This window comes from Acidovorax sp. FW305-C-20-28, assembly GCF_058783375.1.
Map to the genome: position 1 here is coordinate 1 of NZ_JBYSYM010000026.1, position 55512 is coordinate 55512.

At 69.1% G+C, this 55512-nt stretch carries 50 protein-coding genes (1 of these 50 only partly in view); 19 read left to right on the top strand and 31 right to left on the bottom strand.

Annotated elements, in window-relative coordinates:
• Positions 1–191: 191 nt before the first annotated feature.
• Positions 192–665, bottom strand: a complete 474-nt coding sequence (locus AC3WOH_RS25200; protein ID WP_492232072.1) for a hypothetical protein — start codon at positions 663–665, stop codon at positions 192–194.
• Positions 666–762: 97 nt separating this feature from the next.
• Positions 763–969, bottom strand: coding sequence for a hypothetical protein (locus AC3WOH_RS25205; protein WP_492232073.1), 207 nt, complete (start codon positions 967–969; stop codon positions 763–765).
• A gap of 228 nt (positions 970–1197) precedes the next feature.
• Here AC3WOH_RS25205 and AC3WOH_RS25210 point away from each other — a divergent pair, with 228 nt between their 5' ends.
• Complete coding sequence (locus AC3WOH_RS25210) at positions 1198–1548, top strand: hypothetical protein (RefSeq protein ID WP_492232074.1); 351 nt, start codon at positions 1198–1200, stop codon at positions 1546–1548.
• A 278-nt stretch (positions 1549–1826) separates the two neighbouring features.
• On the opposite strand, the gene AC3WOH_RS25215 is transcribed toward AC3WOH_RS25210, so the two are convergent.
• A complete protein-coding gene (locus AC3WOH_RS25215; RefSeq protein ID WP_492232075.1) occupies positions 1827–2624 on the bottom strand; it encodes a hypothetical protein in 798 nt (265 codons plus the stop codon).
• A gap of 144 nt (positions 2625–2768) precedes the next feature.
• Positions 2769–2978 (bottom strand): hypothetical protein, encoded by a 210-nt coding sequence (locus AC3WOH_RS25220; protein ID WP_492232076.1) that lies wholly within the window; start codon positions 2976–2978, stop codon positions 2769–2771.
• Positions 2979–3549: 571 nt separating this feature from the next.
• Here AC3WOH_RS25220 and AC3WOH_RS25225 point away from each other — a divergent pair.
• Positions 3550–3762, top strand: a complete 213-nt coding sequence (locus AC3WOH_RS25225; RefSeq protein WP_492232077.1) for a hypothetical protein — start codon at positions 3550–3552, stop codon at positions 3760–3762.
• Between the two features lie 12 nt (positions 3763–3774).
• On the opposite strand, the gene AC3WOH_RS25230 is transcribed toward AC3WOH_RS25225, so the two are convergent.
• From AC3WOH_RS25230 to AC3WOH_RS25260, 7 genes are all read right to left on the bottom strand, one after another.
• Positions 3775–6582, bottom strand: coding sequence for a PAS domain-containing protein (locus tag AC3WOH_RS25230; protein ID WP_492232078.1), 2808 nt, complete (start codon positions 6580–6582; stop codon positions 3775–3777).
• A 120-nt stretch (positions 6583–6702) separates the two neighbouring features.
• The gene (locus AC3WOH_RS25235; protein ID WP_492232079.1) at positions 6703–7377 is read right to left on the bottom strand and encodes a hypothetical protein; all 675 of its coding nucleotides are present in this window, start codon (positions 7375–7377) and stop codon (positions 6703–6705) included.
• A 70-nt stretch (positions 7378–7447) separates the two neighbouring features.
• On the bottom strand, positions 7448–7939 hold the full coding sequence (locus AC3WOH_RS25240; RefSeq protein ID WP_492232080.1) for a MerR family transcriptional regulator: 492 nt from the start codon (positions 7937–7939) through the stop codon (positions 7448–7450).
• The gene (locus AC3WOH_RS25245; RefSeq protein WP_492232081.1) at positions 7936–8346 is read right to left on the bottom strand and encodes a nuclear transport factor 2 family protein; all 411 of its coding nucleotides are present in this window, start codon (positions 8344–8346) and stop codon (positions 7936–7938) included. The genes AC3WOH_RS25240 and AC3WOH_RS25245 overlap by 4 nt, the downstream gene beginning before the upstream one ends.
• Before the next feature lie 68 nt (positions 8347–8414).
• Positions 8415–9359 carry a hypothetical protein gene (locus AC3WOH_RS25250; protein ID WP_492232082.1) on the bottom strand — a complete coding sequence of 315 codons (945 nt, stop codon included), beginning with the start codon at positions 9357–9359 and terminating at the stop codon, positions 8415–8417.
• A 9-nt stretch (positions 9360–9368) separates the two neighbouring features.
• On the bottom strand, positions 9369–10529 hold the full coding sequence (locus AC3WOH_RS25255) for an oxidoreductase (protein ID WP_492232083.1): 1161 nt from the start codon (positions 10527–10529) through the stop codon (positions 9369–9371).
• Position 10530: 1 nt separating this feature from the next.
• The gene (locus tag AC3WOH_RS25260; protein ID WP_492232084.1) at positions 10531–10929 is read right to left on the bottom strand and encodes a RidA family protein; all 399 of its coding nucleotides are present in this window, start codon (positions 10927–10929) and stop codon (positions 10531–10533) included.
• A gap of 148 nt (positions 10930–11077) precedes the next feature.
• Between AC3WOH_RS25260 and AC3WOH_RS25265 the strand changes: the two genes are divergently transcribed.
• A complete protein-coding gene (locus tag AC3WOH_RS25265) occupies positions 11078–11965 on the top strand; it encodes a LysR substrate-binding domain-containing protein (RefSeq protein WP_492232085.1) in 888 nt (295 codons plus the stop codon).
• Positions 11966–12047: 82 nt separating this feature from the next.
• The gene (locus AC3WOH_RS25270; RefSeq protein WP_492232086.1) at positions 12048–12404 is read left to right on the top strand and encodes a hypothetical protein; all 357 of its coding nucleotides are present in this window, start codon (positions 12048–12050) and stop codon (positions 12402–12404) included.
• Here the strand turns inward: AC3WOH_RS25270 and AC3WOH_RS25275 are convergent.
• From AC3WOH_RS25275 to AC3WOH_RS25285, 3 genes are all read right to left on the bottom strand, one after another.
• Positions 12382–12765 (bottom strand): tetratricopeptide repeat protein, encoded by a 384-nt coding sequence (locus AC3WOH_RS25275; RefSeq protein WP_492232087.1) that lies wholly within the window; start codon positions 12763–12765, stop codon positions 12382–12384. The two genes, AC3WOH_RS25270 and AC3WOH_RS25275, sit on opposite strands and share 23 nt — an antisense overlap.
• Before the next feature lie 82 nt (positions 12766–12847).
• The gene (locus tag AC3WOH_RS25280; protein WP_492232088.1) at positions 12848–13198 is read right to left on the bottom strand and encodes a hypothetical protein; all 351 of its coding nucleotides are present in this window, start codon (positions 13196–13198) and stop codon (positions 12848–12850) included.
• Positions 13199–13422: 224 nt separating this feature from the next.
• Positions 13423–14775, bottom strand: a complete 1353-nt coding sequence (locus tag AC3WOH_RS25285) for an MATE family efflux transporter (protein WP_492232089.1) — start codon at positions 14773–14775, stop codon at positions 13423–13425.
• Positions 14776–15114: 339 nt separating this feature from the next.
• Between AC3WOH_RS25285 and AC3WOH_RS25290 the strand changes: the two genes are divergently transcribed.
• Complete coding sequence (locus AC3WOH_RS25290; RefSeq protein ID WP_492232090.1) at positions 15115–15606, top strand: hypothetical protein; 492 nt, start codon at positions 15115–15117, stop codon at positions 15604–15606.
• Complete coding sequence (locus tag AC3WOH_RS25295; RefSeq protein WP_492232091.1) at positions 15603–16157, top strand: endonuclease V; 555 nt, start codon at positions 15603–15605, stop codon at positions 16155–16157. The genes AC3WOH_RS25290 and AC3WOH_RS25295 overlap by 4 nt, the downstream gene beginning before the upstream one ends.
• Positions 16158–16229: 72 nt before the next feature.
• On the opposite strand, the gene fusA is transcribed toward AC3WOH_RS25295, so the two are convergent.
• The 3 genes from fusA to AC3WOH_RS25310 form a co-directional block, all read right to left on the bottom strand.
• Positions 16230–18266 carry an elongation factor G gene (gene fusA / locus AC3WOH_RS25300; RefSeq protein WP_492232092.1) on the bottom strand — a complete coding sequence of 679 codons (2037 nt, stop codon included), beginning with the start codon at positions 18264–18266 and terminating at the stop codon, positions 16230–16232.
• A gap of 440 nt (positions 18267–18706) precedes the next feature.
• Positions 18707–18973, bottom strand: coding sequence for a hypothetical protein (locus AC3WOH_RS25305; RefSeq protein ID WP_492232093.1), 267 nt, complete (start codon positions 18971–18973; stop codon positions 18707–18709).
• 30 nt (positions 18974–19003) lie between these two features.
• Positions 19004–19522 carry a GNAT family N-acetyltransferase gene (locus tag AC3WOH_RS25310; protein ID WP_492232094.1) on the bottom strand — a complete coding sequence of 173 codons (519 nt, stop codon included), beginning with the start codon at positions 19520–19522 and terminating at the stop codon, positions 19004–19006.
• Between the two features lie 138 nt (positions 19523–19660).
• Between AC3WOH_RS25310 and AC3WOH_RS25315 the strand changes: the two genes are divergently transcribed.
• On the top strand, positions 19661–20404 hold the full coding sequence (locus AC3WOH_RS25315; RefSeq protein WP_492232095.1) for a TerC family protein: 744 nt from the start codon (positions 19661–19663) through the stop codon (positions 20402–20404).
• A 30-nt stretch (positions 20405–20434) separates the two neighbouring features.
• On the opposite strand, the gene AC3WOH_RS25320 is transcribed toward AC3WOH_RS25315, so the two are convergent.
• The 6 genes from AC3WOH_RS25320 to AC3WOH_RS25345 form a co-directional block, all read right to left on the bottom strand.
• On the bottom strand, positions 20435–22654 hold the full coding sequence (locus AC3WOH_RS25320; protein ID WP_492232096.1) for a hybrid sensor histidine kinase/response regulator: 2220 nt from the start codon (positions 22652–22654) through the stop codon (positions 20435–20437).
• On the bottom strand, positions 22638–23102 hold the full coding sequence (locus AC3WOH_RS25325) for a response regulator (protein WP_492232097.1): 465 nt from the start codon (positions 23100–23102) through the stop codon (positions 22638–22640). The genes AC3WOH_RS25320 and AC3WOH_RS25325 overlap by 17 nt, the downstream gene beginning before the upstream one ends.
• Entirely contained in the window at positions 23102–25345 is a 2244-nt protein-coding gene (locus AC3WOH_RS25330; RefSeq protein ID WP_492232098.1) for an ATP-binding protein, read from the bottom strand. Before AC3WOH_RS25330 ends, AC3WOH_RS25325 begins: the two co-directional genes overlap by 1 nt.
• Before the next feature lie 240 nt (positions 25346–25585).
• Entirely contained in the window at positions 25586–26629 is a 1044-nt protein-coding gene (locus AC3WOH_RS25335; protein WP_492232099.1) for a J domain-containing protein, read from the bottom strand.
• Positions 26630–26931: 302 nt separating this feature from the next.
• Positions 26932–28416, bottom strand: coding sequence for a M12 family metallo-peptidase (locus AC3WOH_RS25340; protein ID WP_492232100.1), 1485 nt, complete (start codon positions 28414–28416; stop codon positions 26932–26934).
• Positions 28417–28664: 248 nt separating this feature from the next.
• Positions 28665–29417, bottom strand: a complete 753-nt coding sequence (locus AC3WOH_RS25345; RefSeq protein ID WP_492232101.1) for a hypothetical protein — start codon at positions 29415–29417, stop codon at positions 28665–28667.
• A 201-nt stretch (positions 29418–29618) separates the two neighbouring features.
• Between AC3WOH_RS25345 and AC3WOH_RS25350 the strand changes: the two genes are divergently transcribed.
• Complete coding sequence (locus tag AC3WOH_RS25350) at positions 29619–30023, top strand: hypothetical protein (protein ID WP_492232102.1); 405 nt, start codon at positions 29619–29621, stop codon at positions 30021–30023.
• Positions 30024–30141: 118 nt separating this feature from the next.
• Here the strand turns inward: AC3WOH_RS25350 and AC3WOH_RS25355 are convergent, their stop codons facing one another.
• The 3 genes from AC3WOH_RS25355 to AC3WOH_RS25365 all read right to left on the bottom strand — a co-directional run bounded on the left by AC3WOH_RS25355 (position 30142) and on the right by AC3WOH_RS25365 (position 33321).
• Positions 30142–30912, bottom strand: coding sequence for a hypothetical protein (locus AC3WOH_RS25355; RefSeq protein WP_492232103.1), 771 nt, complete (start codon positions 30910–30912; stop codon positions 30142–30144).
• A 97-nt stretch (positions 30913–31009) separates the two neighbouring features.
• On the bottom strand, positions 31010–31831 hold the full coding sequence (locus AC3WOH_RS25360) for a hypothetical protein (protein ID WP_492232104.1): 822 nt from the start codon (positions 31829–31831) through the stop codon (positions 31010–31012).
• A 257-nt stretch (positions 31832–32088) separates the two neighbouring features.
• Complete coding sequence (locus AC3WOH_RS25365) at positions 32089–33321, bottom strand: NAD(P)/FAD-dependent oxidoreductase (protein WP_492232105.1); 1233 nt, start codon at positions 33319–33321, stop codon at positions 32089–32091.
• Positions 33322–33588: 267 nt separating this feature from the next.
• Here AC3WOH_RS25365 and AC3WOH_RS25370 point away from each other — a divergent pair, with 267 nt between their 5' ends.
• Positions 33589–36024: a PAS domain S-box protein gene (locus tag AC3WOH_RS25370; RefSeq protein WP_492232106.1), complete on the top strand. Its 2436-nt coding sequence runs from the start codon at positions 33589–33591 to the stop codon at positions 36022–36024.
• Between the two features lie 32 nt (positions 36025–36056).
• Here AC3WOH_RS25370 and AC3WOH_RS25375 read toward each other — a convergent pair whose 3' ends face one another.
• Positions 36057–36971 carry a LysR family transcriptional regulator gene (locus AC3WOH_RS25375; protein ID WP_492232107.1) on the bottom strand — a complete coding sequence of 305 codons (915 nt, stop codon included), beginning with the start codon at positions 36969–36971 and terminating at the stop codon, positions 36057–36059.
• 142 nt (positions 36972–37113) lie between these two features.
• On the opposite strand from AC3WOH_RS25375, the gene AC3WOH_RS25380 reads away from it, so the two are divergent.
• On the top strand, positions 37114–38157 hold the full coding sequence (locus AC3WOH_RS25380) for a Bug family tripartite tricarboxylate transporter substrate binding protein (protein ID WP_492232108.1): 1044 nt from the start codon (positions 37114–37116) through the stop codon (positions 38155–38157).
• A gap of 53 nt (positions 38158–38210) precedes the next feature.
• The gene (locus AC3WOH_RS25385; RefSeq protein WP_492232109.1) at positions 38211–39806 is read left to right on the top strand and encodes an amidase; all 1596 of its coding nucleotides are present in this window, start codon (positions 38211–38213) and stop codon (positions 39804–39806) included.
• A gap of 26 nt (positions 39807–39832) precedes the next feature.
• Here the strand turns inward: AC3WOH_RS25385 and AC3WOH_RS25390 are convergent, their stop codons facing one another.
• Together AC3WOH_RS25390 and AC3WOH_RS25395 are read right to left on the bottom strand one after the other, a co-directional pair.
• Positions 39833–41383, bottom strand: coding sequence for an RCC1 domain-containing protein (locus AC3WOH_RS25390; RefSeq protein ID WP_492232110.1), 1551 nt, complete (start codon positions 41381–41383; stop codon positions 39833–39835).
• Positions 41384–41775: 392 nt separating this feature from the next.
• A complete protein-coding gene (locus AC3WOH_RS25395) occupies positions 41776–43596 on the bottom strand; it encodes an RCC1 domain-containing protein (RefSeq protein WP_492232111.1) in 1821 nt (606 codons plus the stop codon).
• A gap of 188 nt (positions 43597–43784) precedes the next feature.
• On the opposite strand from AC3WOH_RS25395, the gene AC3WOH_RS25400 reads away from it, so the two are divergent.
• From AC3WOH_RS25400 to AC3WOH_RS25415, 4 genes are all read left to right on the top strand, one after another.
• Positions 43785–44336 (top strand): RNA polymerase sigma factor, encoded by a 552-nt coding sequence (locus tag AC3WOH_RS25400; RefSeq protein WP_492232112.1) that lies wholly within the window; start codon positions 43785–43787, stop codon positions 44334–44336.
• Positions 44333–45298 (top strand): FecR family protein, encoded by a 966-nt coding sequence (locus AC3WOH_RS25405; RefSeq protein WP_492232113.1) that lies wholly within the window; start codon positions 44333–44335, stop codon positions 45296–45298. Before AC3WOH_RS25400 ends, AC3WOH_RS25405 begins: the two co-directional genes overlap by 4 nt.
• A 100-nt stretch (positions 45299–45398) precedes the next feature.
• Positions 45399–46799 (top strand): TonB-dependent siderophore receptor, encoded by a 1401-nt coding sequence (locus tag AC3WOH_RS25410; protein ID WP_492232114.1) that lies wholly within the window; start codon positions 45399–45401, stop codon positions 46797–46799.
• Positions 46800–46937: 138 nt separating this feature from the next.
• Complete coding sequence (locus tag AC3WOH_RS25415; protein ID WP_492232181.1) at positions 46938–48074, top strand: TonB-dependent siderophore receptor; 1137 nt, start codon at positions 46938–46940, stop codon at positions 48072–48074.
• Positions 48075–48079: 5 nt separating this feature from the next.
• Here AC3WOH_RS25415 and AC3WOH_RS25420 read toward each other — a convergent pair whose 3' ends face one another.
• Positions 48080–49939: an RCC1 domain-containing protein gene (locus tag AC3WOH_RS25420; RefSeq protein ID WP_492232115.1), complete on the bottom strand. Its 1860-nt coding sequence runs from the start codon at positions 49937–49939 to the stop codon at positions 48080–48082.
• Between the two features lie 192 nt (positions 49940–50131).
• On the opposite strand from AC3WOH_RS25420, the gene AC3WOH_RS25425 reads away from it, so the two are divergent.
• Positions 50132–52189: a tetratricopeptide repeat protein gene (locus AC3WOH_RS25425; protein WP_492232116.1), complete on the top strand. Its 2058-nt coding sequence runs from the start codon at positions 50132–50134 to the stop codon at positions 52187–52189.
• 280 nt (positions 52190–52469) lie between these two features.
• Here AC3WOH_RS25425 and AC3WOH_RS25430 read toward each other — a convergent pair whose 3' ends face one another.
• Entirely contained in the window at positions 52470–53312 is an 843-nt protein-coding gene (locus tag AC3WOH_RS25430) for a dienelactone hydrolase family protein (protein WP_492232117.1), read from the bottom strand.
• Positions 53313–53553: 241 nt separating this feature from the next.
• Between AC3WOH_RS25430 and AC3WOH_RS25435 the strand changes: the two genes are divergently transcribed.
• The 3 genes from AC3WOH_RS25435 to AC3WOH_RS25445 all read left to right on the top strand — a co-directional run.
• Positions 53554–54372, top strand: a complete 819-nt coding sequence (locus AC3WOH_RS25435) for a hypothetical protein (RefSeq protein WP_492232118.1) — start codon at positions 53554–53556, stop codon at positions 54370–54372.
• A 94-nt stretch (positions 54373–54466) separates the two neighbouring features.
• Positions 54467–54871 carry a hypothetical protein gene (locus AC3WOH_RS25440; RefSeq protein ID WP_492232119.1) on the top strand — a complete coding sequence of 135 codons (405 nt, stop codon included), beginning with the start codon at positions 54467–54469 and terminating at the stop codon, positions 54869–54871.
• 127 nt (positions 54872–54998) lie between these two features.
• On the top strand, positions 54999–55512 hold the 5' portion of the coding sequence (locus tag AC3WOH_RS25445; RefSeq protein WP_492232120.1) for a hypothetical protein. 191 nt of this gene lie beyond the right edge of the window; only the first 514 of its 705 coding nucleotides appear in the window; its start codon is at positions 54999–55001; its stop codon lies off the right edge, out of view.

Genomic DNA, 55512 nt, shown 5'->3' on the forward strand with positions numbered 1-55512 from the left:
GGGGTCGCCTTTCTTTGGGGTACTTTTCTTTGGCGAAGCAAAGAACAAGTACCTCGGCCGCCGGGCCGAGACCCGGCTCCCGCCCTCAGCAAAGGCATGCGATCAAAACAGCCGCGCCGCTAAGCGCACATTTCGGCTCCCGCACTCAGCAGAGGCATGAAGTCAAAACAGCCGCTTCACCGCCCAGCCCGTCACTCACTCTCAAAGCTCAACTCGTGCCGTGCCCCCAAGGGCACAGGGCCCGACCCCTCGTCATCGTCGTACTGCGGCGGCGGCACGGCGCTGGCCAGCAGGCGCGGCTCCAGGCACATCTGCAGGTACAGGTGGTCGCGCAGCACAGCCCTGCCGGGGCCGAACTCCAGGGGCGGGGGGCGCTCGTCGCCCGGCTCGAAGAGCACGTCGATCTCGACCTTGGCGCCCCGGGGCGGGTTCAAGAACTCCTGCGCGGCGGCGATGGCCTCGATCCAGACGAAGGCGCCCGCGATCTCGGCGGTGGCGAAGGCCGAGGAGGGCAGGTTGAGGCCCGAGTGCACCATGGAGTAGTCGTGCCAGGCCATGTAGGGGTTCACATGCGCAGCCAGGCAGATCTCGAGCGCGGCCTGCTCTGCCTGCGCAGCCTTGTCTTCGCTGTCGGCATCCTCGGGGTAGGCAAGCACTAGTCGCATGGGCTGCTCCAGGTCATCAAAACATCCTAACGTCCACCCCCGCGTTGATCAATCAATCAATTGCCACGGGCACCGGCGGTGGGCGCTGGCAGACCGGCTACGCCGGCCCGGGTGTGGGGTGTGGCCCCACGGGCTCGGGCGGCAGGGGGTTGCCGGGCCGGGGTTCGGGCACGGGGTCCACCGGCCCCATGGGATGGGGGTGGGTGGCACCGGGGCGCCCCCGCCACAGCAGCGGCAGCCACAGCACAAGAGGGTGCAGCACGGGCATGGGGGGCAGCGGCGGCAGCATGGCGGTGGCTTTCAAAGGAAGGCTGGGCAAGCAAGGCCAGCGGTTCCCATGATCGCGCTGGCGTGGCGCCTGCGCTGTCAGACAGACCCGCAATGTGCGATGCGAGGGGGCTGGCGGCCGAGCGGGCAGGGCTGAGCCCGGGTGCGCTGGCAAGGGGTGGGGTGGCTCGTTTCTTTTTGTGTAAAACGTTGCGAATTGCGTTGCGCAGCCCCACAATGGCCCGCTTGACCAGGGAGCCCTTTGATGCCGATGGAGTTCATGCTCGAACTGTCGCAGGGCGGTCTGCCCCGAACGGTGGACGACGCCCGGGGCATCGACTGCGTGCGTGTGCTGGCGGCGGCCCACCTGGTGCAGGCGGTTCTGCCCGAGGTGGGCAGTGCGCTGCAAAGCGCCCAGGTGCTGGCCATCACGGCCGAGGGGCGCGCGGCCTTGCGCAAGGCCTACCCGGAGCAGGACTTCCGCTTACTGAACCGCCCTGCCCATGGGGGCACGGTACCTGCCCCGTCGCTGTTCCCCCGCTGGCTGCCCACGCTGCAGGCAGGCGGCGGACGGGCTTCGCGCGAGGCGGACGACAGCGGGATTGCGCCGCTGTGAGAAGAGGAACAACCCGGGCCTGCCCAGGGCGTTGTCCGAAAGGGTGATGCCCCGGCCCGCGTGGCACTCGGCTGTGCGCTGGATGGAGGGTTCCGAGCGCTGCGCGCCTTGATTGGCACGGCGGGGTGGGGTTGCTGGCGTCGCCAGGCCTGTCGATGCGTGAGGCCTCCGGGCGACGGCGGTGCAGCGGCGTCATGCATGGGTGCATGGGCCCATTCATCCTTTCCTGGTGGACAACGCGGTGGACAGGCCCCGGTTGCAAACCATGGCAGTCGATATCATTCCTTGGCCTGGCCCGGGGCGGCGGTGTCGCTGCCCTGGAGGCCCTGCGCGCCCTGGCTGCCGGCCGGGGTGGCCTGCCCAGACGGCAGGTGGGCACCGCGCGGGTCGCCGAGGCCCTGGGGGCGGTGGCTGCGTGCGTTGCGCCAGGCGTTGAACTCTTCGGTGAATTTCTGGTAGCGCTCGGCGCGCCACAGGTCGTAGTCTTCGTCGAGCAGGCGCATCTGCTCTTCGCGCCAGGCCAGGTAGTCGGGGTCGTAGCGCCGCTGGCTGCCACGGTGGGGTGGGGCGCGGTCGTTGTGGCCGACGCCATCTGGCGGGCCATTCCATGCGTAGCCGCCGTCCGGCTGGCCGTTCGATAGGTAGGCGCCGTCCGGCCGGCCGTTCGATAGGTAGACGCCGTCCGGCCGGCCGTCGTGGCCATAGCCGTAGCTGCGGCCTGGGCGGCTGCCGGGGGGCGTGGCACCCTGCACCCCGCGGTCACCGGGGCGGTAGCGCTGCTCCGGCCTGTACGGGGCATGGGGGTCATGCGGCTCGTGGCCCCCAATGTCGGGGGCGCGCGTACCGTAGCCGTAACCGGCGCCGTAGCGCTCGCGCCCGGTGCCGGGCAGGGGCTCGGGGCCTTCCACCGCGCGCGGGCCGGGGTAAGCCTGGCCGCCGCGGCGTGCACGCAGGTTGTCCAGGGAGATGGAGTGGCTGGTGTGCAGGTCTTCGCCGCGGCCCAGGTCCGGGTGGTCGTTGTCGCGGCCCATGCCGTGGCGCGAAAAGCCGCTGTCATCGCTGTCTCGGTATCCCATTGTCTTGCTCCTTGGGGCGTGCGGCAGCGCCGGCGGGTGGTGGAGATGGTGGTGGGCGATGGAACTGCGGCCCGCAAGCCGCTGTGCGCGGGGGGCGCAAATGCGCGCCCCGGGTGCCGGACTGTGCGGGCCGCAGAAACCGGCTCAATGCTGGGTCTTGGATGACCGCTGGTTCGACGACGACTCACCCTGCTGGCGGCTGGCATCGCTGTGCTGCTGGCCTGGCTGGCCCTGTTGGCGGCTGCCCGAGCTGCCGGTGCTCTGCTCCTGCTGGCGCTCGCCCGATGGCTTGCGCTGCTGTGGGTTGTCGTCCTGGTTCGGGTGGTTACTGCCTTGAGGGTTGTTCTTGGGCATACCTGTTCTCCTGTAGGGTGAAGTGAAAACATTGCACACGACGACCGTGTGTGGGTCCATTCTTGGGCGCCGGAGTGGGGTGCCTTGTAGGCCTTGTCCTATGCGCCGGTCGGAAAAACGCCCACCCCGGTAAGCAGATGCACAGGCTGTATCCAGGGGGCATGGGGGTCCGCAAAATGTAAGCAGCGGCAAGAGGTTGCGGCATTTTCCGGGTCTGCCGGGGGTGCAAAAAGCTTGGGGTGCCGTCCTACAAACGCAGCCATCAGCGGGCCACTACCATGGCTGCGCCGTGAGGGGTGCTGTGGACCCCGGATCGGCGTCTCTCCCTCGTGACCATCGCGAGTTGGGCCCGCCGCCGAGCGGGCCCTTTTTTGGGGCGCCGGCGCGCTGCGCGGCCTGTTACAAATGGCTTACTTTTTGCGCTGGCTTTGTTGGACAAGCGGCCAGCAGGGTGTTGCTACCATGGGGTATCTGGGCATCGCTCAGAGCCGATCCAGGGACCCAGCCCCGTATGCCAATCTCGTCAGCCGTTTTCAGATTCACGCGCGATGGGCGCGAATCGCACAGCACCATGATCAGCGCGACCACCGATGCGATGAGCGTCGTGCTCGTCTGGCAGGCGCTGGGCGCGGGGCGCAGGCACGAGGTGCTGGACGACAGCGGCGAGGAGTTCCTGGTGGTGCGCCTGAGCTACCCGGCGGAGCAGGCCGAGCAGGCCATCAGCGACTTGGATGAGCAGTGCGACACCCACGGGGTGCTGCGTGAGGCGGTGTTGGGGGGCTGAGCTCGCGGCGGCCTACCGCGCCCCGTCCAGCATCTGCCGCACCCGGTGCACCAGGTGCGCCACGTCAAAGGGCTTGGTGAGGATGGCCATGCCTTCTTCCATGAGGCCATTGCCCACAGCGGCGTTTTCGGCGTAGCCGGTGATGAACAGCACCTGAAGGCCGGGGCGCACGCTGCGGCCGGCGTCGGCCACCTGGCGGCCATTGAGGCCGCCGGGCAGGCCCACATCGGTGACCAGCAGGTCGATGCGCTCGGGGCCTTGCAGCACGCGCAGGCCGGTGGGCCCGCTGTCGGCCAGCAGCACACGGTAGCCGGCCTCGGCCAGCACTTCGCTGACCAGCATGCGGATGGTCTCTTCGTCGTCGATCACCAGCACGGTCTCCCCAGCGCCGGGCGTGAGCGCGTCGGGCGCCGGGCCGGCATCGGGCTGGGCCGCTGCGCCCAGGTGGCGCGGCAGGTACAGGCCCATGGTGGTGCCTTGGCCCAGGGCCGATTGCACGCGCACCTGCCCGCCCGATTGGCGCACGAAACCGTACACCATGGACAGCCCGAGGCCCGTGCCCTGGCCCAGCGGCTTGGTGGTGAAGAAGGGGTCGAAGATGCGTGCGATGTGCTCGGGCGCCATGCCGGCGCCGCTGGCCGTCACGCTGAGCACCAGGTACTCGCCCGGGGGCAGTTCGCGCTCGCGGGCGGCGCGCTCGTCCAGGGTTTCGTTGGCAGTGGCGATGAGGAGGCGCCCGCCCTGGGGCATCATGGCGTCGCGCGCGTTGATGCACAGGTTGAGCAGTGCGTTCTCCAGCTGCGAGGGGTCGATGCGCGCGGCCCACAGGTCCGGCGCCGCCTGCACCTGCAAATCCACCGTGGGGCCCACGGTGCGGGCGATCAGGTCCTGCATGCCGGCCACCAGGCGGTACACGTCCACGGGGCGCGGGTCCAGCGTCTGGCGGCGCGAGAAAGCCAGCAGCCGCTGCGTGAGGCTGGCGGCGCTGCGCACCGAGCGCTCGCACATCTCGATGTAGCGCGGCAGGCCATCGGCCTTGCCCTTGGCCATCTGGATCTTCATCACCTGCAGGCTGCCGCTCATGGCGGCCAGCAGGTTGTTGAAGTCGTGCGCGATGCCGCCGGTGAGCTGGCCCACGGCTTCCATCTTCTGGGCCTGGCGCAGGGCGTCCTGCGCCTCCTCGAAGGCGGCCTGCTGGCGCAGCCGGTCGGTGATGTCGGTGCCGGTGGCAAAGGCGCCGATCTGTGTGCCATCGGCCGCGCGCAGCACCTCGAACTTGAGCTCGTACTGGCGCACGGCGATGGCGGGGTTGCCGAACTGGCCCTGCACGGTGAAGGACTCGCCGGCCATGGCGCGCTGCCACAGGGCCAGTGCTTCGTGCGCATCGGGGCCGGCGTTGGCCAGCAGCGCCGGCAGGCTGTCGCCCAGGGCCGGGCGCACGCCGTAGACGCGCTCGTACTCGTCCACGTTGGCCTGGTTGATGGCCAGGAAGCGGTAGTCCCGGTCCAGCACCTGGATGAAGGCGTCGGTGGTCTGCACGATGGTGGCCAGCACGTCGCGTTCGGCCGTGCGCTCGGCCAGGGCGGCGGCGTGGTCCTTCTCGTCCTGGATGTCGCGCGTGATGCAGTAGACCAGGCCGCCTTCGGGCACGGCCACCCACGAGAGCCAGCGCCAGCCGCCGGCCTTGGTGCGGTAGCGGTTCTCGAAACGCAGCACGGGCAGGCCGCGCTGGCTGGCATCCACCCAGGCGCGTTCGCTGGCGGCCAGGTCGTCAGGGTGCACCAGCACGCGAAAGCCCATGCGCTGCATCTCGTCCTCGGTCCAGCCCAGGGTGCGCTCCCAGGCGGGGTTGGCGGCTTCGAAATGGCCGGCGGCGTTGATCACGCACAGCAGCTCGGGGCTCACGGCCCAGGCGCGGCCGCGCGAGAGCGTGCGCTCGACCACCTGGCGCTCCAGGTCGGCGTTGAGCGTGCGCAGCCGGGCTTCGCTGGCCTGTGCGGCGGCCTGGGCCTGCACGCGCTCGGTCACGTCGTAGCCGCCCACGAAGACGCCGGTGATGGCGCCGCTGTCGTCGCGCGTGGCCTCGTACAGGATGTCGATGTGGCGCTCGTGCGCATCGCCGACCAGCTGCAGGGGCAGGGCGCGGGCCTGCAGAGGCTCGCCGGTGGCGAAGACCCGGTCGATCATCTCGAAGAAGCCCTGGCCCGCCAGTTCGGGGAACACGTCGCGCAGCCGGTTGCCGATGAAGTCGCGCTGGCCGGATATCCTGACCCAGGCGTCGTTCACGTAGTCGATGCGGTGCTCCGGCCCTGTGAGCACGCCCACGAAGCCAGGCATCTGCTGCAGCAGGCGCTGCTGGCGCACACGCTCGCTGCTGGCCTGGCGCTCGGCCAGCACCTTGTCGGTGGTCTCGACCACCGTGTCCAGCATGGCGACGATCTGCCCGTGCTCGTCGAACCAGGGGCTGTAGCAGAAGGTGAAGTAGGCATTTTCCAGCGTGCCGCTGCGGTCGATGGACAGCTCGAAGTCCTCGATGAAGGTGGACTCGCCCGCCAAGGCCTTTTCGGCAATGGGCTTGAGGCCATCGAAGGCCTCGACCCAGGTCACGCGCATCGGCTGGCCCAGGGCCTCGCCCTTGCCGCCCAGGATGGTCTGGTAGCCGTCGTTGTACAGCGCGATCAGGTCCGGCCCCCAGAACAGGCAGGAGGCGAAGTCCGAGCCCAGCATCATGTCCACCGCAATGCGCAGCGAGGCGGGCCACTGCGCGATGGGCCCCAGCGGCGTGGCAGCCCAGTCGAAGGCGCGTATGCGCTCCCCCATGAGGCCTCCGCCAGTGTGAAAAGCGGAGCTGCGGTGGGGGCGGGGATTCATCGGGCGGGCAGACAGGTGGTTACAACAAGGATAACCGGACACCCGCCCGTGGGTTTGTCAGCCAAACGCTCATTGAATCCAGTGGAAGGGAATGGTTTTCACGCCCTCGCCGTTCCACGCCGACACGGTGCCTGAGACCTCGCGCCCGGCCGGTGTGTCCTGGGCCTGGATCAGGCTCAGGTGGTAGTGGTAGCCATCGCCGTTGGCGGCGCGGGCTTCGCGGATGGCGCGCGCCGCCGCATCGGTGTGCTGCAGGGCGGTGCCCATGGCGGCCAGCAGCAGCGCGATGCCCACGCCCATGGCGATGGGCCAGCGCGTGCTGCGCACCTTGAGGCCGGCCGCGGCGATGGCGGCCCGCACGGGAGGCGCGCCTAGCTCGCGCGCCAGCCAGGCCATCAGCACCACGGTGAAGACCAGCAGCACGCCGCCGAGTGCGGCCAGCGCGGCATGGGCCCGGGCCATGGCCAGCGTGAGGCCCGGCGGCTGCAGCAGCGGCGAGACCAGCACCAGGGCGCCGAGCAGCGCCAGCATGGACACCGCCATGCGCCGCACGGTGGAGGCGGCACGCAGGCTGCCGCGCAAGAGGAAGACGCCGCCCAGCGCGGCAAAGATGTTGAAGCTGGCCACATAGGGGACATCGAGCGCCCGGCAGACCAGCCAGGCGGCGATGTCCACGCTGCCCACGATGAGCAGGGCCAGGCCGGTGCGGCGCAGGTGGGGGAGGTGGGAGGTGTCGGCGGGCATGGGCAGGGCGGTGGGGCTTGCAGGAGTCTACGTCGGCGCGCTGATTTCCCCTGGCCGATGCGCGAGCGCATCAGCCCCGGCTTGCACGGCGGCGCTTGGGCGCAGCCAGCGCTGCGGGCCTGGCCTGCTCGTGTGGCAACACCCGCGGCGGCTGGCCGGTGCCGATCCACTCGTCGTAGAAGGCAATCTTGCTGTCGATGAGCTCCAGCGCCTGCAGCCACTCGGCGATGGTGGCCTGGGCGCGCACGCGGTGCGCCAGCAGCAGGTCCTTGCGCTGGCGCAGGCTGGCGCGGCCCTGGCGCACCAGGTCGGTGTACTCGCGCATCTCGGCAACCGACATGCCGGTGCGGCGCAGCCGGTCCATCAGTTGCAGCCAGTCCAGGTGCCTGGCGTGGTAGACGCGCCGGCCTGCGGCATCGCGCGCGACGTTGGGCATCAGCCCCTGGGTTTCGTACCAGCGGATGGCATGCACGCTGTGGCCGCTCAATGCCGCCAGCTCGCCGATGCGCAACAGGCCGCCATGGCCTGGCCTGCGGCTGACCTGGCTGTCGCCGCCGCTCATGTGCCCGGCCTTGCAGGGGGCGCCAGCACGGCCTGGGCGAGCGCGGTGTCCATGTACTCGGTAAGCTCCTTGAGCTGGCCGCCTTCGAGCCGGCACACATAGCAGTACTGGTTGTGGTAGGGCTGGCCGGCCTTGGTGGTGACGCGGCCCTGGCATTCGATCACCACGTGGTCGCCTTCGGCGATGAAGCGCTGGGCGGTATTGGTGTAGCGGTCGGCGAACTGCGCCATGAGCGGCCCGAGCAGTTCTTCGCGAACCGCCTGCTTGCCGCGGTAGCTGCCGCGCCAGGGCCCTTCGCTCTTGAAGGTCCAGCAGAAATCGTCGGCCATGGCATCGACCAGCGGGCGGCCGTTGCCCTGTGCCAGTTCGGAAAAGATGGCTTGCATGAGTGCCTTGTTCGCTTGCATGTGGGGCTCCAGAAAGAAAAGAAAAAAGTGGTGGAGCCGTGATTGGGCGAGCTAGAGTGCACTCTATGTCAAGTGGCGCGATCGCGCTGCACCGCCGGTCGGCGTGCCGCCCGGCTGCAGTCGGCACCGTGGGGGTGGTCTGCCGAGTCCGGCCGGCGCAGGCGGCACATGCGGGCCTGCAGCGCAGCGAAGTCCTCGCGCGGGCCCAGTGCGTTCTGCACGAACTGGGCGATGGCCTGCCCCTCGCGCCGGGCCATGGCCTCGGCGGTTTCACCGTCCTGCTCGCTGGGGTCCGCAGGGTTCCAGACCGTCCACAGGGCGCCCAGGTCGCCATCGATGCGCAGCACGGCGTGGTGGAACTCGTCCTGGCGCCCGCCGTAGACCATGGCGTTGCACAGCAGCACGGCCTGACCGGCTTCGGTGGGCAGGGCCCGGGGCGGTGGCGTGCCTTCGCGGCAATCGGCCTGGCGGCCGGGGCCGGTGGTGCGCAGATGGCGCAGGTCCAGCAGGCGAAAGCGGTTGGCGGGCAGTGCCTGGCGGGTGGCGGCCCAGGGGTTGTCGCAGACAGCGCGTGCCCATTCACGGGTGAGCAGAGAGCACAGCGGCGGCTGGGTCGGGTAGGAATGGTCCCAGCCATAGGCGTCCACCACCACGGACAGGCTGTCCAGCGGCAGGGGCTGGCCGGGGGCGGCCGCGTCGCGCAGCAACTGCTGGCGCGCATCGGCCGCGCGCTGGCGGTCGCCCTGGCGGTCCAGTGAGAACGACATGCCCCGGCCCACATGCTCCGGCAGCGCCACCAGGGGCAGCACCAACGTGCGCTGTGCAATGGAGGCATGGATGTCGGTGGCCAGCAGGCGGGTGTCGACCGGGGCCCGCTCCCTGCCTGCGCGGGGCCCTTCACCGTCTTGACCGCAGGTGGCCAGCGCGGCCACCGCAAGGCACATCGCCCCGGCCAGTGCGGCAGCGCGCGCGAGGAAAGAAGCTGGGCGGGGAGTGCGGTCAGGGGTTGTCAAAGAGGGATCTCATACGGTGCTTTGCACGCAGTGTTGCGGCCCTGTGTGAGGTGACGATGAAGTCCGCAGCGCCTCCCGATGGCGGGCCGCGTTGGCCAGGTCCGCAATGGGGGCGAGCAGCTCGCGGTCGAAGCCGGCATGCCCTGCGCCGCTGCGCAGCCGGGCCGGCCAGTCGGCATGGGTGAGCGCGCCCCGGCCCAGCGTGATGCCGTCGGCCTCCTGCCGGGCCAGCAGGCCCTGGGCCTGCCCGGCTTCGTGCAGCGAGCCGTTGGCCAGCACCGGCAGCGCTGCATGCCGCCGCGCCAGCGCGGCCAGGCTGGGGCCCTGGTCGCCAAAGGCAGGGCGCCAGGCCTCGAACTCGGTGGTGTGCAGGTAGTCGATGGGTTGCGCGCCCAGGGTGCCGAAGATCTGCGCGGCGTCGGCTTCGCCGCCTTCCCACTGGTGCGAAAAGTCGTTGACCTTGCCTTGCGAGATGCGCACGCCGATGGCGAAGCCCGCGCCCGTCGATTGGCGAGCCGCCTGGATGACCTCGACCACCAGCCGCAGGCGTTTGGCCAGGCTGCCGCCGTAGCCATCGTCGCGCTGGTTGGTGTAGGTGGTCAGGAACTGGTCCAGTAGGTAGCCGTTGGCGCCGTGGATTTCAACCCCGTCGAAGCCGGCCTGCTGCGCGCGGCGCGCCGCCTGGGCAAAGCCGTCGATGGCCTCGGCAATGTCCGCGGGGGCCATCGCCTCGGGCATGCGGTAGGGCCCTTCGCCGCGGTAGAAGGCCATCTGCTGCCCCCTTGGCTGAACGGCCGAAGGCCCCTTGGCGGTGGCGCGGTGGGGGTTGCCCTGCGACAGCGCGCCCGCGTGCATCAGTTGGGCCACGATGCGGCCGCCGTGTGCATGCACCTGGTCCACCACGGGCCGCCAGGCATCGCGCTGCGCCGCATCGGCCAGGCCCGGCTGGAACAGGTAGCCCTGGGCGTGGGCGCGGTCGGTGTAGATGCCTTCGGTGATGACCAGGCCAAAGCCGCCGACGGCAAATTCTGCATAGTAGTCGGCCATGGCCGGGGTGGCATGGCCTTGCGCCGTGGCGCTGACGCGGGTCATCGGAGCCACGGCCAGGCGGTTGGGCAGCTCCAGGGCCGGGCCCAGGCGCAGGGGGGTGAACAGTGCATCGCTGGCCATGTCAGCGGCCCTCCGGCTGGCGAACGGCGGCGATGGCCTCGATCTCGATCATGGCGGCGGGGTCGTACAAGGCCTTGATCTCGGCAATGGTGTCGGCCGGGTAGGGGGCCGAGAAGAAGCGCCGGCGCAGCGCGACCACGTCGGCAAAGTGCCCCATGTCGGTGACGAAGATGGTGACCTTGATGACGTCCTTGAGGCTGGAGCCACCGGCCTCCAGCGCGCGGCGCAGGTTGGCAAAGGCCTGCTCGCCCTGGGCCAGAAAGCCGCCGGGCACGATCTGGCCGTCGTCGGCCGCACCGGCCTGGCCAGAGATGAACAGCAGATCGCCAAAGCGGATGCCCTGCGAGAGCAGGAAGGGTTCGTAGTTGTCGGGCTGGGTGGTGACGCGTTCGAGCTGCATGGTGAATATCCTTTCATTCATGGCCGGCCGGGGGGCAAGAGAGGTGGTGGCCGATCCGTGGTTTGAATGTAGGGATTGCAGGGCGTGGTGACAAAGGTTGATATGTCACCTGTAAGATGAGATGAATTCATTTATTGCCGGAACCGCCATGCAACGCCGCTCCCTTCCGCTTTCTGCGCTGCGCGCCTTCGAGGCCGCCGCGCGCCTGGGCAGCTTCAAGGCCGCGGCCGAGGAACTGGCCGTGACGCCCACGGCCGTGAGCCACCAGATCCGCGCGCTGGAGGCGCAGGTGGGCCTGGTGCTGTTCGAGCGCCAGGTGCGCAAGGTGCTGCTGACCGAGACCGGTGCCCAGCTCTACCCGGTGCTGCGCGATGGCTTCGATGCGTTTGCGGCCACGCTGGCGCGGCTGACGCAGCAGCGCACGCGGGCGCAGGTGGGCATCTCGGCGACGAACGCCTTCACCGTGAAATGGCTGGTGCCGCGCATGGCCGATTTTCGGCAGCGGCACCCTGGCATCGACCTGCAGCTGCAGGCCAGCGACGAGGTGGTCGACCTGCGCTCCAGCGCCGTCGACATCGCCGTGCGCTATGGCCGGGGACCTTACCCGGGGCTGGTGACCGAGCCTTTGTTCACCGACCGCTTTGCCCCCGTGGCCAACCCGCGCCTGGGCATCGCCTCGCCGCAGGACCTGGCCCGCGTGCCCTGGATCCGCTTCGACTGGCGGCGCCCCCACCCCGAGAACCCGACCTGGGAGCGTTGGTTCGCACGGGCGCGGCGGCGCCCGCCCGCGCAGGCGGGCCAATTGCGCTTTTCAGACGAGGGGCATGCCATACAGGCGGCCGTGGCGGGCCATGGCATCGCGCTGGTCAGCCTGGCGCTGGTGGCCGAGGAACTGCGGGCCGGCCACCTGGTGCAGCCCTTCGGCCCCGTCATCGAGGGCCATACCTACCACCTGGCCATGCATGCCGACCGGCCGCCTTCGGCCGCCGTGCAGGCGGTGGCGCAGTGGCTGCGCATGCAGGCGGTGGGAGGGTAGAACGGGCAGGGGCGTGCTCGGCTACCATTGCAGGCAAGGCCCTGTGGCCCATCTCTCACAACCGTTTCCATTCCACCCCGACATGCTCGCTGCCCTCTACTACGCGCTGATGCTGGCGCTTGGCTACGCCGTGTACCGCTACGGCCAGAAGCTGCTGGCCCAGGGCTTGCGCGACGAGAGTGGCGAGATCGCCAAACCGCCGCTGGGGCCGGTGGGCTTCGTGGTGTGTGCCGGCATTGCCTGCTTTCTGGGCTTTGGCCTGCTGCGTGCGTTGGTCCAGGGGCAGATCGAATGTGTCGGCAAGGGTTGCAAAGGGCAGATCTATACGCTGGCAGAACAGGCGGGCCAGTACTGGGGCAATGTGTTCTTCCTCGCGTGGATGGTGCTGTTCCTGGCGTACGCGCTGTACGTGTCGTTCAGGATCTGGTCGCGGGGCTGATGACCGCTGTTGCGCCCTGCAGGCGGCGCAGAAAGACCTGCATCTCCTTGAAGGCCTGCTTGTCGCCTTTGCGCTCGGCCACGGCCAGGCCCTGGGTCCAGGCCTGCTGTGCGGCCCTGGTGTGGCCGCCCGCTGCATGGGCCTTGCCCAGCAGCTTCCACGCGGCCGAGTAGTCGGGGTCGCGTTGCAGCGACTGCTCCAGATGGGTGATGGCTGTGGCGGGCTCGTTCATCTGGAGGTAGTGGGCGCCCAGCGTGAAGCGCAGCAGGGCGTTGTCCACGCCGCGCTGGAGCAGGGATTCGAGTGCCTGGATGTCCATGGGTGCCGGGCCCGGCAGGGCCTGAGGGGTTGCGTTGCCCATGGTTGTAAAACATCAACCGCACTTGAGGTCAAGCGCCGGCGTGGCTGCCCCGTTCACCCGGCACAGGGCAGCTCAGCTCGGTTCAGTTCTGCGCGGCATGGCGCCGAGGGTGGATCAAGCTTGCGAACACGGCGTACTGCACGATGCCCAGGGTGACCCAGGCGCTCCAGCGGGGTGCCCCCAAACCGAGCAGCAGGTAGGCGGCGCAGACGGCGATCACGCCGCTCTGGAGGATATAGGCCAGCAGCTGACCCAGGTCGGGTCCGTCCTTCTTCTTGCCCCAGAAGTAGGCAAAAATCACCGGCAGGGGCAGAAGGATCAGCACCGCCAGGCCAGCGCCGTGGCAATCCCCACGGCAGCGGTCGCCGGCATGGGCAACGGACCCCACAAGGTTCCAGAGAATGAAGGCGAAGGTCAGGGCGTGGCGGCGCACGGTGGTGGCTCCGGTGGGGGATCGGTTGGGTCTTTGGGCGAAGAAGGTGGGCGTGGTTGGCCGCTGTGCGACCTGTGCCATTGTCAGCCGGGCAACCCCGCTGCGGTGCCCGTTGAAACACCAGGGAAGCACCGCACTTTTGCCCCCTGCGGGGGGAACTTTGTGGCCGCCTTCCCACTGCCATCCCTCTGGCTGGCGCAGGACATCCACGCGCGCTTGTCTGGTTACACCAGCCGCGTGATCGGCCGGTTGCGCCACACGGCGTAAAAGTAGCTCGCCTGCAACACCAGGGCGCACAGGTAGGTGAGCGGGTAGCTCGCCCAGATGCCCTGCAGTCCCCACAGCGTTTGCAGCGCATGGCCCAGCGGCACCAGCAGAAAGGCCAGGCACGACAGCGAGATGGTGGTGGGCACCCGCACCGTGCCTGCGGAACGCATGACCCCGGTGAACACGCTGGCCATACCGAAGGCCAGGCTGCCCCACACGGTGATACGCAGCACCGTGGCGGCCAGGCCCACCACGGCCGGGTCGCTGGTGAACAGGCGGGTTGCCAGCGGCGAGGCGATGGCCACGATGAGGGCCAGCCCGCCCGTGAGCGCCAGGTTCATCCACAGCCCCACGCGCGTCACGCGGCGCAGCTCCTCGTGGTTGCCCGCGCCAATCGCCTGCGCTGCAAACACCGAGGCCGCGATGGCGATCGACATGGCCGGCAGCTGCACATAGGCCATCACCTGGTTCACCGAGCCCCAGGCCGCCGTGGCCTGCCAGCCGTAGCCGTTGACCAGGCGCAGCAGCATCACATCGGCCAGCGAGCTGGTGATGAAGAACAGCCCCGTGGGCACACCCAGCCGCACCACGGTGCCGAGCAGGGGCGCGTCCCAGCGCAGGTGGGGGCGCAGGTGCTTGAAGGCCAGCAGGTGGTCCTTGCGGTGCAGGTGCCACGCCAGCCAGGCGACGGCCACGGCATTGCCGATCAAACTCGCCCAGCCTGCACTGGCCGTGCCCAGCCGCGGCAGGCCGAGCCAGCCCAGGATGAAGGCCGGCGTGAGCAGCATCCACAACCCCGAGGCCAGCACCAGCACGCGCAGCGGCGTGGCCGTGTCGCCCAGGCCGCGCAGCAGCGCCGCGGCCAACTGGTGCGCAAACAGCACCGGCATGGCCACGAAGAGCACGCGCGCATAGGCTATCGCGTCGGGCAGCACATCCTCGGCCGTGCCCAGCAGGCGCAGCAGCTCGCCAATCACCGCCGCACCCAGCACGGCCACGGTGCAACCCAGCGCCACCCCGCCCACCAGCATGGCCCCGGCCACGCGGCGCACCTTGTCCGGGTCGCGCGCGCCCCAGGCCTGCCCGACCAGCACGGAAGAGCCCGCGCCCAAGCCGATCACGAAGGCGATGCAGCACATGAACAGCGGAAAAAAGCTGACCGCCGCGGCCAGCGCACGCGCGCCGAGCAACTGCCCCAGGCAGATGGTGACCACGGTGCCGCCCAGGGCCTGCAGCAGGTTGGTGGCGACCAGCGGGGCGAGAAAGCGCAGGAAGCGGCGGGGGAGCGGGGCGTTGTTGTCTGGCGGCATGGGAGGGCCATGGTAGGCGGCGTGGCTGCGGGCCGGCAAGTGCTGGTTGGCGCTTGTTGGCGCTTGTTGGCGCGGGAATGCAACAGGCCCATCGTGGCGCTGTCAAAACATGCGCAGAGCGGCATTTCCGAGGTCTTGGTGGATCACCGCCCGGGGGCGCCCTGCTGGTATAAATCAGCCAGCATGCCCAACAGCAGCCCTCAAGGGCTACCCCCTGCCGATGCCCGGTCGCCGCACCGACCTGGACTTCACCGCACCCAATTTTTGCCTGCGCAGCAAGCGCTACGACCTGTCGTGCTGCTACATCAGCGAATTCAACTCCCTGGATACTGAAAAACCATGTTGGCCGTACAGCCTGATCGGTATGACGGTGCAAGAGCTGCACGGTCTCTTGTTCCCGATATTTTTTCTGTTCAGCAGGGGCGAGCCACGGCGGAGATCCCCCTGGACAAGGATATCGAAATCGAGGTCTCGTTCCCGGCCCCTTGTGGAGAACTGGATTTAGGAGCAATCGGATTTGCCTATCAAGTCCTTGCCAACTTGATGGCCTTCGACCGTGTCGTGCAACAGTCCTGCGTTGACGAATGCAAACGGACCGGTCTTCACAGCGATGGCTATGAGAGCGATCTGGCAGGCATTGCTCTCGATGCAGAAAAAATCACGTTGCACTACTACGGCGCGGTGGTCAATACAGAGTGGTATGAGGTGTTTTCACTCTGTGAAGGGGACTGGGTGCATACGCGAAGCGGAACGGCCATTGGCACTGGCGCCGTAGTACATCTGGAGGGCCCGCAAGGCCTGCACTCTGGCATGGTCAACGCAACCCGATGAGTATCGCAATTTTGGATGTGGACTATCGGAACAACGGCGCCCGCGCTGCCTGTGTCACTGCAGACCCATGGGCCGCTGAAGTTCCGCTCGCCACGCATGTGTCGGACATCGACTCGGTGCAGGAGTACGAGCCCGGGGCTTTCTACAAGCGTGAGTTGCCATGCCTGCTGCGGGTTCTGGAACAGCTTGCGGCCAACCCCGATGTGATCGTGATCGATGGCTATGTGTGGCTGGATGGTGCCCGCCGGCCGGGGTTGGGAGCGCACCTCTACCAAGCCTTGGGGAATGCGACGCCGGTGGTGGGGGTCGCCAAGACGGCGTTCCATGGGGCCGAGACCTGCCCCCTCGTGGCCCAGGTGCGGCGGGGCACCTCGGCGCGTCCCTTGTTCGTGACAGCGGTTGGCGTCGACCTGGCGCAGGCGGCAGGCTGGGTGCGCGGCATGGCGGGCCTGCACCGAATCCCCTCGCTGCTGGCCGCTGCGGACCAGTTGTCTCGATCGACCTTTGAAGTCCCAATGGGTGCATCCGCTGCCAACTTCGGAGCGGGCTGAGCACCTGAAAATAGGGGCGCAGACTTCCGTCCACGCCCCTCTATTGCGTCGCCGGGCTTCTGCCCAGCATGCTCAGCCCACCAGCTCGGCTGCCTGCGCCGCAGGCACCACGCCATAGTGGTCCAGCTGCATCGAGTACTGCGCCCGCCCTGACGACAGGGCGCGCAGGCTACCGATGTAGCCGAACATCTCCTTGAGCGGTACCTGGGCCTCGACCGTGGCGGCATTGCCGCGCTGGCCTTGGCCGCGCACGATGCCGCGGCGGCGGTTCAGGTCGCCGATGGCGTCGCCCAGGTAGTCGGCGGGGGTGATGACCTCGACGGCCATCACCGGCTCCAGCACCTGGGGCGCCGCTTTCGCAAAGCCTTCACGGAAGGCGGCCATGGCCGCCAGCTCGAAGGCCAGCGTGGACGAGTCGCGCTCGTGGAAGCTGCCGTCCACCAGGGTGGCGGCAAAGTCCACGGCCGGGTAGCCGGCCACCACGCCTGCCAGGGCGGCGCGGCGGATGCCGGCCTCCACGGCGGGAATGAACTCGCGCGGCACGGCGCCGCCCACGATGCTGCTTTCAAAGCGGATGCCTTCGCCTCGGGGCAGGGGCTCGAGCACCAACTTCACCTCGGCGAACTGGCCGGGGCCGCCCGATTGCTTCTTGTGCACATGGTGTACCTCCACACTCTTCGAAATGGTTTCGCGATAGGCCACTTGCGGGCGGCCCACCGACACGTTGACGCCGTGGCGTGCGCGCAGCTTCTCGACCGAGACTTCGAGTTGCAGCTCGCCCATGCCGGACAGAATGGTCTGGCCGGATTCGGCGTCGTGCTGCAGGCGCAGGCTCGGGTCCTCGCGCAGCAGGGACTGCAGGGCCTTGGACAGGCCTTGCTGGTCCGCACTGGTGCGGGGCTCGATGGCCACGTGGATCACGGGCTCGGGCACGCTGATCTCCTCCAGCACCACCGGGTGGCCCGGGTCGCTCAGCGTGTGGCCGGTCAGCGTGTCCTTGAGGCCCACGATGGCCGCGATGTCGCCTGCCACCAGTTCGTCGCGCTCGATGTGCTTGTCGGCATGCACTTCGTGCAGGCGCGACACGCGCTCGGTCTTGCCCGTGCTGGTGTTGAGCACCACGTCGCCGCGGGCCAGGCGGCCTGCATACACGCGCACGAACACCTTGGCGCCATGGTCGTCGGTGACGACCTTGAAGGCCAGGGCCTTGAACGGGTCCGCAGCGGTCTCGCCACCATCACGCACGATGTCCTCGGGCGCAGGCAGGTAGTCCACCACGGCGTCGAGCAAGGGCTCCACGCCGCGGTTCTTGAAGGCCGAACCGGCCAGCGCGGGCACAAAGGCACCCGCCAGCACACCTTTGCGCAGGGCAGCGCGCAGCACGTCCACGGCAATCTCTTCGCCGTTCACGTAGGCCTGCAATGCAGTCTCGTCCTGCTCCACGGCGGCCTCGACCAGGCGGGCACGCTCGCGCGCGGCCTGCTCGGCCAGGTCGGGCGGGATGTCGGCTTCGCGGTAGGGCTCGCTCGCGTCATCCTTGTCCCAGATGCGGGCGCGCAGGCTGAGCAGGTCCACCACGCCGCGGAAGTCGCCTTCCGCGCCGATGGGGATCTGCAGCGGCACCACGCGCACGCCCAGGCGCTCCTGCATCATGGCCACCACGCGGTGGAAGTCGGCTCCCACGCGGTCGAGCTTGTTGATGAAGGCGATGCGCGGCACGCGGTACTTGTCGGCCAGGCGCCAGTTGGTCTCGGTCTGCGGCTCCACGCCGGCCACGCCGTCGAACACGACGACCGCGCCATCGAGCACGCGCAGCGAGCGGTTCACCTCGATGTTGAAGTCGATGTGGCCGGGCGTGTCGATCAGGTTGAGCTGCGTGCCCTTCCAGTGCACGGTGACGGCCGCGCTGTTGATGGTGATGCCGCGCTTTTGCTCCTGCGGGTCGAAGTCCATGTGCGCCGTGCCGTCGTGCACTTCGCCGATGCGGTGGCTTTCGCCCGTGTAGAACAGGATGCGTTCGGTGGTCGTGGTCTTGCCCGCGTCGACATGGGCGATGACGCCCAGGTTGCGCAGCTGGCGGGTAACGGGGGTGCGGAATGTCTTGGTCATGGCGAATCTTTCAATCACTTGCTTTTTGCGGCTGCACTCGGCTCTGCGAGCAACTGCCGCCTGGGTTGTTGGCTTTGCGCCAGCCCAGGCGAGTGAATGAAGAATTCGCCTGGTCGCTAGCGTCTGAGAGTGGTGCTGTCGCCGGAGCCCGGGCGCACGGGGCTCATGCTCCGGCGGTCGGGAATCGTGGCGATCAACTTGTCGTAGGTACGCATGGGTTGGTCCAAAAAACAAATCAAGAGCGGCGAACAAAACTCAGCGAAGCGGTTCTGGCTAGGCGCTGCGTCGCAGGCAGTACGGGTAGTACGACAAGACGCAGCAACGACGCCAGAAGAGTTTTGTTCGCCGCTCCGAAAACAAAAAACCCCGGGAGGGACGGAGCCTGCCGGGGTTCTAAGGTCCGGAAGGCGCGCAGCCCTCCGATACGCGATCGATGGGCGCTACTGGGTGGCGAACGATGCCTTGATCACGTTGGTGAGGATTTTCATAGTGGTGTGGATTATCCGCGCAGTGCGGCCAGCGTGCAAGCAAGCCCTGCTATCGCCGTGATAGCCAAAGGCCCAATGCGCCAGTCGCTGCCGCAGTAATGCGCGGCCCGCGATGCGCCGCGCAAACCAGTCTGCAAAGCCCCAGTGCGCGGCGGTCAGCGCAAGGTCGCGCTTGCGCGTGGTGGTGTGGAAGTAGAAGCGGACGCTGGCGATGGTCATGCTCGGGTGCGGTCGGTTGTTAGCAGCAGCTTAGCTTGCCACGATGGCCCAGCGCTCATGGTCGCGCCAGCGCCCGCCGATCTTGAGGTACCTGGGCGAGTAGCCTTCCTTGCTGAACCCGCAGGACCGCGCCAGTGCCAGCGAGGCAGTGTTGCCGGGCTGTATATTGGCCTCCAGCCGATGAAGCTTCAGGGTGCGAAAGGCATGGCGCACGGCCAGCGTGAGGCCTTCGCGCATCAGGCCCTGGCGCTCGTGCCCCGCGAAGGCGTAGTAGCCCAGGTACGCGCTGCAGAACGGTCCCATCACCATGTTGGTGATGTTGACCACGCCTCCCAGCTCCAGCGAATCGGTCTCGCCTTGCCGCACGACCAGCAGGCCGCACTGGCCGGGCGCCTGCATGCGCTCTGCATAGGCCGCGAACTGCTCGGGGGTGGCGGGCGGTGACACCCAGGGCCGGTGCAGCGCGCGGCTGGCGCGCACGGCGGCGAGGAAGGCTTGCTGGTACCCGGCGTGCAGGGGCAAAAGCCGAACGCGGGTGGTGGTGGTCAATGGTTTGCGGCGGGTGGTCACGGGCGCGATTCTGGCGCATGGGCAGAGGGTGCGCGCCAGACCTGGTGCGTTTTGGCGTGCATCCACTTAAGATGCCTGGCCAGCCAGTCGTTCAACCCCGCCAACCCGGTGCCCGCCATGAACTACCTGCAAACCCTTGTCTCGGACCCCGCCGCCTGGGTGGCCCTGGTCACGCTGATCGCGATGGAGGTGGTGCTGGGCATCGACAACCTGATCTTCATCTCCATCCTCACCAACAAGCTGCCCGAAAAGGACCGCGCCCGGGCGCGCAACATCGGCATCGGTGCGGCGCTGGTGATGCGGCTGGCCTTGCTGGGCACGATTGCCTTCATCGTGGGGCTCACGGCCACGGTGTTCACGGTGTTCGGCAAGGGCTTTTCGTGGCGCGACATCATTCTCATCGCGGGCGGGCTGTTCCTGGTGTGGAAGGCGACCAAGGAGATCCACCACAGCGTGGACCCCGACCCCGGGCCCGATGTGTTCACGCCGCAGGGCGTGGGGCTCTCGGTGCCGGCCGCGATCGGGCAGATCCTGCTGCTGGACCTGGTGTTCTCCATCGACAGCATCATCACCGCCGTGGGCATGACGGAGCACATTCCCATCATGGTGGTGGCGGTGCTGGTCACTGTGGCGGTGATGCTGTTCGCGGCCACGCCGCTGGCCAATTTCATCCAGGCCAACCCGACCATCGTGATGCTGGCGCTGGGCTTCTTGCTGCTGATCGGCACCACGCTGATCGCCGAGGGCTTTGGCGCGGCCATCCCCAAGGGGTACATCTACGCGGCCATGGCGTTCTCGGCGCTGGTGGAGCTGCTCAACATGTTCTCGCGCCGGGCCCGGCAGCGCAAGGCGGGGCAGTGATGGGGGGCCCGGGGCGGGGTGGATGCCGGCTCAGGTGTCCTTGATGACTTCCTGGACGCGCCGGGCCAGTGCGTCCATCTCGAAGGGCTTGGTCATGACGTGCATGCCGGCCTCCAGGCGGCCCTCGTCGAAGGCGGTCTGCGCGTAGCCGGTGACGAACAGCACCTTGAGGGCCGGGCGCTCGCCGCGGGCGGCGTCGGCCACCTGGCGGCCGTTCATGCCGCCGGGCAGGCCCACGTCGGTGATGAGCAGGTCGATGGGGCGGTCTGTGCGCAGCCAGCGCATGGCCTCGGCGCCGTTGCCGGCCTCCAGGGTGGCATAGCCCAGGTCCTGCATGAGCTCGACGATCAGCATGCGCAGGGCGGCTTCGTCGTCCACCACGAGCACGGTCTCGCCCTGGTGCGCGCGCGGCGCGGCGGCCGGCCCTTGCTCGGTGGTGCCCTGCTCGGGCGCGTGCTCGCTGCGCGGCAGCTCGATGCACACCGAGGTGCCTGCGCCGGGCTGCGACTGGATGCTGACCCGCCCGCCAGACTGCTTGGCAAAGCCATAGACCATGGACAGCCCCAGGCCCGTGCCCATGCCCAGGGGCTTGGTGGTGAAGAAGGGGTCGAAGGCCATGGCCGCCACCTCGGGCGCCATGCCCACGCCGTTGTCGCGCACGCACATGCACACATAGGCGCCGGGCGGCAGGTCGGCGGCACCGGCCGTGCGTTCGTCCAGCAGGCGGTTGGCGGTCTCGATCACGATGCGCCCGCCCTGTGGCAGGGCGTCGCGCGCGTTGATGCACAGGTTGAGCAGGGCACTTTCGATCTGGCTGGCGTCCACGTGCACGTTCCACAGGTCGGGGGCGGCGATGATCTCGATGGCGATCTCGGGGCCCACGGTGCGGCGCAGCAGTTCCTCCATGCCGTGCACCAGCTCGTTGAGCGCCAGGGTCTTGGGCTCCAGCGTCTGCCGGCGCGAGAAGGCCAGCAGCCGGTGGGTGAGCGATGCGGCGCGCTTGGCCGCGCCCTGGGCCACGCCGATGTAGCGCTCCATGTCGGGCGTGAGGCGGGCGCCGCCGCGCCGGCGCAGCAGCTCCAGCGAGCCGGTGATGGAGGCCAGCAGGTTGTTGAAGTCGTGCGCCAGGCCACCTGTGAGCTGGCCCACGGCCTCGAGCTTCTGGCTTTGGCGCAGCTGTTCCTTGGCGGCTTCGAGCTCGGCGGCCCGCTCCTCGACCTGGCGTTCCAGCGAGGCCGCGAAATCCTGCAGCGCCTTTTGCGACTCCCGACGCGCCAGCACGGAGCGCAGCCGGTAGCCGACCTCGCGCACGAAATCCACCTCGTCTTCGGCCCAGGCGCGGGGCTGGCTGTGGTTGAGGTACAGCAGGCCGACCAGGTTGCCCTGCTCGCTCAGCGGCATGTTGAGCACGGCACGCGCCGAGATGGCCTCCAGCGCATGGGCGGTCTCGCGGGTGCGCGGGTCTTCGCGGGCGTCGGAAAAGGCCACGGTGACGCCGCGTGCCAGGTCGTCGATGTAGGAGCCGTAGTCGCGGAACTGCAGCACGCCGGCCAGGCTGTGCACGCCGGGGGCGTTCCAGTCGCGCTCGATGGTGATGGTCTCTGCGGCCTTGTCGACCAGGCCGTAGCCGGCACGGTCCACGTTGAACTGGCTGGCCAGGGTCTCGGCGGCGGTGTAGCCGATCTCGACCACGTCGTCCATGTCGCGGATGCGGTCCGAGAGTTCCACCAGCGCCAGACGCCGGGCCTCGGCGCGGTTGAGGGCGGCATCGATCTCGCGCAGGCGGTGCTCGGCTGCACCCAGGGTGCGCCGGCTGGCGGCTTCCTGCAGGGCCCGGTCCAGCACGAAGGGCAGGCGCGCCAGGCGGTTCTTGCTCACGTAGTCGGTGGCGCCGCGCTTGAGCAGCTCGACGGCGTTGTCCTCGCCGATGACGCCCGAGACGAAGATGAAGGGAACCTCGGGCGCATGCTGGCGCGCCGCTTCCAGCGCCGCGCCGCCCGAAAACGCCGGTAGCTCGAAGTCGGACAGGATCACGTCGAAGCGCTGCTGCGTGAGCGCGCGCACGTAGCCGGGCTCGTCGCTGGCGATGGTGGTGTGGGTGCCCGGGCGCGCGCTGGCCAGTGCCTCGACCAGCAGTTCGGCGTCGAAGCGCGAATCTTCGAGGATCAGCACCCGCAGCGGCGCGGGCTGCCGCGCCTGGGCACCTGCCGTGTCCAGGGCGGCCATGGCCTGTTCAAGCGTGCTCGTCATGGCGATGCACCCGGTAGGAGCCTGGCGGCGGTTCGTTCAGCACGGCCCAGAAGACGCCCAGGTCGCCAATGGCGGACACGAAGCGGTCGAAGGCGACGGGCTTGACGACATAGGCGTTGACGCCCAGCTCGTAGCTTTTGACGACGTCGTTCTCTTCCTGGGAGGAGGTGAGCATCACCACCGGCAGGCTGCGCAGCGCAGGGTCGCCGCGCACGGCCTGCAGCACTTCGAGCCCGTTGACCTTGGGCAGCTTGAGGTCCAGCAGCACCACGGCCGGGTTGCCCGCATCGCGCGCGGCGAAATCGCCCTCGCGGCGCAGGTAGTCCAGCGCCTGCGCGCCGTCGCGCACCACCACGACCTCGTTGGCCAGCTGGCTGCGCTCCAGCGCGATGAGGGTGAGTTCAAGGTCGCGTTTGTCGTCTTCGACGAGCAGGATGGGTTTGAGCATCATGGGCTCCGGGGCGGTAGATCGGATGGGGCGGGGGGGTTGGCGGCTTGGGTGCGGGGCAGGGTGAAGCCAAAGCGCGCACCCTGTCCGGGTGCGCCCCAGGCCCAGACGCTGCCGCCATGGCGCTCGACGATGCGCTTGACGATGGCCAGGCCGATGCCCGTGCCTTCGAATTCCTCGGCCTGGTGCAGGCGCTGGAACACGCCGAACAGCTTGCCCGCATACTCCATCTTGAAGCCCACGCCATTGTCTTGCACCTCGATGCCATCCCCTTCGGGCCTGTGGATGGCGCGCACGGCGATGCGGGCCGGGTCGCGGCCGCGGGTGTACTTCAGGGCGTTGCTCAGGTAGTTGCGCGCGGCCATCTGCAGCAGCAGGGGGTCGGCCAGCAGCTCGGGGAAGGCGGGGTCGAGCGACCATTGCACGCGCCGCTCGGGCTCCTGGCGCGAGAGTTCGTGCACGAGGTCCTGCAGCAGCACCTGCATGTCGACCGGGCGCTGCTTGAGTGCGGCCCGGCCCATGCGCGAGAAGTCGAGTAGCGCATCGACCAGTTGCCCGGCGTAGGCCGCGGCATCCTTGACGTTGCCCAGGTAGCGCAGGGCGCGCTCGGACAGGGTTTTGCGCTCGAGCTCGACCACCAGGTCCACATAGCCGGCGATGTGGCGCATGGGGGCGCGCAGGTCGTGCGAGACGGTGTAGGAAAAGGCTTCGAGCTCCTTGTTCACGCGCGCGAGTTCGTGCGCTACCTCGGCGAACTCCTCGGCGCGGCGCAGCACGATGCCGATGAGCGCCTGGCGCAACTCGCCGGCCACGGCCACTTCGGCCGCAGACCAGGGGGCCGAGGTGCCGCGGATGCTTTCTTGCCAGCTCTCGAAGCTGCGGCGCGGGTGGATGCGGCCGTCGGCAGCCAGTGTGTTCTTGCGCGGGTTGCCGGCCCAGGTGACGGTTTTCACGATCTCGGGGCGGAACCACAGGATCACGTGGCGGTGCACCTGCGAGATGGACACGGCCAGCACGCCGGCGGGCATGTCCGGCAGCGCCCGCGCGGGCGCATAGTCCTGCGCCAGCTGGTGGCTGTGGAAGACCTCCACGCCCAGGCCCTCGACCCAGTTGGCCAGGTCCTTGATGGCGTCATCGGGGGGCACGTCGCCCACGCTCCACACGTCTTCGTCGCGCACCACGGCCGCGCCGCTGGCCTGGGCGAAGCGCAGCAGGGTGGGCACCTCGGCCAGCAGGCTCAGGGTGCCGTCGCTGTCGGCGAGGTGGGCCACCATGTCCAGCGTGTGCTGGCGCAGGGCCAGCCGCTCGGTGACCTGGCTGGTGGCCTGCTTGGACTGGATCTGCAGGGCCAGCAGTTGGCCCAGGTGCTCGCAGGCCAGGCGGGTGGAGACGCCGATGAAGCGTGGCGCATGGTCGTGGCAGGAGATCAGGCCCCACAGCCGCCCCTCGATCACGATGGAGACCGACATGGACGCGAGCGTGCCCATGTTGCGCATGTATTCCAGGTGCACGGGCGAGACGCTGCGCAGCTGTGCCTGCGACAGGTCGATGTCGGCGGGCGCCAGCGTGGGGTCGTCGATGCGCAGGGGCACGGGGCTGTAGTGGGCGTCGGCGATCTGGCGAAAGTGGTTGAGCACGTAGAGCGCGCGCGCCTGCTGGGGAATGTCGTCCGCCGGGAAATGGTGGCCGGCATAGCTGTCGTAGCCCGGGTCGGTGTCTTCGGCCAGCACCTGGCCGTGGCCGGCCTCGTCGAAGCGGTAGACCAGACAGCGGCCGAATCCGCTCAGGCGCTTCATCTCGGTGGCGGCCAGTTGGGCCAGCCCGTCGATGGAGTCGGCTCCCTGCAGGCGCGGCAGGAAGATTCGGGTGAGCGAGTAGATGGGCGCGTCGTTGCCGTCGGTGGGGAAGGCGGGCTCGAACTCGACCAGCAGGTGGCGTTCGGTGCGGTGGGCCGACACATCCCAGCGCTCTTGCACCTGCCCGAACCCCCAAACCCCCAGGGAGACGGGCGCAGCGCCGGGCGCCAGGGTGGCCGCGGTGCCGCCGCGCAGCCGGGCGAGCGCGGCTTCCAGGGCTGGTGCGGTCCAGTTGTCGCTGCGGGCCACGGGGTGGCGGGCCGACGGGTCGAGTACCAGCAAGCGCCCATGCGGCTGGATGGCCCCGGGCACGCGGATGGGCTCTGCATGGCAGGCCGACAGATCGGGGTCAACGGGGGCGCGGGGCGAGTCCAGAAGGGTTGTCATGAATGAAGATGGAGGGACCCCCGATCAACCGGAGCATCGACATTCCATCATGCCTTCAAACCGCAGAGGCGAACGTCGGATAGGTCCTACGGCTGTGCCAGCCAGAAGGAGGTAAGCAGGGCGCGCCGCGTAAGAACGAACATATAAGGTATGGCCAGCCGTGCTGGCGAGGACGGCATGTGTGCTTGGGCGCGAACATCCTGCGATTGCGGTGCCCGATGAGGCCCGCTTGGCAAGGGCTCAGAAGAACTCTTTTTCGGCCAGCCGCAGTGCCGGCAGCTTGCCCTGGGGTTCCTTGAACAGCGCCACGGTGAGGTCGCCAGCGACTGCCACTGCAGTGTCCGCATCGGCGGCCGGTGGGCGCGCTGCCGCCACGGTGACGGGGGGGGTGCGGGCCAGGGAGCCGCTGGCCAGGTTGCGGTAGCGCAGGTCGTATTGGCCGGGGGCCAGCCGGTCCACGGTGAAGCGCTGGAAGGCGGGCACGTAGATGTGGCGCACGACCTGGGGCTGGCCGCCGTCTTGCGAGACCAGCTTGACGAAGGCGTCCGAGTCGTTGTTGCTGTTGTCCACGGTGAGGCTGCCCTCGCCGTCTCCGCCCAGGAGCGGGTAGCCGTCCACATAGCCGGCACCCTCGGGCCAGGGCCGGCCGTTGGGTGCGGTGGCGGGGCGGGTGTAGCGGGGCGTGGCAAAGAACACCGGCACGGAAAAACCGCGCAGCGGGCCGGAGGACGCAGCTCCGGGGCCGGTGGCCGCCGGGTCATCGTCCAGGAAAGACTTGGGCACGGCCGTGACCAGGGCCAGGCAGGCCACCACGGCACCCAGGGCGTAGAGGCTCCAGTTGCGCTCCATGTGCGAGCTGGGGGTGGCAAGCTGCTTTGGCGGCAGGGTGGAGCGGCGATGGCGGGGGCGCGGGCGCGCCGGGGGCTCGGGCGCATGCAGGGGCAGCGGCCGCGATTGGTGGTAGTGCTGCGGGACTTCGCTGTGCATCCAGAGCGGGGGAATGCTTGGCGGCGGGGGGCGGCGCAGTGCGGCTGCGGCGTCCTCGTCATCGTTCTGGTCCACCCACAGGTCGTGCAGTGCGCGCTGGTGCGGGTTGGACAGCACGGCGTACGAGGTGTCGACAATGGCCATCTTGCGCGCGGCCTGGGGATCGCCCGGGCGGCTGGCCGGGCCGAACCTGCGCACCATGGCCTGGTAGGCAGCGTCGATCGCTGCCGGCGACGCATCGCGCGCCACCTTCAGGTTGTCGTAGTGGGTGTGCAGCGTAGTCACGCGGGGTGCCATGGGGTGGAGGTTTCGCCGACCGTACAGGGTCGGGGATATGAAACCACATGTTACATCGCCCGCTGCCTGTAATTTGTAGGACAGGCCTTACAAATGCGTGTGGTGGTGATTTGCATCACCCGGATACTGCCGCGAACCTATGCGTAGCCGTGCATAGGTGGGGGTCGTTTCTGCCCCTGGTGTGCTGCTGTTGATGGTGCCACCTGCCGTCGCAGCGAGCCGGAGTCTGCGACGAAGCGCGCGCAAGGATGTGCCCCGCCTTGCTGCGCGCGCCGCTCATAAGGGATGGAAGCGCTGTGCCCTCAGACGTACTCCAGCCCCACCTGGCTCAGCCCTACCAGGTTGATCTTGCTGGCGGTAAGGTCCGAGTTGGCTACGGCCCAGGTCAGCGACGCGCCCGTATAGCTGCCCGATTTGAGCAGGCCCGCCAGGTTCTGTACGGTAGCGGAGTCGGCTGCGGTGCCGAACAGGTTGGCGTACAGCAGGGCCACCACCTGCTCGGGCGTGGCAGAGGCGCCTGCCACGGCAGCGAGGCCCAGTTCGGCCAATTGCTGGGGCGTGGCGCCCGATTCGTCCACCACGCGGATCACGGCGCCTACCAGGTCGCGGTTCTTCAGCGCGTCGGAGCCCAGCAGGGTGCTGATGAGGCGCGCGGCGGTGCCGGCTGTGCCATTCAGGTCCAGGGCCACCGAGTGGTCGGAGAAGCGCACGCGCTCGATTTGCTGCAGGGTGTCCAGGCCGTCATGGCCGGCACCCTTGTCGTTCAACTGCCAACCGCCGCCGGGCAGGGGCTGCAGCGTATAGCCGCCGCGAGGGCCATGGGTGACCAGCGTGTCCACCCCAGCCGCCCCCGTGAAGGTTTCGTTGGCGGGCTTGCTGTTGAACAGGTCTGCGTCGGCCGTGCCCTGGGTGCCGTCAGGCAGGTTGGGGCTGCTGGGCGTTGGCACCGGTTTGGGGGGCGTGGGTGTCGGTGCGGGGGCGGGTGCCGGTGGCTTGGGGGCCGGGGCAGGTGTGGGGGAAGGTGCCGGGGCTGGGCCGGGGGCGGGTGCTGGCGCCGGTGCCGGCGCGGGCGCCGTGTCAAAGGTCAGCGTGGGGCCCTTGGTGGAGTTGAAGCCGTAGGTGCCGCCCAGGCCATCGCGGCCGTAGAGCCAGTCCAGCGCGAGCAGGTCGTAGGCCTGGAAGGTGGTCTTGTTGGGGCCGGCATGCGTGTACGACATGACGGTGTTGTTGGTGTTGTCCTGGCCCGCGGGCAGGGGGCGCGCGGAGTCGAAGGGATGCGACAGGCCCAGCGCATGCCCCACCTCGTGCAGCAGCACTTCGTAGCCGGCGCCGCCGGCGGTGGGGTTGTTGTTGATGCCAACGTGCTCCACGTTGTCCAGGTAGACCACGGCCTCGGCGTTCAGCGAGGTGATCACGTTCCCGGGTACGGTGTAGCCATAGTTGTAGCCTGACGATGCCAGCCCGGCGGTGGATGGGCCCTGCAGGTTGGTGGCGGCGAAGTGCAGGTCGGCCTGGGCTGAGGTGGATACCTCGGTGAAGGTGATGCCGGTGACTGCGGAGGCGTGCGCCAGGATCTGCTTGGCAGACTGCTTTTGCGCTGCGTTGAAGGCCGTGACCGCGCTGCCCGAGCTCTTGGCTGCCTCGCTGCCTGCGCCCGCGTCGAAGGTGTAGTAGATCACCTTGCGGCCGTCGGGCCAGAAATTCCAGGCGGGCACGCCGCCCAACAAGGCGTCAGCCTGGGCGTTGCCGGAAAAGCGCATGTTCTGCAGGTCGGATACGGTAGCCATGGGGTGTCGGATTGGAGAACGGTGATGGAAGGGCGACGGGCGCCGGGTGCATTGCTCAGGCGCAGGGCCGAGCGAGGCGCGAATCTATCACCGGGGTGCCGCGCGCACTGTGGCGCGAAACCAAATGTCACGACATGGCGCTGCGCGCCGACGGGCGGTCGCCGGGCGGCGCTGGACGGTGCATTGCGCGCCCCAGATCGGGGCACTCCGTGATGGGCCTGCGAGGCCTTGGGCGGGGCGGGGGGCTCTCAGCGCCGGGCGCACAGGTAGATGTACGAGGCGCTGTAGTCGCTGGCCTGGTAGGCCAGGGCCAGTGGGTAGCGGGCGCCGACGGCCGTATCCAGCGACACCAGGTACAGAGGAAAGCCGCGGTTGGCGTAGATGCGGTCGCCGCTGCTGCCCAGGCCATCGAAGGGCAGGCTGACGCTGGGCGCCGGGATGGCGGTGATGCGCGAGGTATCCACCACCGCCTGCGATGCCGTGACGGTGGCGCTGGCGTTGTAGCTGGCGCCCGTGTCGCTGGTGCACAGGTAGGCGCCGCTGTAGGCCGCGTAGGCGTCTCCTCCCCCGGGGGGAATGGGGTACTCCGCCAGGGTGGCCACTTGGCGGTAGCGGCCGTTGGCCAGCATTTCGAAGAAGTCGGTGCCGTAGCCCACGAAGACGGCTGCGCCCAACTGCGCCCGGATGTTCCAGCCATTCACGGCGATGGTCTCGGTGGGCTGGCGCATGGTGCGGTACTCGGGGATCTCGCCGCCCGTATAGGGTACGAAGCCACGCGTCTCCGACAACAAATAGAACTGGCCGTTGTGCAGCAGCACGAAGTACAGCTTGCCCTGGCCGAGAAAGCGTGACTCGGGGCTCACGCTGACGGCGAAGTTCAGCGCCTGCGTGGTGCCGCTGATGGTGGTGGCCACCGTGGTGATCTGGGCGAACGCGGGCGCGGCGCCCAGGCCCAGTGCCAGGGCGGTGCTGACCACAAGGGTGCGCAAGGTAGGGAGCATGGCAGTGTCCGGTTGCATCCCATTCAACGCGGTGGCGTTGCCTGGGGTTTACGTGGAGACAGGCGCTGCAGTGGGCAGGCGCGCATGGTGCATTGTGCGCCACGCGTACGCGGCAGGCGCATACTGTGGACATGGCGCGCCCGCCATGATGGCGCCTGCGCTCTGTTGCCGTTGCCACCCCCAGCCCAGCCGACTGCCACCATGCCCACACCGCCCCCCACCACCCCCAACCGCCTGCCCACCCCCTTCGAGTCGCTGGCGGGCGTCGCCAAGTTCCTGGGCGCCCAGGAGATGAGCCCGGCCTTCTACGCGCGGCATGCGCAGGCCGTCGACGGGGCCTGCGCCTTTCTGCAGGAGCTGGTGCGCGAGCACCCGTCGCTGGAGATGGCGTTCAACGCGGCGCTGCCGCTGCCGGTGGAAGAGGGCGGCAAGCTGGTGCTGCAGGCACTGTCGTCCATCCAGTTCAAGGAGCAGAAGCTGCACTGGTTCGACAGTCAGATGAACACCACGCTGCGCGCCCTGGCGCCCGTGGTGCGCGACCCCGCGCTGCCCACCTGGATGGCGCAATGCCGCTGGGCGGTGGACGGGGCGGCGGTGAATGTATAGCCCGTAGCGGGTGTCGCGGGCCTGTCTGCCCAGCGTTGAAACAAAGTAGCCGCAAGCGCTTTTTCGTGCCTGCGGCGCTTTGCCGCAGGGCACTGTTGCTTGCGTTTGCAGCACCGCTTCAGAGCTTGTTGCAGGCGTAGGCAATCTGGGTGCTGTAGGCGGTGGCCTGGTAGCCGATCGCCAGGCTGTATTCGCCACCGGACAGCTTGAGCATGACCAGTTTGAGCGGCAGGCTCGTGCTTGCGTAGATCTTGTAGCCAGGCTCGGCCACGCCGGTGCTCAGCGAAAGGTTGTACGAGTACACGGGAATCGTCGTCAGCCGGGTGGTGTCGACCACTGTGGTGGTGGCGGTGAACGAGGCGGTGACGGAGCCCGAGCGCCCGTACTGGTCGTAGCACATGTAGCTGCCGTTGTGCACCGCATAAGGGTTGGTCACCACGGGTGGCGTGGGCGTTGGCGCAGGTGCCGTCGGCAGCGTGGCCACCAGCTTGAATTTGCCGTTGCTGATCATGTCCGTCACATCGCTGCCATAGCCCACGAAGATCGAGGCGCCGGCCTGGGCCGTGGTGTTCCAGCCCTGCACGGTGATGGTCTCGTTGGCCTGGGCGATGCTGCGGTAGGCCTCGGGCTCGCCGCCGGTGTAGGGGACAAAGCCGCGCGTTTCGGACAGCACATAGATCTGCGAACCGTGCAGCATCACGAAGTACAGCTTGCCGCGGCCCACGTATTGCGCGTCGGGCGTGATGCGGGCGACCAGGGTGTAGGCGCTGGTCGAGCCGCTGCCAGTGGCCGAGGCAGTGATGTCGGCCCACACGGGAGTCGCGGCGCCGAGGCTGGTGATGACGACGGTAGCTGCGGCAATTTTCTTGAAGGTACGGGTGAGGAGCATGGTGGTGGTGAGTCGGGGTTGCGCCGGCATGGGTTTCTTGGAGTTGTGGTGGCCTGCCGGTGGTGAAAGGCAAAAAGAAAAATGCGCGAAACGCAAGTCAGCGCTTGGTGCAGGCGTAGGAAATCTCGGCGCTGTACGTACTGGCCTGGTAGGCAATCACCAGCGAATGCGTGGTTCGGCGCGTCAGGTCCAGGCCCACTATCCGAAGCGGAAAACTCAGGTTGGTGTAGAACGTGACACCGGGTTCATAGACCAGATTGGTGACCGGCAGGTTGTACGTGTAGTCTGGAATGGTCGACAACCGTGTGGTGTCGATCACGGCCCGGCTTGCCGTGAAGGTGGCGGTGACCGAGCCCGAGCGGCCATAGCCGTCATAGCACATGTACGTGCCATTGTGTGCCGCATGGGAGGTACTGGGGGCTGGCGCCGGGGCGGGCGCCGGTGCCGGAGCGGGGGCTGGCGCGGGCGCAGGTGCAGGTGCAGGTGCAGGTGCCGCCGGCAGCGTGGCAACCAGCTTGAACTTGCCGTTGCTGATCATGTCCGTCACGTCGGAGCCATAGCCCACGAAGATCGAGGCACCGGCCTGTGCCGTGGTGTTCCAGCCCTGTACGGTGATGGTCTCGGTGGCCTGGGTGATGGTGCGGTACTCCACAGGCTCGCCGCTGGTAAACGGGATGAAGCCACGCGTTTCCGACAGCACGTAGATCTGCGAGCCATGCAGCACCACGAAATACAGCTTGCCGCGGCCCACGTACTGTGCATCGGGTGTGATGCGGGCCACCAGGGTGTAGGCGGTGGCCGAACCGCTGGTGGTTGCCGATGCGGTGATGTCGGCCCATGCGGGGCTGGCGGCGCCCAGGCTGGCGACTGCGATGGCAGTGGCTGCGGCGATTTGCTGGAGTGTGCGGGTGGGCTTCATGGTGGTGGTTCGGGTTGGCGCTGGCGTGGTTTCTTGGGGTTGTGGTGGCCAGCAGACAGCGAAGGACAAACAGAAAAATACGCGTGAGACGCATGTGTCCATGCGGACACACTTGTATCCATTGGTTTCTTGATTTCAAGGCAATGGAGCGATCACCACAATCGCCAATATGGGTGATGCAGGCAGGCTCCACCGCCGAGAGCCTTGTCGGACGCGGCGATGGGTAAGGACGGGTGCCGCGTGCGCGGCCGTCGCTGTTACAAAAACCGCTGCGCCAGGTACGGCGCCGGGTCCATGAACGGCGCCTCGCCGCTGACCAGCTCAGCCACCAGCCGGCCGGTGACGGGACCCAGGGTGAAGCCCTGGTGGGCATGGCCGAAGTTGAACCACAGGCCCGCGTGGCGTGGCGCCTTGCCCAGCACGGGCAGCATGTCGGCGGTGCAGGGGCGGGCGCCCAGCCAGGGTGTTGCCTCCACGGGCTGGCCCAGGGGCAGCAGCTCGCGCGTGGACTGCTCGGCCCGGCGCAGTTGCACCGGGGTGGCGGGGGCGTCCAGCAGCGCGAACTCGGCCCCGGTGGTCAGGCGCAGGCCGCGCGCCATGGGCGCCAGCATCACGCCGCGCTCGATGTCCAGCGCCGGCATGGTCAGCGTGGGGCCGCCGGCAAAGTGGCGGTGGTAGCCGCGCTTGCTGAACAGGGGCAGGCGGTAACCCAGGCGCGTGGTGAGCGCGCCGGCCCAGGGGCCCAGGGCGATGACGGCGTGCTGCGCGGTGACAGGGCCGGCGCTGGTTTGCACGGCCCAGCCGCTGCCCTCCTGCTGTAGTGCCATCGCATCGCCCGTGGCCAGTTGCCCGCCGCGCTGCACGAACAGCCGCGCGTAGCGCGCCACCAGCTCGCCGGGGTCGCGCACGCTCCACGGGTCCTGCCAGTGCACGGCGCCAGCCAGCGGCATCTGCAGCACGGGCTGGGCGGCGGCCAGGGCGGCGCTGTCCAGCACCTGGCAGGCCAGGCCGTGCGCGGCCGCGGTGGTGCGGGCCTGCGTGGCGGCCGCGCCGAACACCGGGGCGCTGCGGTACAGCTGCATCCAGCCTTGCCGGTGCACCAGGTCGGCGGCGCCGGCCGCTTCGATCCAGCCGCTGTGCTCGGTCAGGCAGTGTGCGATCAGGCGGCCGTAGGCCTGGGCGATGGGCGCATAGCGCGCGGGCGCCGAGGCGGCCCAGTAGCCCAGCAGCTGCGGCGCCAGGCGCAGCAGGGCGCCCCAGTGGTAGTGGGCGTCGTTGCTCAGGCCCGTGGCAATGCGGGCCAGCGTGGCGATGTTGCGCGGAAAGGCATAGGGCTGCACGGCCTCGCGCTGGATGATGCCGGCATTGCCGTACGAGGTCTCCTGGCCCGGGGCCTTGCGGTCGACGAGGGTCACAGCGTGGCCGCGCTGCTGCAGCGCCAGGGCGGTGCTGACGCCGACCATGCCGGCGCCGAGAACAATGGTTTCCATGGGGTGATTATTGTGCGGGTCCGGCCTTGCAAAAGCCGCGCCGCGTGGCACAGATTTTCGAACCCTGGATTGCCGTATCGGCAATCGCCGCCGTGGCCACCACGCACTGACATTGCCCGCTTGCCATGCGGCACCAACGCGTTACAGTCGGCCCGGATAGGAGCTGTCCTACAAGGCCGGGCGGCAAGACCGGTTACCTTCCCACCACGGACCCGCGCCGCGCAGGGCCGTTTGCGTCGATCCCCGCCCCTGGGACAAAGGTTGCGTATGAGGACGGCTCCCGTTGTATTGAGAGGCCACTGCGCTTGCCGGCGTGTCGAATACGCCGTGCATGCGCGCGAGCTGGAGGCCGCGGTCTGCTACTGCGAAACCTGCCGCAGGGCCTCCGGCGGCGCTGGCATGGCCTGGGTGGAGGGCGACCAGGCGACCCTGCGCGTCTATGGCGCGATGCACACCTGGCGCTCGTCCGACCACGGGGCTCGCCAGCTGTGCCCCGAGTGCGGCAGCCAGCTGTTTCGCCTGGAGGATGCAAAGCCCGGCGTGGTCGAGGTGGCCGCGGGTACGCTCGACGATGCCAGCGCCATTCGCAGCACGCACAGCGCCTTTGCCAACCAGCGCCCGCGCTGGGACGCGCGCATGGCTCTGGGCGGCAGCCAAGCGTTGGCCCCCGTGCCCGGCCTCGTGGCCAAGGGCGCACTGCACAGCGACGCACCGGGCCAGCCCGAACGCGACGAGACCCTGCAAAGCATGCTCACCAGCACGCAGGACGCCTTCGTCAGCATCGACCCCGGCGGCTTCATCACAGAATGGAACCCCCAGGCCCAGGCCACCCTGGGCTGGAGCTATGACGAAGCGATTGGCCGGCCCATGCACGAGCTCATCATCCCGCCCGAGATGCGCAGTGCCCACCTCTACGGCATGGCTCGGCTGCAGCGCACGGGCGAAGGCCCGGTGCTGCGCCGCCGCTTCGAGGTGGATGCGCTGCACAAGGAAGGGCACCGGCTGCCGGTAGAGCTGTCCATCGCACCACTGCGCATGGCCGGTGGCATCGGCGCCACGGCCTTCATCCGCGATACCACCCAGCGCCAGGCAGTGGAGCGCGAGCTGCGCGCCAACCAGGACCTGCTGCAGCGCACCGGCGAGCTGGCCCTGGTGGGCTCCTGGACGGTGGACCTGCCCACCAGCACGGTGCACTGGTCGCCCATGGTGCGGCGCATCCACGGCGTGGACGACGACTTCGTGCCCACGCTGCCCGGGGTGGTCGGCTTTTACGAAGAAGGCGCGCAGGAGCGGCTCATCGCCGCCTTTGAAAAAGGCATCGAGGACGGCCAGAAGTGGGAGATCGAAGCCCCCCTGCGCACCCCCGACGGCCGGCGCGTGTGGGCGCGCGCCATCGGCAACACCGAGTACGACGAGCACGGCGCACCGCTGCGCGTGGTCGGTGCGCTGCAGGACATCACCGGCCGCAAGCGGGCCGAGGAGTCACTGCACATGCTCACCCAGATCCTGGAGGCCACGCCCGACTACGTGGTGCAGGCCGACAGCACCGGCCAGGTGACCTACATGAACCCGGCCGCGCGCCAGGCCCAGGGCTACGACGCCGGCTACGACGTCACGCAGCACCGCTTCACCGACTTCAACACGCCCGAGACCACGCGCCGCTACCGCGACGAGGTCATGCCCTCGGTGCACAAGAGCGGCGTGTGGATGGGCGAAAGCACCGTGCTGGTGGCCGGCCAGCCGATTGCGGTGGACCACTCGGTGCTCTCGCACAAGGACGCCACCGGCCAGGTGGTGCGCTACACCGCCGTGATGCGCGACATCTCGGCGCAGCAGCGCGCCCGCGCCGACCTGTTTCGCCAGCAGCGCACGCTCAGCTCCATTGCCGAGGCCATCCCCGACGTCATTGCCGTGGTCGACCGCGAGGGCCGCTACGAGTTCGTCAACTCCGCCTTCGAAAAATTGGTGGGCCCTTCGCGCGCCGAGATCGTGGGCCACCGGATCGGCGAGGTCATGCCCATCCAGGAGCTGCAGGGCAGCATGGTCCACATCCAGAAGGCGCAGGGCGGCGAGCCCACCACGTTCGAGCTGGACCTGCAGCTGGGTGGGCGCCAGCGCAACATGGCCATCACCCTCGTGCCCCGCCTGTCGGAGGGTGGCACGCCCGACGGCTTCATCGCCGTGCTGGACGACGTCACCATCCACCGCCAGCGCGAGTCGCGCCTCATCGGCCTGAGCGAGCGCGACGGCCTCACCGGCCTCATGAACCGGCAGGGCCTGGAGGCCTACCTGCAGCGCATACCCATCGGCGAAGCCCACGGTGTGGCCATGCTGTACGTGGACCTGGACCGCTTCAAGCCCGTCAACGACACCTGGGGCCACCCGGTGGGCGACCAGCTGCTGCAGGCTGTGGCCGCGCGCTTTCTGGCCCTGGTGCGGCCCATGGACCTGGTGGCCCGCGTGGGCGGCGACGAGTTCGTGGTGGTGCTGGGCGGCATGCCCAGCCGCGCCGCCGCCGAGCAAGTGGCCGACAAGCTCGTGGCCACCGCCGCCAAGCCCTTCGACCTGGGCGGGCGCAGGGTGCTCATCGGCGCCAGCGTGGGAGTGGCCTTTGCGGGCGACGACGGCTGGCGCGGCCTCATGGAGCGGGCCGATGCCTCGCTCTACCGCGCCAAGGCGGCTGGGCGGGGGCGACGTGCTTAGCTATACCCCTGGTAGCCCGGATCCGCGCGCTGTCACTGTCCAGCCCTGATGTACTCGGTCAGAAACTGCACGAAGGCCTTGCCCGCGGCGGGCAGGGCGCGGCCGGCCAGGGTCTGCACCTCCAGGTAGCGCTCGTTCATCTCGCGGTCGCGCAGGGGGATGGCGGCCAGCTCCAGCGACTGCAGGCGGGTGCGCACCGAGAGTTCGCCGTAGAAGGCGATGGCCTCGGGCGCGGTGGCGGCGTAGCTCACCAGCGAGTCGGCGTGGTTGCTGGTGATGGCGGTGGCGTACTGCAGGCCCTGGCGGCTGCAGCTGGTGTCCAGCAGCTGGCGGATGGAGCTGACCGGCGTGGGCAGGGCCAGCGGGTAGGCCACCACCTGGCTGAGCGAGAGCTGGCGCTGCGCGGCCAGCGGGTGGCGGCGCGACATGACGGCCAGCACCGGGCAGGGGTGGCGCAGCTCCAGGCGGATGCCGGGCTCGGGCAGGCCGCTCAGGGTGATGCCGATGTCGGCCTCGCCGTCGCGGATGCGGCCTGGCACCTCGCTCTGGGCGCACATCTCCAGGTGGAAGCGGATGCCTTCGTAGGTCTCGCCGAAGCGCGCGATCAGCGAGGGCAGCAGGTCGTAGGCAAACCCGGCCGCGCTGGCCACGCGCACAAAGCCCTTGCGCAGGCCGCGCAGGGCCGAGATGTCGCCCAGCACGCGCTCGTTGTCCTGCTGGGCACGCTTGGCGTGCGCGGCCAGCAATTCACCGGCCGCATTGGGCACCATGCCGCGCGCCTGGCGCTCGAAGAGCAGGGTGTCCATCTCGCGCTCCAGGCGCGCCACCTGCCGGCTCACGGCCGAAGGCGCCACGTTCAGGCGCAGCGCGGCGTCCTTCACCGAGCCGGCGCGCACCACTTCCAGGAAGTAGCGGACGGCGGTCTCCTGCAGTATGTGGCTGGACATGGGGTTTCCTGTCGATTGCGTTTTCAGCAATCGACAATTCTAAACATTGCGCTTGTTGCACTGAGGGAGGGCTTCTACCATGGCTGCATGGCGTTTGCGTGACGCCTGACCCATGACCACCCTTGCTCCAGGAATGCTGTCCATGAAAACACCGATGATGTTTGTTGCGCTCCCCGCCGCCGCAGCCCGTGCCCACCGCCTGCATGCAGCCCTGTTCGCCGGCCTGGCCACGGTGGCCGCGCTGGGGGCCCTGTTCAGCGCGCCGGCGCGTGCGGCGGACGCAGCGGCCTTCCCCAGCAAGCCGCTGACGCTGGTGATCCCTTTCCCGCCCGGCGGCGCCACCGATGTGCTGGGCCGCGTGATCGCGCTGCGCATGGGCAAGGAGCTGGGCCAGCCCATCGTGATCGAGAACCGCGCGGGCGCGGGCACCATCATCGGCGCGGGCTATGTGAGCAAGGCGCCGGCCGACGGGTACACGCTGCTGCTGAGCTCGGGCACCACCTTCACGGTGAACCCGGCCATCCGCAGCAACCTGCCGTACGACCCGGTGCAGGGGTTCGACCCCATCGGCATATCGGGCCGCACGGGGTTGATCCTGCTGGCCAACCAGCAGGTGCCGGTGCAAAGCGTCAAGCAGTTCGTGGACTATGTAAAGGCGGCGCCGGGCGCGTATTCGTACGGCTCGTTCGGCAGCGGCACCACATCGCACTTCGCGGGCGAGACCATCTTGCAGGCCACGGGCCTGAAGATGACGCACGTGCCCTACAAGGGCAGCGCCCCGGCCATGACGGACCTGATGGGCGGGCAGGTGCCCTTTACCGTGGACACCGTGGCTGCGGCCATTCCGCAGCTCAAGACGGGCAAGATCAAGGCCATTGCCATCACCACGGCCAAGCGCTCGCCGCTGCTGCCCAACGTGCCCACGCTGGCCGAGTCCGGCTACCCCGGCATCGACCTGGACACCTGGCTGGTGATGGCCGCGCCCAAGGGCCTGCCGCCCGCCGTGCGCGCCAGGCTCGAAAAAGCCCTGGCCGCCACCGTGGCCGACCCCGAGACCAAGGCCAAGCTGACTGCACAGGGCATGGAGCCGGCATTCAGCTCGGGCGCCGCGGCGGCCGAGCTGATCCAGCGTGAGTTGCCTGCCATGCGTGCCGTGGCAGCCCGTTCGAACATCACCGCCGATTGACCCCCGCGCCGTGCGCGCAGCGCATGCCGCCCTGAACAACACACCGAGACAACATGCCCGACATCGCTTCATCCAGTACCACCCCATCCGAGTATCCCGACACCGCCAGCCGCCCTGGCGATGCGCTGGTGGAGCAGTCCGCCGTGGCGCTGCGCCGGCTCATCGGGCGCAAGGAGGTCTCGCCCGTGGAGCTGCTGGAGGCCTGCATCGACCGCATAGCGCGCATCAACCCCTTTGTGAACGCCGTCACGGCCACCTGTTTCGACCGGGCGCGCAGCGAGGCGCGCGCGGCCGAGCAGGCGGTGGTGGATGGCACGGCGCCCCTGGGCCTGCTGCACGGCCTGCCCCTGGGCGTGAAGGACCTGGAGCCCACCGAGGGCCTGCTCACCACCTGGGGCTCGGCCATCTACCGCGACCATGTGCCCACGCAGGACATCGAGCTCGTGGCGCGCCTGCGCCGGGCCGGTGCCATCGTGGCGGGCAAGACCAATGTGCCCGAGATGGGCGCGGGCGCCAATTCACGCAACACCGTGTGGGGTGCCACGGGCAACCCGTTCAACCCGAACCTCAACGCCGGGGGCTCCTCGGGCGGTTCGGCTGCGGCGCTGGCCTGCGACCTGTTGCCGGTGTGCACGGGGTCGGACACGGGGGGCTCGCTGCGCATACCGGCGGCCAAGTGCGGGGTGGTGGGTTTCCGCCCCTCGCCGGGCGTGGTGCCCAGCGTGCGCAAGCCGCTGGGGTGGACGCCGATCTCCGTGGTCGGCCCCATGGGCCGCACGGTGGAAGACGCCTGCCTGCAACTGGCCGCGTCGGCCGGCATGCACGCGGGCGATGCGCTGAGCTATCCGCTCGATGCGATGAGTTTTTTGACCCCGCCCGAGGTGGACCTGGGCCGCCTGCGCGTGGCCTACACGGAGGACTTCGGCACCTGCGCGGTGGACGAGGGCATACGCGCCACCTTCCGCGCCAAGATCGCGGCCATGCGCCACCTGTTCCGCAGCTGTGATGAGGTGAAACTGGACCTGGGCGATGCGCACCGCTGCTTCGACGTGCTGCGCGCCGAGGCCTTCGTGGCCGGCATGCAGGCCGCCTACGACCGCGACCCCGACAGCCTGGGCCCCAACACCCGCGCCAACTACGAAATGGGCAAGCGCATGAGCCTCTTGGACAGCGCCTGGGCCCAGGCCGAGCAGACGCGCATCATCCATGCCACGCAGCGCACCTTTGCCGACTACGACCTGATCCTGTCGCCCACCACGCCGGTCTCGCCCTTCGCATGGACGCAGCTCTATGCCGACACCATCAACGGCGAGCAGCAGGCCACCTACTACCGCTGGCTGGGCCTGACCTATGTGGTCACGCTGATGACGCACCCGGCCCTGTCGCTGCCATGCGGGGTGGACCACCTGGGCATGCCGTTCGGCCTGCAGATCGTGGGTGGCTTTCGGCAAGACCACCAGGTGCTGGGCGCATCGCTGGCGCTGGAGCGGGCATTTGCCCTGCGGCCCGAACTGCGCCGGCCCCGGCCGGACCTGTCGGCGCTGCGCCGGGCGGTGCCGGACCTGCGCTCCATCGTGACCACGCCACCGATGCTGGGCGAAGGAGTGCCGGGAGGGCAGGGGGCGGCCGCGTCAGTGTCGGTGGTGTAGACGCGAAACAGGCGAGGGCGCGTCCCTCATTGCGACGTGCTCATCACCGCCCTGGTGCGCAATGCGCCCTTGCAGCTCCCAACGGTGTAGAAGACGATCACCTCCACATCGCCCTGCAGGTACGCAAAGGGCGAGCACCCCAGGGCCGTGCCCAGGTGCACCGGTTCCAGCCGCGTTCCTGGGCCGGGAATATGGGTGCCGGGGGAAATCCAGTCGGTGTCATTGGTCATGATGGTTTTGCGGTACCAGCTTTGTATGGGGTGTTCCACCGACCGGCCCGCGCCTGTCACCTGGACCGAGCTGCTCATCAGCCCCTCTGGCAGTGCCTGGGTGCCCCCACGGATGCCGTACACCGTTTGCAGGAACGCGCACGGCCCGGGGCCGGGCATGGCGTTGGTGTGGGTGCCCGCCTGCAGTTGCAGACCACTGCCCAGCCCCTCGTGCAGGGCGGCTTCCCGGATCCACTGGCTCAGCGGCCCCAGGTCGGCCACCTGTCCGGGGCTCAAGGGGCCCGCGTACAGCAGGCGCGGGGTGCCGTGGGCATTGATGGCGAGCCGGTGGCCGCCAGGGTAGTCGCGCTGGTAGAGGTTGGCCGAAGGGGCCGCCGTTGGCGATGGCTGGTGGGGGAAGGTCTGCGGCAGGGTCTTCTCGGCCCAGTCGAGCACCTGGGCCGCGTCATTGGCCGGCCCCAGGCCTGTGACGGCCATGGGCGCGGCCGAGCCTTGTGGGAGGCACATGGCGTCGTCCACCACCGGGCCGTAGGAGGCAGGGGCGCCCGGGTAGAGCCCGCCCTGCACACGGCAAGGCGCGCTGCTCCAGCCGGCGCCTTCGCCCCAGCATTGCACGTAGCCACCCTCCAGGGCGGCGCAGGCCGCTGTCTTGCCTGCACTGACGGCGATGGCGTTGCTGATGCCCAGCACCAGGCCTGTGGCCGGTGTCGCGCTGCCGGACCCCGGCCCCACGCCGATGCCCAGTTGGCCGTTGGCGTTGTTACCCCAGCATTTGATGGTGCCGCCCTCCAGCAGGGCGCAGGTGAATCCATCACCCACCGCCACGGCCTTGGCGGGCGCGCCCAGGTCGGGCACTTCCACGGGGATGGTTACCAGGCCGCCGCTGGCTGGCACGCCCAGTTCGCCATAGCGGTTGCTGCCCCAACAAGAGATCTTGCCCTGGTAGCGCAGCACGCAGCCGTGGCCGTCGAAGACGGAGACTTCCCTGGCATCGGCGATGCCCGGCACGGTGCGCGGTGTGCGCGGGTCATCGGCCGCGCCCGCCAGGCCGCTGCCGGCGCCCACGCAGATCACTTTGCGGCCATTGGGCACATCCATGACGCCGCAGGTGCTGGCCTGGCCGGCGGCGACTTGCGTGATCTGGGACATGCCTTCGACGCGCACGGCCTCGGCCGTGGTCGCCGTGGGCGCCGCGCTGCCGATCTGCCCCTGGCTGGCATCGCCCCAGCAGTACACCTGCATCTCCAGGCTGACCGCGCAGGCATGCCGCGCACCCACAGCCATCTGGTCGTGCTGCGGCAGCCCGCTGATGGTCAGGCCGTAGGGGCGTTGGACCAGGGTGCCCAATTGCTTGAAGTCATTGTTCCCCCAGCACCGGATTGCCGAACCGGAGAAGAGTGCACAGCTGAAATCGGGCCCCACCCTGGCGTAATGGGCCCGCTCACCGTTGATAACTGCTTGGGGCACCTGTGGGGGCGCGGATCCCCAGCACCTCATCTGGCCGGTATCGGCGACCGAGCAGCCATGGGAGGTGCCCATGCTGATGGTGGTGGCGGTGGGGGTGGGAGGCGAGTACAGGGAGGGCCAGACGGGCAGGCCGGGCAGCATCAGCGCGGCCGCCGCCAGCGTTCTGTGGGGCCGGCGAAGCGGGGCAGACACGTCGCTGTGGGTGCTGGGACGGTGCATGGCCATTCATCCTCCTTGGGGCGGGGCGGGGCGGTATCGGTGGCGGGACGGGGCTACGCGACAGTGCCGACCTTCGCCTTGGCGCGCAGCAGGCCTTTCCTCTGCCCCAGGGTGTAGAAGACGGTGACGTCCACCTCGCCCGGGGTGCCGATGGTGGGGCATCCTTCGGCGGCACCGTAGTAGATGGGTTCCACCTTCATCCCGGGCGGGACCGGCTGGCCGGGTTGCAGGCCCTGCAGCGTGAGCCAGTTCGTCTCCGTGGCCAGCACGCTGAAGTGGTGCCGTTCGCGGATCGGAAACTCCATGGACTTCCCCCCGCTCTCGATGCGCACGGCGGTGGTGACCAGTCCGTCGGGCAGGCCTTGCGCACCGCCCTTGATGGCATGGGGGATGATCATCCCCCAGCAGGTACCTGAGCCGGGCATCAGGTTGATGTAGGGGCCTGCCTGCAACTGCATGCCGCTGGCGAGGCCCGCGTCCCGGCTCGCCTGGAACACCCATTGGCTCAGCGGCCCCAGGTCATGCAGCCGCCCGCCGCTCTCCGGGCCCAGGTAGAGCAGGTGCGGGGTTCCGTGGCCGTTGACGGCGAGCTTGTGGCCGCCGGGGTACTCGCGCAGGTAGTAGGGGCCGTCGATGTGCGCGGGTACCTTGGCTGCCTGCGGCGCAAAGGTCAGGGGCATGGTCTTTTCTGCCCAGTCCAGCACCAGCGCTGCGTCGTGCACGGGCCCCAGGCCCTGCACCGCCATGGGCGCGGCCGAGCCCTGGGGCCGGCAGATGGCAGGCTCCGGTGCGGGGCTGTGGGTGACGGGCATGCCGGGGTAGAAGCTGGTGGTGACGCGGCAGGGGGCGCTGCTCCAGCCGGCGCCCTCGCCCCAGCACTGCACGTAGCCGCCTTCGAGCACGGCGCAGGCAGCTGTCTGGCCGGCGCTGATGGCCGCGGCGTCCGTGATGCCCGCAACCTGCCCGCTGCTGCCTGCGGCGAGGCCCGTGCCCAACTGGCCGTTGGCGTTGTTGCCCCAGCACTGCACCGCGCCGCTCACCAGCACGGCACAGGTATAGCCATCGCCCACCGCCACGGCCTTGGCGGCGGCGGCAAGGCCGGCCACTTCGACCGGCGTGCTCAGCGGGCCGGTGCCTGCGGGCACGCCCAGTTCGCCGTAGCGGTTGTTGCCCCAGCAGGAGATCTTGCCGCCCACGCGCAGCACGCAGGCATGGCCGCTGAAGAGCGCCACCTCGAGTGCATCGCCGATGCCCGGCAGCGTGCGGGGCTGGCGCGGGTCCTCTGCCGCACCCGCCAGCCCGCTGCCCGCGCCCACGCAGACAACCTTGCCGTCCAACTGGGCCACGCAGGTGCTGCCATTGCCAGCCGCGACATGCGCCACGTTCGACAGGCCTTCCACCGCAATCTCCGTGCCTATCTGGGTCTGCACGTGCCTGCCGAGCTGCTCCTGGCTGCCATCGCCCCAGCACGAGATGCGCGTGACAAAGCGAAAGCACGCATGCGTTGCGCCCACGGCAATGGCGTCGGCATTGTTGTAGCGCGCGACGGACTCGGGCACGGGTGGCCCGCCCAGTTGCTGCGCATCATTGCTCCCCCAGCACTTGACCGATGCATTGGTCAGCAAGGCGCAGCTGAAGCCACGCCCCACTTTCACGTCCTTGACGGAATAGGGTCCGAAGTCCGGGGCGGCCAGGCTGCCCCAGCAGGTGACCTTGTGGGTGTCCGCCGCAGAGCAGCCGTGGCTGTAGCCCATGCTGACGGTGGTGGCCATGGCGGCTGGTGGCATCAGAGCAGCAGGCAGTGCCACTGCCGCCATGGCCAGTAGCCAGCGCCCAGGCCGCGATGCAAAGAACGGATGGCTCTTGTCGTTCATGGTCCTCATCCTCCCGGGACGGTAGAGGGCCATTCTAGGAAGCTATTGGCCGCAGGCGTGTGGCAGTGGTCACCAATGGCGTGGAGCAGGGCGATCAGGGGGGGTCTTTGTCCAATTGAGAAAAAGTCTCATTTAAAATGTGCTCCTGCGCCCCCATCGGCAAGCGCGTTGTTTTCCCCATCCGTCCCATGACACCCCCCATCTCCACAGCGGCCTGGCTGGGCCTGGACCTGCGCTGGGCCTATGGCAGCCTGTTGCCGGCGCTGTGGCGCAGCACGCGCTGCATTCACCGTGCGCAGGATGTGCTGCACGATGCCTTTGTGCGCTATGCACTGAGCGGCCGGCACGAGCGTATTGCGCAGCCGCATGCCTACCTGCGCGTGGTGGCGCGCTCGGTGTTGGCCGACCACATGGCGCTGGAACAGCGCTTTGTGCCGCTGCCGGGTCTGGATGCCGAGCCCGGCTCCATTGTGTCCGGTGAGGGGCCGCGCCTGCAGGACGAGGCGTTCACCGCCCCGTCGGCCGAGGTGCTGGCCGACCTGCAGCAGCGCCTGGCTGCCGTGCAGCGCACCATCGATGGCCTGCCGCCGCGCTGCCGCGAGGTGTTCTGGCTGTGCAAGATCGAAGGGCATACGCAGCCCGAGATCGCGGCGCTGCTGGGCATCAGCCTGAACATGGTGGAGCGCCACCTGATGCGCGCGCTGCTGGACCTGCGCGCGTCGCGGGAGTTGTTGCTGTGAGCGCCGCCGCACTGCGCGAAGAGGCGGCGCGCTGGTTCACGCGCATGCACCGCAGCGCGGGCGCCCAGCCCAATGCGGCCGATACGGACGCCTGGCGCGCCTGGCTTGCGGCCGACCCGCGGCATGCGGCGGAGTACGCGGCCTTCGAGGCGCTGTGGCAGGACTTTGACTCCACCCCGCGCGTGCAGGCGCTGGCGCAGGCCGTGCACGCACAGCGCCGCACACGCCGCGCGGCGCTCACCCGTGGCGTGCTGGGCCTGGCCGGCCTGGGCGTGGCGGGATTGCTGGGTTACCGGGGCTGGGGCATGTACCTGGACGCGCCGCAGTACGCCCAGGCGCGCGACAGCGGCATTGGCGAGCGCGTCACGCTCACGTTGCCCGACGGCAGCACCCTGGCGCTGGGGCCGGGCAGCCGCGTGGCCGTGCGCTACACGCGGCGCGAGCGTGCCGTGGTGCTGGAGCGCGGCGAGGCCGTGTTCGATGTGGCCAAAGACGCTGCGCGCCCCTTTGCCGTGGCTGCGGGCGGGGCGCGCATCACCGTGCTGGGCACGCGCTTTGCGGTCAACCGCCTGCCGGGCCTGGTGCGGGTGAGCGTGGACCATGGCACGGTGCAGCTGGCCGGCGCGGCACCCCTGCTGCTGCAGGCGGGACAGGTGGGCGAGTTGGGTGACGCGGCTGAGGCGCTGCCGCAACGTGTGCAGCGCGATGCGCGCGACAGCTTTGCGGCGGTGGACCGGGGACTCATCGTCTTTGACCAGGCGGGCCTGGGCGAGATCGCGGCCACGCTGTCGCGCTGGCGCCGCCAGCCCGTGCAGGCTGCCGATGCACCGGCGGGCGCCGGCCCGCACATCACCGCCGCCGTACAGCCGCGCGATGTGGAGGCCTTCATCGACGCGCTGCCGCGCATTGCCGCCGTGCGTGTGCAGGAGCGCGGGGGCACCACCTGGCTCGCCGCGCGGTAGACCCGAAAACTTTTTTCAAAAAATTCGCCGCGGACATCAGGGATTGGGCGGGCTGCCCTGTCATACGGGCAGACACCCAACCCGAGGAGAGATTTCCGCCATGCCGCGCCATACCCGTTCCGCCCCTTCGTTGCCTGCCCGCGCGCGCCTGCCGGCGCTGGCCTGCGCTGCCGCTTTGGCCGCCACGCTGGCCCAGGCCGCGCCGGTGGCCATCGACCTGCCGGCCCAGCCGCTGTCCGACGCCATCAAGGCGCTGGCGCGTGCCACGGGCACCAGCATCGCGGCCGACAGCGCCTTGCTGGCCGGGCGCATGGCGCCGGCCGTGCAGGGCCGCCTGGAGGCCGGCGATGCGCTGCAGCGCCTGCTGGCCGGCAGCGGGCTGGAGGCCATTGCCCAGCCCCAGGGCGGCTGGCTGCTGCGCCGCGCCGATGTGCGCCCGGGCGCTGCCACCACACTCAAGGAAGTGCGCGTAGCCGCTGCCGCCGTGCGCGATGGCCAGACCGAGGGCTCGGACTCCTACGCCCCCCGCTACAGCAGCGCGGCCACCAAGACCGAACTGTCCGCACGCGAAACGCCGCAATCCGTCACGGTGATCACCCGCACCCAGCTGGACACGCAGAACTTCGTGGAGCTGACCGAGGCCGCCAAGGTGGTGCCCGGCATCGTGGTGCGCCGCCAGAGCAGCGTGGGCAGCCGCAGCGACATCCTCTCGCGCGGCTACCAGGCGTCGAGCTACCAGCTCGACGGCCTCACCGTGAGCGGCAACCCCGCCACCCAGGAGTCGCTGGACCTGGCGCTCTTTGATCGCGTGGAGGCCCTGCGTGGCCCGGCGGGCCTGTTCTCGGGCGCGGGGGAGCCGGGCGTCATGCTCAACCTGGTGCGCAAGCGTGCGCTGCCCGACACCCAGGTGCAGGCTGCGGCCGGCATCGGCTCGCGCGGGCGTTCTCGCGTGGAGGCCGACATCACCGGCCCGCTGGCGGCCGAGGGGCGGCTGCGCGGGCGGCTGGTGGCACTCAACGAAGAGTTCGGCAGCCCGCTCAAGGCCATGGACGGCTCCAAGCAGGCTGTCTACGGCACGCTGGAGCTGGATGTGACGGCCAGTACCACCGTGTCGGCCGGCGCCACCTGGCAGCGCAGCCGCGGCAACTACGACACCGGCCTGCCGGCCTATGCCGATGGCCGGCTGGCGCCCGTGCCGCGCGACGTGGCCATCGTGGCCGACTGGGGGCGCGCCGCACCCGAATCGCTGGCCGCGTTTGCCGAGCTGGAGACGCGGCTGGACAGCGGTGGCCGCTTCAAGCTGGCCCTGCGCCGGGTGGAGCGCGAGCAGCGCGACAAGTACATCAACGGCTACTCGGCCGTGTCGGACGCGGGCATCAGCCGCTTCACCCAGGCGCAGACGGTGGATCGCGACTACGCCGACAACGCCGCCGACGTGTACAAGGGTCTGTTCACCCCATTTTCGGGGATCGCGTTGCCCGGCCTGGGGGCTGGATGCTAGGCGCACGCGTGCAGCAAGGTAGGTACCTTGCAAGTGCGGGCCACGCCGCAGACGGCCCCCAGGCCGGGCAACCCGAAGGGAAGGCCCTTGGGGGGGGGCCCCTCCTCGTTTTTTTCTTTTTCGTTGCGCTCCTTGCGTGTGCAAGAGCACACGCGGCGTCGCGCGCCTAGATTGGCCCGCCGGCAAGGGCCTTCGCGACCCCGAAAATGGGGTGAACAGACCCTGACCACGCCCTGGCAATGGGGCGGGCAGACGCACAACTTCATCGTGGGGGCCGATTACCGCAGCGCAGACATGCGCTTGCGCATGACGCGCGGCACCATGAACACGGCGGCCAACCTGTTCCAGTACGACCCCGGTGCCATCCCCGAGCCGAGCTTCAGCCCCTTTGCCAACGACACCACGCTGACGAAGCAGCGCGGTGTGTACGGGCAGGTGCGCTTCAAGCCCCTGGGCGCGCTCACCCTGGTGGCCGGTGCGCGCAAGAGCTGGTGGAGCACGCGCTCGGCCGACCAGTTGCTGGGCACGCGCACGGGCTACGAGGTCGACGGCCAGACCACGCCGTTTGCCGCCGTGCTGTGGGACTTCAGCGACCACTGGACGCTGTACGCCAGCCAGGCCGAGATCTTCCAGCCACAAAGCGGCCGCGTGGCCGGCGGCGGGCAGATCGTGCCGCGCGAGGGGCGCCAGGCGGAGCTGGGTGTCAAGGGCAGCCTGCTCGATGGCCGCCTGGCCGCCACGGCTGCGGTGTACCGCATGACGGACAGCAACCGCGCGCTCACCGACCCGGCCGACAGCGCCTTCGTCATCCCCGCCGGCCGCGTGCGCTCCGAAGGCTTCGAGGCCGAGCTGGCGGGCGCCCTGGCGCCGCGCTGGGAGGTGGCCGCGAGCTACGCCTACCAGCGCTCCATCTACCTGCGCGGCACCGCGGCGCAGACGGGCACCAACTTCACCACCATGTCGCCGCGCCACAACGTCAATCTGTGGGTGCGCCACCGCGTGGCCGCGCCCTGGGCCAATGGGCTGGAGCTGGGCGCGGGCGTGCGCGCGGTGAGCGATTTCTACGACGCGCTGGGCACGGTGCGCTGGCGCGCGGGCGGCTACAGCGTGTGGTCGCTGTATGCGGCCTACCCGATCACGCCCAAGCTCAAGCTGGCGCTGAACATCGACAACCTGTTCGACCGCGTGTACTGGGAGCGCGCGGGTACTGCCGCGCGCAGCAATTACTACGGGCTGCCGCGCAGCGCGATGTTGACGCTGCGGGCGAGTTTCTAAAGCGTCTAGTACGCGGCCCCTACCTTGGCCCGCGTGCGCAGCTGTCCCTTGCGGCCGTTCAGTGTGTAGAGCACGGTCACGCCCACCTCGTCGTCCGGGCGTACGCCCACGGGGCAGCCTTCGGCGGTGTCGCTGAGCACGGTCTCCAGCTTCATGCCGGCCGGTATCGCCTGGCCTGGCTGGAGGACGCGCCGCGTGATCCAGTCCGTCTCGGTAATGAGGCGCTCGCTCGCATACTGGCCCAGGCCACGGATGGGGAACTCCAGGGTCGTGCCGCTGCGGGTTTCCACCCGCACACTGGTGGCGATCAGCCCGTTGGGCAATCCGTTGGCGCCGCCCCGAATGGCAAAGGGCACCAGGAAGTTATTGCACGGGCCGGGAATCCTGTCGGGGAAGACGACACCGGGCATGAGGTTGAGGTAGGGGCTCGCCTGCAACTGCATGCCGCTTTGGGTGCCTTCTTCCTGCCGCGCCTCGCTCAGCCAGCGGTCCAGTGGCCCCAGGTCGAGCAGCCGGCCCTCGCTGATGGGGCCCAGGTACAGCAGATGCGGTGTGCCATGGGCGTTGATGCCGAGCCTGTGGCCGCCCGGGTACTGGCGCATATAGACCAGCGTGTTGCCGGCATCGCTACCTGCCTGGGCAGGAAAGGTGCCGGGCATGGCTTTCTCGGCCCAGTCCATCACCTGGCCTGCATCGCCGGCTGCGCCCAGGCCCTTGACGGCCATGGGGGCGAACGAGCCTGGATATGGGCAATTGGCGAGCTGGTCGTAGGGGCCCCAGGAGATGGGATGCTCTGGATACAGCCCGGCAATGGTGCCGCAGGCACCATTGCTCCAACCCGCGCCCTGGCCCCAGCACTGCACATATCCGCCCTGCAGGGCCACGCAGGCGGCTGTCTGCCCGGCGCTGATGGCCGTGGCGGTGGTGATGCCGGTTGCCAGGCCCGTGGCCGCACCACCCATGGCCGTGCCCAACTGGCCGACGGCGTTGGTGCCCCAGCACTTCACGGTACCGTTGACCAGCAGGGCGCAGCTGAAACCATTGCCTACGGCGATGGCCCTGGCTGCGGCGCCCAGGTTCGTCACCTCGACCGGGCTGCGCAGTGTGCCGCTGCTGGAAGGTATGCCCAACTCGCCATAGCGGTTCTGCCCCCAGCACGACACCTTGCCCTCGGCGCGCAGCACACAGGCATGGCCGTCGAAGAGCGCGACCTCGCGTGCATCGGTGATGCCGGGCACGGTGCGTGCCACGCGGGGCTCATCGAAGCCGCCGGAGAGCTCGCTGCCCAGACCGACACAGGTGACCTTGCCATCCCATTGCACCACGCAGGTGCCCCCTTGGCCCGCTGCGAGGTGCACGGCCTTGGACAGTCCCACCACCGCGACGGGCGTCGCCGAGCTGGCAGCACTGCCCGCGCCCAGTTGTCCCCGGCTGCCGTCTCCCCAGCAGTAGGCCTGGGCATCGAGCAGGGCGCAGGCATGCGTCAGGCCCGCAGCCAGCTGCGTGATGCCCGACAGGCCTCCCACGCCCGGGCCGGTGGTGGTGGTGGTGGCATTGGTGCCCTGCTGCGAAAGCTCGTTGTTGCCCCAGCAGCGCACGATGCCGCCCGCCAGCAGGGCGCAGCTGAAACCGCGCCCCACTCGCACGTCCAGCACCGTGGCGGGCGCCAGGTCCTGCAGGGGCAAGGTGCCCCAGCAGCTGGGTTGGTGGGTGTCGGACACCGAGCAGCTGTGGCTGAAGCCCACACTGATCGTGGTGGCCATGGCCGCTGACGGCGCGAAGGCTGCGGGCAGCAGCAGTGCCGCAATGGCCAGTGCTCTGCGCACCAGCCGCCATACCCGCATCGGGGGGTGTCTGTCGTCCATGGTCCTCAACCTCTCGGGATGTTTTCGGCGATTCTAGAAATGCGGGGTCTGCGGCGCATGTGGCTGCGGTCACAGGCCCGGTGTAACGAAATGCTCAAGAGCGCGGCCCAAGCGGGCCCTGCGCGGCGTCGCTTTCCCACCCTAGAATCCGACGAGAACACTGACGACGCCAAGCCTGGGAGGGTAGCGAGCATGAGTTACACGCTTCAACTGTGGGAAAAGCCAGTTGACTGGCCATGGCCGACCACCAAGAAGGAGGCCGATGCGCAATTCGAGCGCATCTCGGACAGCCCGCCGCCAGGGCAGAACCCCAAGTTCCTGGAATGGGGGCGGGTGCTGCAGGAGCGCTACCCCGAAGAGATGGACGTGTGGCTCGATGGCAGCGAGGACGGCGTCACCGACGATGCCACGCTGGGCTTTGGCATCAACACCCGCACGGAGCATTGGGACGCCGCCTTCAACCTGGCCTGGGAGCAGGCCACCCGGCTGGGCCTGAACCTGTACGACCCGCAAAGCGGCGTGCACTACCTGGGCAATGGCGACACGCCCGAGGAGCCCGACCTGCAGGTCCGCCACGCCGAGGCCGCGCGCAAGGCCGGCGACCTGGACACGGCCTGGGCCGAATACCGCCGCCATGCGGCGCGCGGCAACCCGCACGCCCTGTATGCACTGGGCCGGGCGCTGCGCTTTGGCACGCTCGACCGGCGCCGCCACTTCGAGCTGGCCGCCGCGCTGCAGATGATGGGCGCGCACGACCGGGCCACACGGGAGGACGCCGAGGCTTTTTACGAGCGCTTTCCGGTCGAGGCCAAGGGACGCATACAGACCCTGCTGGCGCGCCTGCGGTCCGCGTCGGGCGAGATGCTGCTGGCCATCATCGACGGCGAGCGCAAGGCGCTCGACGATGCTTTCACCCACAACGAGCAGATGATGCTCTACACCAGGAGGCGTATCGAGGCCGCCGATGCCCTGCGCGCCGCGGCTGCGTTGGGCCATGAGGTGGCGGCTTTCCAGACGGCGCTGGAGTCGGTGATCGGTTGGGAGGAGCCCGCCTTCGATATGGCCCGCTACTGGTGCCAGCGCGCCGTGGACTGGGACCACCTGCCCGCCAAGCGCCTGATGGCGCTGATGCACGAGCGCGGCTGGGGCGGCCCGGTGGACGCGGCCCTGGCCGCGAGGTGGAGCGCCGCCGCGCGCGAGCAGGAACTGCAGACGCAAAAGGTTGCGCGCAGCGAGGAGGCTGCCGAATCGCCGGGCGGCCTGAGCCTGGCGCCGGTGGAGCGCGCCCCCGCCGCCACGGCCCCTGCGCTGTGGACGGGCTCGGTCGCACGCGACCTGGTCGGCTGGTTCGCGCGCGAGGGCAACCCGCACGCCGCTTTCTACATGGGCACGCTGGACGAGCACGGCCGCGAGGGCGGTGTCGTCAACCTGGCCCAGGCCCGCGACTGGTATGCCCAGGCGGCCGAGGAAGGGCACGCCGACGGCACCTACAACCTGGGCGTGGCCATCGAGAACGGGACGGGCGGCCCGGCGGACCGGCTGGTGGCGCAGGCCCTGTTCATGCTGGCCAACACGCGTGGCACCACCGTGCGCGTGGACAGCCTCAAGATTGCCCCCCACGAGCAAGGCCTCGTGCGCGCCCTGGTGGCCGCCCTGCGCGAGCCTGGCCGCCTGCGTGCCGTGCTGCGCGAGAAGGGGCTGCAGTCCGGCGGCAGCGCCGGGGCAGGGGTGGGGCGGGCTGTTGGCGGTGGCGCCGCGGCTGGTGCGGCAGCAGGGCTGTCCGCCGCGGACTGGGGCCGAACCGGTGGAGGCGCCACGCCGTCGTCCATGCCCGCCGCTTCGCCATCGTCGCAGGCGCCCTCCGCAGCCCGCGCGCGCAACCGCGTGGATGAAGAAGACGATGATGATGATGGGGATGGTGACCACGAGCGCCACGCCGCTGCGCGCCGCCGCGGCCACCACAGCGAGTCATCGAACCTGAGCATCTCGCTGCACCTGGGCCACCTGGCCCTGGCCATTGGTGCGGCCAGCGTGGTGCTGTTGATTGCCTTCGTCAAGCCGGGGGCCAGCTTCAAAAACGGCATGGTCGTGCTGGGCCTGGTCGCTGCTTTCGGCGCTTGGCGCACGGGGCGCGATTTCGAGTGGGGCCCGGCCGCGCGCGCCCTGGTGGCCGCCGTGGCAGCGATCCCGCTGGTCGGCATGGCCGTGTGCATCTGGATGCTGATGCGATCGTTTCGCGGGAGGGGGTGAGCCCCCGGGCTTGCCAAGGTGACAACCCGGCAAGCCCCTGCATCCCTGACGCCGCGGCGCTCGGGCATGCATTCATTTAAGCGGGTGCCGGTTGAGCGTTGCGCTTCGCGTCACCCGCGACGCATGAAACTGGCGCTGCCAAGGCCAGTGCCCCCGTGCAAGGGCCGCCAAGCCGCGTAGGCGGCGCTCCGCTTGCGTGCACCGGGGGCGTCCCCCTCCCAGATTGCGAAGCAATATGAGAGAGGGGTGAAGGCGCGAAGCGCCTCAGGGGGGCTTCACTTCACACCAGGGCCTTGCTGAAGGTGGCCAAGAGGCGTGCCCAGGCGCGGTCGGCCTGGGCGGCGTCGTAAACGCGGGTGTCGGGCGGGCACCAGCCATGGGCGGCCGGGTAGACCTCGACCTCGGCCTGCAGCTTGGCGCCTTCGAATGCGGTGCGCAGGCTGGTCTTGGACTCGGGGTCTTTGGTGTCGTCGTTCTCGGCAATCGCAATCAGGTACTGCGCCTTGGTCTGCGCCACCAGGCGGTGGGGGCTGTCAGGCGCGGGCGTGACCATGGCGGCGCCATGGAAGCTGGCCACCGCACCCACACGGCCCGACGCCACCAGGGCCGTGCGCACCGCAATTGGCCCGCCCATGCAGTAGCCGGTGGTGCCGATCTTGCGCGCCTTGTCCACCTCGGCCTGGGCATCGAGCCAGGCCACGAAGGTCTTGCCGTCGCTCAGGTGCATGGCGGGGGTCAGGGCCTGCATCAGGGGTAACACCTCGGCAATCGGCGTCTGGCCGCCCTGGGGAGCCGTTGGCGCCTTCTTCTGCCGGTAGAAGGGGTTGACTACGAGCACGCTGTAGCCCGACTCGGCCAGGCGCTTGCCCATCTGGCGGAAGGCCGGGCGCAGGCCGAACACGTCGGGCCACACCAGCACCCCGGGGGCAGGGCCCGATGTGGGTGCGACGAAGTAGGCATCGCAGGCTCCATCCGGTGTGGTGATGGTCACGTCACGCTCGGCCACCGCTGCAGCATTGGCCACCGCGGGCAGGGCGGTCAGCAGGCCGGCCGATGCAGCCCACGCAGCAAAGTCGCGGCGGGTGTACTTGTGGAGATCGTCATGGTCATTTGAATCGCACATGGTGGTCCAGCTCCTTTTCGGTCAAAACAAACAGTTGCGGCAGGGCGTGCCATGGTACGTGACAAACATGAATGCTGCAGGCTCTTTGGTGCCGTGGTGCGCTGGGTTGCCTGCGGTTGCTCTGGTGCCTTAAGGGCGGCCCAAAGCACCCACAAGCTGCATGGCAAACGCGAAATGGGTCGATTCAGGAGCTGCGTTTACGATGGCTGCGAGGGAGTTTTCGAGCCATAAAAAATACACCATGAGAGACCACCGCCACCCCGAAAGCCTGGCCCCTGCGCTGCCAGCTGCCCATGCAACGAGCGCAGCCACATCCGGAAGCACCGCCCGCGCAACCGATGCGCCAGCACAGCGCCGCCGCAGCCGCGAGGAGCTGGCCGCCGCCCAGCAGCGTGCCCAGTCGCGCGTGCAGAGCGAGGTGCAAAAGCAAAAGGATCGGGAGCGCCGCGCGCGGATGCGGCAGGCCCAGCGGCGGCGCGAGCAGCAACTGCAGCAGCCTGCCCTGCGTCTGTTCGTGCCTTACAAGCTGGCCATGGTCTTCGTGGCCATGCTCGTCTTCGCCTTTGGCGGTGCGGTCTTCGAGATGATGCGGGGCGACCATTTCCTCGTCTCAGGCCATGCCAGCCTGCGCGCTGCCACGCCCTGGCTGGTGCTGGCCGCGGCGCCACTGTGCTACTGGGCACTGTGTCGCACGGAAGTGCTGGGGCCCTGGTGGGTGCGGCAGATGCCTACCTGGTTCTTTCGGCAGATGGTCGTGTACCCCATTGCAGCCTTGCTGGCTGCCGCAGCGCTGGGGGCCGCTCCCTGGGGCTGGGCCGCATACCTCGGCGAGCTGGTGGGCAAGCCAGCTCGCGTGGAGGCCCGCGTGGTGTCGGTGGAGCCACCGCAGATATCCAGCAGCTGCAATCAATACGCCCGCTTGGAATTTCGCGGCAGCACGGGCCGGGTGTGCGTGAACACCGCCTTGTCGGGCGTGATGCCGCGTGCCGGCGATGCCGTGGTTGTGTCGGGGCTCGTGTCGCGCTGGGGGCTGCATGTAGGGGCGGTGCATGCCAGGTGAGGCCAGGGGGCGAAGGCGCAGGCAGACCCCCGAGGAACTGGCGGCCATACAGCGGCGCTCTGAAGCGCGGGTGTTGGGCGAGGTTCGCAAAGGCATGGGGGCCATCCAGCCGCTGCGGGCGCGGTACCTGCGGCTGGCCCGGCTTGAGCGGGAGCAGGAGCGCGCCAGGGTCTTGCTGCCCCACTGGGTCGCCATTCCCGCGGTAGCGGCGCTCGTCTTCGTGTGCGGTGGCGTCTATTTTGAGTGGGCCATGGGCGGGGGATTCCTGTTCTTCGGCCACGCTGCTCTGCGTGTGGAGGCTCGGATGCTTTCCATCGATGTGCTGCGCATCCATGCCCGCTGCGGTCAGCATGCCCGCCTGGAATTCCAAGGTGCGGTTGCGCGCATCTGCGTGGAAGAGCGCCTGGCCGCGAAGGCTCCCAAAGCCGGGGATGCGGTGGCGGTGTATGGCCGTGGTTCACGGCTGGGCTTGTATGTGCGGGAGATCCATGCCAAGTGAGCGCACGGATTTCCGTCTGCCGGCCAGCAGTCGGATGGGCGATGGTCCCCATGGCGCACCAACTGGTGCCGGTGCGGGCGATGTGGCCGACCCGCCTGGAATGGAGCCCGCAAGGCCTGGGCCAAGGGTGAACCCGGACGAACAGGAGGCGGCCCGCATCGAGGCGCGCTTGTTGGCGATTGGCGAGGCCCAGGTGCGCGAGATGAAGGCACGGGAGGCGGCCCGCAAGAATCGCAGGCCCTGGAACTTCGATGCGCCGGCCAAAGCGCCCAGGCGCTGGATGGTGCCGCGCAAGTACCGGATTTTGGTGCTGCTGGCCGTTGCCTACCCGGTGATCGGCACAGTCCTCGGGCTGGGCCTGGCACAACGATTCATGTGGTTTGGCGAGGTCGCATACGGTCCGCTGGCGTGGCGGCTTTTTCTCGGATTGCTGCCAGTGTTTGCAGCCCTGTGGTTCATTGCGATGCGGATGGAGCAGGCGCACGAACCCCGTGCGCGCAGCTGGGTCGGGCGTTGGCTGTTTGCGTACCCCGCATCGGTGGGGCTCAGTGCCTGCATGGTGGCCACGGCGCCCTGGGGCTGGGCCGCGCTGCTGGGGTGGACCTTGGGTTCGCTTGCCCGCGTGGAGGTGCAGGTGGCGT

Excerpts from the sequence above, each read along its gene's own strand:
- AC3WOH_RS25200 (WP_492232072.1), bottom strand. The coding sequence starts at position 665 with ATGCGACTAGTGCTTGCCTACCCCGAGGATGCCGACAGCGAAGACAAG.
- AC3WOH_RS25210 (WP_492232074.1), top strand. The coding sequence starts at position 1,198 with ATGCCGATGGAGTTCATGCTCGAACTGTCGCAGGGCGGTCTGCCCCGA.
- AC3WOH_RS25215 (WP_492232075.1), bottom strand. The coding sequence starts at position 2,624 with ATGGGATACCGAGACAGCGATGACAGCGGCTTTTCGCGCCACGGCATG.
- AC3WOH_RS25220 (WP_492232076.1), bottom strand. The coding sequence starts at position 2,978 with ATGCCCAAGAACAACCCTCAAGGCAGTAACCACCCGAACCAGGACGAC.
- AC3WOH_RS25225 (WP_492232077.1), top strand. The coding sequence starts at position 3,550 with ATGATCAGCGCGACCACCGATGCGATGAGCGTCGTGCTCGTCTGGCAG.
- AC3WOH_RS25230 (WP_492232078.1), bottom strand. The coding sequence starts at position 6,582 with ATGGGGGAGCGCATACGCGCCTTCGACTGGGCTGCCACGCCGCTGGGG.
- AC3WOH_RS25235 (WP_492232079.1), bottom strand. The coding sequence starts at position 7,377 with ATGCCCGCCGACACCTCCCACCTCCCCCACCTGCGCCGCACCGGCCTG.
- AC3WOH_RS25240 (WP_492232080.1), bottom strand. The coding sequence starts at position 7,939 with ATGAGCGGCGGCGACAGCCAGGTCAGCCGCAGGCCAGGCCATGGCGGC.
- AC3WOH_RS25245 (WP_492232081.1), bottom strand. The coding sequence starts at position 8,346 with ATGCAAGCGAACAAGGCACTCATGCAAGCCATCTTTTCCGAACTGGCA.
- AC3WOH_RS25255 (WP_492232083.1), bottom strand. The coding sequence starts at position 10,529 with ATGGCCAGCGATGCACTGTTCACCCCCCTGCGCCTGGGCCCGGCCCTG.
- AC3WOH_RS25260 (WP_492232084.1), bottom strand. The coding sequence starts at position 10,929 with ATGCAGCTCGAACGCGTCACCACCCAGCCCGACAACTACGAACCCTTC.
- AC3WOH_RS25265 (WP_492232085.1), top strand. The coding sequence starts at position 11,078 with ATGCAACGCCGCTCCCTTCCGCTTTCTGCGCTGCGCGCCTTCGAGGCC.
- AC3WOH_RS25270 (WP_492232086.1), top strand. The coding sequence starts at position 12,048 with ATGCTCGCTGCCCTCTACTACGCGCTGATGCTGGCGCTTGGCTACGCC.
- AC3WOH_RS25275 (WP_492232087.1), bottom strand. The coding sequence starts at position 12,765 with ATGGGCAACGCAACCCCTCAGGCCCTGCCGGGCCCGGCACCCATGGAC.
- AC3WOH_RS25285 (WP_492232089.1), bottom strand. The coding sequence starts at position 14,775 with ATGCCGCCAGACAACAACGCCCCGCTCCCCCGCCGCTTCCTGCGCTTT.
- AC3WOH_RS25290 (WP_492232090.1), top strand. The coding sequence starts at position 15,115 with ATGTTGGCCGTACAGCCTGATCGGTATGACGGTGCAAGAGCTGCACGG.
- AC3WOH_RS25295 (WP_492232091.1), top strand. The coding sequence starts at position 15,603 with ATGAGTATCGCAATTTTGGATGTGGACTATCGGAACAACGGCGCCCGC.
- fusA (WP_492232092.1), bottom strand. The coding sequence starts at position 18,266 with ATGACCAAGACATTCCGCACCCCCGTTACCCGCCAGCTGCGCAACCTG.
- AC3WOH_RS25305 (WP_492232093.1), bottom strand. The coding sequence starts at position 18,973 with ATGACCATCGCCAGCGTCCGCTTCTACTTCCACACCACCACGCGCAAG.
- AC3WOH_RS25315 (WP_492232095.1), top strand. The coding sequence starts at position 19,661 with ATGAACTACCTGCAAACCCTTGTCTCGGACCCCGCCGCCTGGGTGGCC.
- AC3WOH_RS25320 (WP_492232096.1), bottom strand. The coding sequence starts at position 22,654 with ATGACGAGCACGCTTGAACAGGCCATGGCCGCCCTGGACACGGCAGGT.
- AC3WOH_RS25325 (WP_492232097.1), bottom strand. The coding sequence starts at position 23,102 with ATGCTCAAACCCATCCTGCTCGTCGAAGACGACAAACGCGACCTTGAA.
- AC3WOH_RS25330 (WP_492232098.1), bottom strand. The coding sequence starts at position 25,345 with ATGACAACCCTTCTGGACTCGCCCCGCGCCCCCGTTGACCCCGATCTG.
- AC3WOH_RS25335 (WP_492232099.1), bottom strand. The coding sequence starts at position 26,629 with ATGGCACCCCGCGTGACTACGCTGCACACCCACTACGACAACCTGAAG.
- AC3WOH_RS25340 (WP_492232100.1), bottom strand. The coding sequence starts at position 28,416 with ATGGCTACCGTATCCGACCTGCAGAACATGCGCTTTTCCGGCAACGCC.
- AC3WOH_RS25345 (WP_492232101.1), bottom strand. The coding sequence starts at position 29,417 with ATGCTCCCTACCTTGCGCACCCTTGTGGTCAGCACCGCCCTGGCACTG.
- AC3WOH_RS25350 (WP_492232102.1), top strand. The coding sequence starts at position 29,619 with ATGCCCACACCGCCCCCCACCACCCCCAACCGCCTGCCCACCCCCTTC.
- AC3WOH_RS25355 (WP_492232103.1), bottom strand. The coding sequence starts at position 30,912 with ATGCTCCTCACCCGTACCTTCAAGAAAATTGCCGCAGCTACCGTCGTC.
- AC3WOH_RS25360 (WP_492232104.1), bottom strand. The coding sequence starts at position 31,831 with ATGAAGCCCACCCGCACACTCCAGCAAATCGCCGCAGCCACTGCCATC.
- AC3WOH_RS25365 (WP_492232105.1), bottom strand. The coding sequence starts at position 33,321 with ATGGAAACCATTGTTCTCGGCGCCGGCATGGTCGGCGTCAGCACCGCC.
- AC3WOH_RS25370 (WP_492232106.1), top strand. The coding sequence starts at position 33,589 with ATGAGGACGGCTCCCGTTGTATTGAGAGGCCACTGCGCTTGCCGGCGT.
- AC3WOH_RS25375 (WP_492232107.1), bottom strand. The coding sequence starts at position 36,971 with ATGTCCAGCCACATACTGCAGGAGACCGCCGTCCGCTACTTCCTGGAA.
- AC3WOH_RS25380 (WP_492232108.1), top strand. The coding sequence starts at position 37,114 with ATGAAAACACCGATGATGTTTGTTGCGCTCCCCGCCGCCGCAGCCCGT.
- AC3WOH_RS25385 (WP_492232109.1), top strand. The coding sequence starts at position 38,211 with ATGCCCGACATCGCTTCATCCAGTACCACCCCATCCGAGTATCCCGAC.
- AC3WOH_RS25395 (WP_492232111.1), bottom strand. The coding sequence starts at position 43,596 with ATGAACGACAAGAGCCATCCGTTCTTTGCATCGCGGCCTGGGCGCTGG.
- AC3WOH_RS25400 (WP_492232112.1), top strand. The coding sequence starts at position 43,785 with ATGACACCCCCCATCTCCACAGCGGCCTGGCTGGGCCTGGACCTGCGC.
- AC3WOH_RS25410 (WP_492232114.1), top strand. The coding sequence starts at position 45,399 with ATGCCGCGCCATACCCGTTCCGCCCCTTCGTTGCCTGCCCGCGCGCGC.
- AC3WOH_RS25420 (WP_492232115.1), bottom strand. The coding sequence starts at position 49,939 with ATGGACGACAGACACCCCCCGATGCGGGTATGGCGGCTGGTGCGCAGA.
- AC3WOH_RS25425 (WP_492232116.1), top strand. The coding sequence starts at position 50,132 with ATGAGTTACACGCTTCAACTGTGGGAAAAGCCAGTTGACTGGCCATGG.
- AC3WOH_RS25430 (WP_492232117.1), bottom strand. The coding sequence starts at position 53,312 with ATGTGCGATTCAAATGACCATGACGATCTCCACAAGTACACCCGCCGC.
- AC3WOH_RS25435 (WP_492232118.1), top strand. The coding sequence starts at position 53,554 with ATGAGAGACCACCGCCACCCCGAAAGCCTGGCCCCTGCGCTGCCAGCT.
- AC3WOH_RS25440 (WP_492232119.1), top strand. The coding sequence starts at position 54,467 with ATGGGGGCCATCCAGCCGCTGCGGGCGCGGTACCTGCGGCTGGCCCGG.